The sequence below is a fragment of the Paraburkholderia sp. SOS3 genome (assembly GCF_001922345.1).
Taxonomy (GTDB): Bacteria; Pseudomonadota; Gammaproteobacteria; order Burkholderiales; family Burkholderiaceae; genus Paraburkholderia.
In genome coordinates, this window is sequence record NZ_CP018811.1 from 2,118,886 (window position 1) to 2,176,556 (window position 57,671).

Sequence of the window (57,671 nt, forward strand, 5' to 3'; positions counted from 1 at the left end):
CGGCACGCGCGGGCCGCCCACGCGCAGCGTGCCGCCTGACTCGATGAGCCAATCGGGGCTGTCGGCGGCTGCGAGGTGGCCGCCTTTCATCAGCACGGCGCGTGCGCCGCGCGCACGCAGCGCTTCGCCCTGGCTTACCATCGCGCCTTCGTCGCTAGCCGCCGCCGTGCCGAGCAACGCCGCTGCCTCGGGCAGATTCGGCGTCAGCAGATCGGCGAGCGGCAGCAATTCGTCGCGCAACGCGTCGACCGCATCAGGCGCAAGCAGCGCATGGTTGCTCTTCGAAATCATCACCGTGTCGAGCACGACATGCGACGGCCGGTAGCGCCGCAGCGCCTCGGCGACCGCGCGCACGATCTGCGCGTTCGCGAGCATGCCGATCTTCACCGCGTCGATGCGGATATCGTCGAACACGGCGTCGAGCTGCGCCGTGACGAAACCGGGGTCGGGCGTGTGAATCGCGGTCACGCCGCGCGTATTCTGCGCGGTCAGCGCGGTAATCACGCTCGCGCCGTACGCGCCGAGCGCCGAAAACGCCTTCAGATCGGCCTGGATGCCGGCGCCGCCGCCGGAATCGGAGCCGGCGATCGTCAGGACGTTGGGAATGGCTTGGGTCATGAAAGAACGGGGAAGGCAGGGCGGTCGAACCCGTGGCGCGCGGTCAGTGCCGCGCTTCGCCGATCAGCGCGACCGAATCGAATGCTCGCTGATTCGCCTGGTGGCGCCGCATCACGAGCCACATCATCACGCAAACGAAGGTGCCGAACAGCACGATCACGATCGTGATCGGCACGTCGAGCCAGACGAGCACTGCGTAGAGGCACAGCATGACGAGCACGGACAGGTTTTCGTTGAAATTCTGCACCGCGATCGAGTGGCCGGCCGACAGCAGCACGTGGCCGCGATGCTGCAGCAGCGCATTCATCGGCACGACAAAAAAGCCCGATAGCGCGCCGACCACCATCAGGAACAGGTACGCGAAGATCAGGTAGCCGCCGATATGCATGCGGCCGAAATAGATGCCCCAATGCGGCGGAAACAGGTGCCGCGTGTAGAACGCCATCAGCATCACCGCGATGCCCATGAGGATGCCGACCGGCAGCACCGACAGCGATTTCTTCAGCGGCACGCGCGCCGCGGCGATCATCGCGCCCGCCGCGACGCCGACCGCGACCACGGCCTGCAGGATCGCGCCCTCCGACAGCGACATGCCGAGCGACACTTCGGCCCATTTCAGCACGATGAACTGCAGCGTCGCGCCCGCGCCCCAGAACAGCGTCGTGACGGCGAGCGAGATCTGGCCGAGCTTGTCGTGCCAGAGCACGTTGAAACAGTCGGCGAAGTCGGTGATGAGCTTGAGCGGCCCGCGCTCCTGTTTCGGATAGCGCGCGCCGGTGTCGGGGATGCGCAGATTGAAGAGCGCCGCGACGACATAGATGACGATGATGATCAGCATCGCCGCCTCGGCGGGCGTGTGAATCGCGGGTGGCGTGTGTTTGATGATGTGCGAGGCGATATGCGGGCTGATCAGCGCGCCGCCGAGCACCGTGCCGAGGATGATCGAGCCGACCGTCGTGCCTTCTATCCAGCCGTTGGCCGCGACGAGCCGGTCAGGCGGCAGCAGCTCGGTGAGTATGCCGTACTTGGCCGGCGAATAGGCCGCGGCGCCGAAGCCGACGATGCCGTATGCAATGAGCGGATGCGCGCCGACGAGCATCGTGACGCAGCCGATCACCTTGATCGTGTTCGTCACGAACATCACGCGCCCCTTGGGCCGCGAGTCGGCGAACGCGCCGACGAAGGCGGCCAGCACGACGTACGACAGCACAAAGAACAGCTTGAGCAGCGGCGTCATCCAATTGGGGGCATGAAGGTCTTTCAGCAGTGCGATGGCAGCGATCAGCAGCGCATTGTCGGCCAGCGACGAGAAGAACTGCGCGGCCATGATCGTGTAAAAACCTTTTTTCATCTGATGCGATGCTGTCCTCGCGACGGTCTGGCGGGCAAGACCGTGGATATGACGTTCGGGCTTATTCCGTTCGAAATGGGTTGTGCGCACGGCTTTATATCATGAAAATAGCTGAATACTGACTAGCAAAATCCTTGATCGTCCAGTCGCAGCGGGCTTCGTGGCGCTGAAAACGCGATGTAAGCTGCTGATTCGAAAGTGTCTTTACGTAAAATTCCCATGCCGCGCCCGCTCCTTGCCACGATCCATACCGCCGCTCTCGCCAACAATCTCGCCGTGGTTCGACGCTACGCGCCGAAGTCCAAAATCTGGGCAATCGTCAAGGCGAATGCGTATGGCCACGGGCTTGCGCGTGCGTTCCCGGGGTTGCGCGCCACGGACGGCTTTGGGTTGCTGGACCTCGAAGAAGCGGTGAAGTTGCGCGAATTGGGCTGGGCGGGCCCGATTTTGTTGCTCGAAGGATTCTTTCGTCCGACCGATATCGATCTGATCGACCGCTACAGCCTCACCACGGCGCTGCACTCGGACGAGCAGCTGCGCATGCTCGAAATGGCGCGGCTGTCCAAGCCGGTCAATATTCAGCTCAAGATGAACAGCGGCATGAACCGCCTCGGCTATACGCCTGACAGGTTCCGCGCCGCCTGGGAGCGCGCGCGCGCGTGCCCCGGTGTCGGTCAGATCACGCTGATGACCCACTTTTCCGATGCCGACAGCGAGCGCGGCATCGAGCATCAGATGGAAGCGTTCGAGCGCGGCGCGAAGGGCATCGCGGGTGCGCGCAGCCTCGCGAATTCGGCGGCGACACTGTGGCATCCGAAGTCGCATTTCGACTGGGTGCGTCCCGGCGTCATGCTGTACGGGGCGTCGCCGTCGGGCGTGCATTCCGATGTTCGCAGCACGGGGCTGCAGCCGGCCATGACGCTCGCGTCGGAACTGATCGCCGTGCAGACGCTGCCCGAGGGCGAGACGATCGGCTACGGTTCGACCTTCAAGACGCGTGCGGGCATGCGCATCGGCGTCGTCGCCTGTGGTTACGCAGACGGTTACCCGCGCGTCGCGCCCGAAGGCACCCCGATCGTCGTCGACGGCATTCGCACGCGCATCGTCGGGCGCGTGTCGATGGACATGATCACCGTCGATCTGACGCCGTGTCCGCAGGCCGGTGTCGGCTCGCGTGTCGAACTCTGGGGCAACGCATTGCCGATCGACGACGTCGCGCAGGCGTGCGGCACGATCGGCTACGAACTCATGTGCGCGGTCGCGATGCGCGTGCCGGTCCGCGCGGAATAAGTCCAGGCAGAAGCGCTGGCGAAAGCGCCTGGCGAAAGAAGCGGCCGCGCGCGGTGCACGCGATGAGAAAGGCGGCCTGCCGCTTTTCCTAACCTATGACAATACGAATCAGGCAAAGTCTGCGTGGCTAAACAGAAAACGTTGTACACCTGCACCGAATGCGGCGCGTCGTCGCCGAAGTGGCAAGGGCAGTGTCCGTCGTGCCATGCGTGGAATACGCTGGTCGAGACAGTGGCCGAATCGGCCTCCGCGCATCGCTTTCAGTCGCTCGCGAAGAGCGCGCCGGTGCAGCGCCTCGCCGACATCGAAGCGTCCGACGTGCCGCGCTTTTCAACGGGCGTCGGCGAGTTCGACCGTGTGCTCGGCGGCGGGCTCGTCGCGGGCGGCGTCGTGCTGATCGGCGGCGACCCGGGCATCGGCAAATCCACATTACTGTTGCAGTCGCTCGCGCAGATCGCGAGCGAGCGGCGCGCGCTCTATGTGAGCGGCGAGGAGTCGGCCGCGCAGATTGCGTTGCGCGCGCAACGTCTGTCGCTGCTCGAACCGGGCTCGAACGCGAACGAGCTGAAGCTGCTCGCCGAGATTCAACTCGAGAAAATCCAGGCGACCATTGCCGAAGAGCGGCCCGACGTCGCCGTCATCGATTCGATCCAGACCGTCTATTCGGAGGCGCTGACGTCGGCGCCCGGCTCGGTTGCGCAGGTGCGCGAATGCGCGGCGCAACTCACGCGCGTCGCGAAGCAGTCGGGCACGGCGATCATTATGGTCGGCCACGTCACGAAGGAAGGCAATCTCGCCGGCCCGCGCGTGCTCGAACATATCGTCGATACAGTGCTGTATTTCGAAGGCGATACGCATTCGTCGTTCCGCCTCGTGCGCGCATTCAAGAATCGCTTTGGCGCCGTGAACGAACTCGGTGTGTTTGCGATGACCGAGCGCGGGTTGCGCGGCGTCGCGAATCCATCCGCGCTCTTTCTGTCGCAGCACGAACAGATCGTGCCGGGCTCGTGCGTGCTCGTCACACAGGAAGGCACGCGGCCGCTGCTCGTCGAAGTGCAGGCCCTGGTCGATACCGCGAACGTGCCGAATCCGCGGCGTCTCGCGGTCGGTCTCGAGCAGAACCGGCTCGCGATGCTGCTCGCGGTGCTGCACCGGCATGCGGGCATCGCGTGTTTCGATCAGGATGTTTTTCTGAATGCGGTTGGCGGCGTGAAGATCACCGAGCCCGCAGCCGATCTCGCGGTGCTGCTCGCGATTCATTCGTCGATGCGCAACAAGCCGCTGCCCAAGGGGCTCATCGTGTTCGGCGAGGTGGGGCTCGCGGGTGAGATCCGGCCGTCGCCGCGCGGCCAGGAGCGCCTCAAGGAAGCCGCGAAGCTCGGGTTTTCAGTCGCGCTGATTCCGAAGGCGAATGCGCCGAAGCAGGCGATCGACGGGCTGCAGGTGATTGCGGTCGAGCGTATCGAGCAGGCAATCGACCGCGTGCGCACGCTCGAGTGACGCCGCATCGGTTGCGATCGGGCGGCGAGGATTGCGGGGCGGCGATCCGGTAACAATCCGACGGCAGTGCGAGGGCTGTTCATGAGTCGTCCGCGCGCTATCCGCGGGCCGTCTGCGGGCCGTCGACGAGCGACCCGGAGTGCGGCCTCGAGTGCAACGCCGACTTTGCCCTGTCACGCACGCACATGGTGCGCGGCGTAATCCGCCGTAAATATCGTGCGGGCGGCTGTAACCCGGAATCCACACGATTTCCCTATTCTTTGGCGCATAGGCAATCCGTCATAAACGGAAAAAGGATGCGTCTTGAAACAGACTCGTGAACCCGAAGCCGATCGGCTCGCGAACCTGCGCGGTTGCCGCGTATCGCCGCCGATTCCCCAACCGTGGGGCGACAGTTGCCGGATCATCGAATGGATCGATACGGGCGGACAGATTTCTCGCCGCGTGGTCGCTGAAGACGTCACGCCTGACGAAGTGCGAGCCATGATTCGCCGGCATGTCCAGGGGCGCAAACACGTGCTCGTCGACGACGAGCGGCAGCCGAGGCAGACCTTGCCGAGGCGATAAATGGAGTGGAACGGCGGCCGGCTTGCGTTGCGGCTGAAGTTGAACGCGGCGCGCTCGGTTGAGCCCGCTCAGTTAGTTCCGGTCAGTTAGTTCCGGTCAGTTGGTCCCGATCTGTGCGTCCCGATCAGTTGATCCGGCTTGTTTGATGCCGCTTATTTGATGCCGCTTATTTGATCCGGCTTAGTTGGTCCCGCCCGGCCAGCTCCTTCGCTTGTCTGCGCCTCGGTCCACACGCCGCGCCTTAGCCTTCTTCATATCCTTTCACCGCGTTTGCGCCCCATGCTTGCGGCATCACGCCGTCGCCGGGATGATCGGTGGGGTCGTCCTGTTCGGCCGCGGCGTACAACTCGGGCGCGAACAACGGATGCTGCGCCGCCTCGGCCGGTGTCAGCACGGGCGCCACGCAGCAGTTCAGCGGCTCGAGCAGTTCGACCCATTCGGCAAGCGTGCGCGTCTCGATCAGGGCCATCAATTCCTGCGTCAACGCTACCGCATCGGGGCCGCCGAGCGCTTGCCCGAGGCTCCAGTGGCGCTTGGCCCAATCGGAGCGGCTCAGCGCCGTGCAAAGCGTTTCCCAGAATTTGAGTTCGAGTGCCGCAATGGCGAGCCAGCGGCCGTCGCGCGTGCGGTACAGGTTGTAGCAGGGCGCGCCGCCGTTCAGAAGTCCGACGCCGGGCGCGGGCGCCGTGCCGTCGTTGACGAGCCCGACATGCGCGACCACGTTGTGCGCATGCGTGGCATGTGTCATCGATACATCGACGAAGCGGCCTTCGCCGCCGCGCGCGACATGCCATAGCGCGGCGAGAATTTGCGTGATCGCGCTCAATGCGCCGCCGAGCATATCGCCGATCTGGAAATTCGGCACGATCGGCGTGCCGTCGCGCGATGCGAGCTGATCGAGCACGCCCGAATAAGCGATGAAGTTCAGATCGTGGCCAGCAATGGTCGAGTAGACACCGGTCGAGCCGTAACCGGTAATCGCGCAATATACGAGCTTCGGGTTCAGCTCGCGCAGCGTCTCGTAGCCGAGCCCTAGACGCTCCATCACGCCGGGCCGAAAACTCTCGACGATCACATCGGCTTCGCGCGCGAGCGCGCGCAGCACCGTATTGCCCGCCTCAGTCTTCAGATCGAGCCGGGTCACGCGCTTGCCGCGGTTGACAATCTGATAGAGCATGCTCGGGCGGCCTTCGAGCCGGTCCGTCTCGCTTTGCAACATCACGCGCGATGCATCGCCATCGCCGGGCGCTTCGATCTTCAGCACGTCGGCGCCCATTTCCGCAAGCCGCAGCGTCGCGACGGGGCCCGGCAGAATGCGCGTGAGGTCGATCACGCGCAAGCCTTTTAGTGCATCAGCAGAAGACACGGTTATCCTCCGGTCGTTGATGGTGCCCGCGCGTCATGCACGCGCAGTGGCTGGTCCTGCATTTGTCGATTCCGCAATTGAAAACGGTCAACCGATTTGCTCGAGTTCCTCGTGCGCTTCGAGCCACTGTGCTTCGAGCGTCTCGAGCCGCGCGGCGACATCGGCTTGCCGGCGCAGCGCATCGGTCAGCTTTGCCTTGAGCTCGGCGTTGTAGCTGGCCGGGTCCGCGACATACGCGTCGAGCACGGCCTTCTCGGCGTTCAGCGCGTCCATTTCCTTCTCGATCTTCGTAATGCGTGTTTGCAGCGGCTTTTTCAGGTGCGCGAGCTTCTGGCGCGTTTCGGCTTCCTGGCGTCGCTGTTCCCTACGGTTCAGCGCGGCATCGCCGCCAATGCCGGTACTGCTGCCCATGCTGCCCAAGGCATCGCTTCGCGAGTTGTCGGGCTTTGCCGCCTCACCCGCCTTCAGCGCCGCGCGCTGCTCGGCCGCATGCTGCAACAGCCAGTCGCGATAGTCGTCGAGGTCGCCGTCGAACGGCTGCAGCCGGTGTTTCGCGACGAGCATGAACTGATCCGTCGTCGCGCGCAACAGATGCCGGTCATGCGAGACGAGGATCAACGTGCCGTCGAACTGTGCGAGCGCCATGGTCAGGGCGTGGCGCGTTTCGAGGTCGAGGTGGTTGGTCGGCTCGTCGAGCAGAAGCAGATTGGGCTTTTGCCAGATGATCAGCGCCAGCGCAAGGCGCGCTTTCTCGCCGCCCGAAAACGGCGCGATGCGCGCAGTGGCCATCTCGCCCGAGAAGTTGAAGCCGCCGAGGAAGTCGCGCAGCTCCTGCTCGCGGGTATCGGGCGCGAGGCGCGCGAGATGCTGCAAAGGGGAGTCGTCGGGGCGCAGCGTTTCGAGCTGATGTTGCGCGAAGTAGCCGATGCGCAGCCCCTTGCCTTGATGCATATGGCCGCTCAACGCGTCGAGCGTGCCGGCGAGCGTTTTGATCAGCGTCGACTTGCCCTGGCCGTTCGCGCCGAGCAGGCCGATGCGCTGGCCATTCTGGATGGACAGCGCGACCGCATCGACGATCGGTATCTCGCCGCCGTCGTCGGCACGATAGCCGCACCGCACGCCGTCCATCACCATCATCGGATTCGGCGCGGCATCGGGCGCGCGAAATTCGAACGTAAACGGCGAGGCGGCATGCGCGGGCGCGATCAGCTCCATCTTCTCGAGCGCCTTCATCCGGCTTTGCGCCTGACGCGCCTTGGTGGCCTTGGCCTTGAAGCGGTTGATAAAGCTCTGCAGATGCTCGACCGTTTTCTGCTGCTTCTCGTAAGCGCTTTGCTGCAGCGCCAGTTGCTGCGCGCGCAGGACTTCGAACTGCGAGTAGTTGCCGCCGTAGCGCTTGACCTGCCGGTTCTCGAGATGCAGCGTAACATTGCACACCGAATCGAGGAACTCGCGGTCGTGCGAGATCACGACGAGCGTGCCCGGATAGCGATGCAGCCAGTCTTCGAGCCAGACGATCGCATCGAGGTCGAGGTGGTTCGTCGGCTCGTCGAGCAGCAGCAGATCGGAACGGCACATCAGCGCTTGCGCGAGATTGAGGCGCATGCGCCAGCCGCCCGAGAAGCTGCCGACGCTCGCCCGTGTCTGCTCGAGCGTGAAGCCGAGGCCGAGCAGCAACGCTTCGGCGCGCGCCGGCGCGGTGTAGCCGTCGGCGTCCGCGAACGACGCGTGCGCTTCGGCTTCCGCGCTGCCGTCGTGCGCGGCCGAGGCGGCGGCGATGCGCGCTTCGATCGCGCGCAACGCGGCGTCGCCATCGAGCGTGTACTCGAGCGCGCTTTTGTCGGCGGCCGGCGTTTCCTGCGCGACATGCGCAATCTGCCAGGACGGCGGCAATGAAAAATCGCCGGCGTCCGCGTGCAGTTCGCCGCGCAGGACGGAAAAGAGCGTGGACTTGCCCGCGCCGTTCGCGCCGACCAGCCCGGCTTTTTCGCCGGGGTTCAGCGTGAACGAGGTCTGTTCGAAAAGCGGCTTGGTGCCGCGCGCGAGACTGAACTGGTTGAAGCGGATCACAACATGGCCGGGCTTGAGGAAAACGCTATTTTAGACTGTGCCGCGCGTTGCGAGGCATCGTCCGTTCGGCCGACTGGCGCGAAAGCTCCGCGTACGTAAACTGATGACTTTCTTCGGGAGCGCATATGGCAAAGACCAACCACACATCGACCTCCATCTATTCGTTCTCGGCTCGCGCGTTGAACGGCGAGGAGATCAGTTTCGAACGCTATCGCGGCCGGGCCTTGCTGATCGTCAACACGGCCAGCGAATGCGGTTTCACGCCGCAATACAAAGGCTTGCAGGCGCTTTATCAGCAATACGCGGCGCGCGGGCTCGAAGTGCTTGGCTTTCCGTGCAACCAGTTCGGCAAGCAGGAGCCCGGCGACGCGGCACAGATCGGCAGCTTCTGCGAAAAGAACTTCGGCGTGTCGTTTCAGCTGTTCGAGAAGATCGACGTGAACGGCGCGCATACGCATCCGCTTTTCAAGTATCTGAAGACGGAGGCGCCGGGGCTCCTCGGCTTCGACCGGATCAAATGGAACTTCACGAAGTTTCTCGTCGACCGTGACGGCAAGGTGCTCAAGCGCTACGGGCCGCCGACGAAGCCCGACGAGATCGCCGTCGATATCGAGAAGGTGCTGTAGCGCGCGGTTCGGGCCGGCGCCATGCGACCGGGACGGATCGGCGCCAAGGGACGGGTGACACAGGACGCGTGACGCAGGTCGGGTGACGCAGGACAGGGGGCTAACGGACCGGCGCTGCAGAGACGCACGATAAGACACGCACGATAAGGCACGCACTACAGGATCGGCGCGAAGAGCCGCGCCACATGCATCGCCATGCGGCGCCACGGCGGCGACTTCCGGTATTCACTGCGATCGATCTCGTACGATTCGGCGAAATCGCGCACGAGCATCGCTTCGACCTCGGCCGCGAAGCCGCGGTCGATCGTCAGCACCATGATCTCGAAGTTCAGGCGAAACGACCGGTTGTCGAGGTTCGCGCTACCCACCGCCGCGGCCTCGTCGTCGATCAGCACGACCTTCTGATGCAGAAAGCCCGGCCGGTAGCGAAACACGCGCACGCCGGCGCGGATCGAGTCGTGAGCATAGAGCCGCGAGGCTTCGAACACGACAATATGATCGCGCCGGCTCGGAATCAGGATGCGCACGTCCACGCCGCGCAGTGCCGCGAGCCGCAGTGCGGAGAACACGGCTTCGTCGGGAACGAGGTAGGGCGTCGTGATCCAGATCCGCTTGCGAGCTGCGCTGATCGCTTCGACGAAGAACAGCGAACACGTTTCCTGCTTGTCGGCGGGACCCGACGGTACCACGAGGCAGTGCATGTCGCCGGCATGATCCGCCGGGTCCGGCGCGCTTGCCGATACGCCGTCGCGCGCGGGCACCGGCACGGCACCCGCGCCCGATCGTGCAGTCGGCGGCGGCAGCGTCCTGATCGGCACAAGCGTGTCCGGCGCCGGGTCCGGTGCAGTGTGGGACGCGCCGTCGTCTGGCAGCGGTGCAGCCGCCGCGGTCAGCGCCACGCGCACCGATTCGGTCGCGGACGCGCCGACAACTGGGTGGACTGTGGCGGACACGGAAGCGCTCATCGAAGCGGTCACCGAAGCCGCCACCGAGGCCGCCACCGAGGCCGCCACCGAAGCCGGCACAGGCGCCGGAGCCGCAGCCGTGGCGCGAGCGGGCACCGGCGGCGCGGCGGCGGTCGCAGGCACGCGCGGCGGCGGCTCGAGCGGCGGCAATTGCTGCGTGGCCCAGTACCAGTCTTCGGTGAACACGAACTGGATGCTGGCCACGGCGGGCCCGCGCACTTCGATATGCGTGTCGCGCCACGGCGAGAGGGGAGGCTTCGCGCCCAGATATTCCACGCCGATATTGTGGCCGCCGACGAACGCGCACTCGCCGTCGACCACGACGATTTTCCGGTGATTGCGGAAATTCAGCTGGAAGCGGTTGACGAAGCGCCGGTTCGTCGCGAACGGATGCATCTCGACGCCGCCCGCGCGCATCGCGGCGACATAGCGATGCGGCAGATCGAAGCTGCCGATGCTGTCGTACAGCACGTACGCGCGCACGCCTTGCTCGACTTTCCTGATCAGCGTGTCCTTGATCAGTTCGCCGAGCGCATCGGCGCGCACGATAAAGAACTGCACGATCACATAGCTGCGTGCGCTTTCGATCGCATCGAGAATGGCCGCGAACGTCGCTTCGCCGTTGACGAGCGTGCGTACCGTATTGCCGGGCAGAAACGGCATGCCGGAGAGCCGCGTGAGCGAACGTACGAGGTGTTCGCCGAGCGCTTGCGCGGGCCGCTCGTACGACGACGCCTGAGTCTCCCATTCGCGAGGATGCGCGCGCGTGCGCAACAGTTCGTTGCCGAAACGCCGCGCGTCGACATAGCCGGCGAACTTGCTGCGGCCGAGAAACAGATACGGAATGAGCGTCAGATACGGCATCGCGACGAGCGACACCGCCCATGCGATCGCGCCTTGCGACGTGCGGGTATGCAGGATCGCATGGCACGCGGCAATCAGGCCGAGCAGGTGGCAGAGAAATACCAGCGTGCCGATGTGAAGCAGATCGAATTGCATAAGCGTACGAAGGATCGTTCGACGCGCGGTTCGCGCGCATCCGGATGCGATCGAAGCAGGGGCGCCAGGCTCGATGCCACCCCCATCTTACCGAACCGCAAACCGGCCACGCCGGTTGGCCCGATCTTGCGTGTGGACAAGCGTATTGTCCACACGAATCGGCATCATAGGTGCGCTGGCTGCGCGCCCGACAAGCGGTTCCTGATGCGGATCAATGCTCAACACTCGATGCGCAGCGTCTTGACCCCGGCCCTCGGCATTTCTTCGGCTGATGAGCCGCCGTACCCGGTACGTCTCAAGCACCGGGCAAGTCGCTCGCCTGTAGCAGGAAGACGTTGTCATCGCCGGCGCTGGTCGACAGCCACACGAGGTCGAGCCCGCCGAACGCCGCCTCGACGTTCGCACGCTCGTTGCCGATCTCGACCACGAGCACACCGTCGTCGGTCAGCCAGTTGCGCGCCTCGCCGATGATGCGTCGCACAATGTCCATGCCATCCGCGCCACCCGCGAGCGCGAGCTCGGGCTCGTGCCGGTATTCAGCCGGCAGCGCCTCCATCGACGCCGCATTCACATAGGGCGGATTCGCGAGGATGACGTCGTAACGGCGCTCGGGCAACGGTGCGAACAGATCGCCTTCGAATACGGCAATGCGTTCGTCGAGTTCGTAGTCGATCACGTTGATCGTCGCGACTTCGATGGCACCCGGCGACAGATCGACCGCGTCGATATCGGCATTCGGAAACGCGTGCGCGGCGAGAATCGCGAGGCACCCGGAGCCGGTGCACAGTTCGAGCACGGCCGATACCGCTTCGGGGTCTTCGACGTACGGCTGCAGCCCATCCTGCAGCAGTTCGCCGATAAACGAGCGCGGCACGATCACGCGCTCGTCGACATGAAAGCGATAGCCGTGCATCCACGCTTCCTGCGTGATGTACGCGGCCGGCACACGTTCGGCCGCGCGCCGCTCGATCACCTTCAGCACCGTGTCGACTTCGTCGGCGCTCAGGCGTGCGTCGAGAAACGGATCGAGCAGATCGAGCGGCAGATGCAGCGTGTGCAGAACGAGATAGACCGCTTCGTCGTAAGCATTCGCCGAACCGTGTCCGAACGACAGTTGCGCCTGGTTGAAGCGCGACACCGCATAGCGCAGCACGTCGCGCACCGTCGAGAATGGATGCGTGGCGGGATGAGAAGCCTGACAGGACGGGGTGGTGGTCATCGCAGCGGTTCCTCGCTCAGGCGATCAGTTGTTCGAGTACGCGCCGGTACACGTTCTTGAGCGGTTCGATCGAGCCGAGTTCGATATGTTCGTCGATCTTGTGGATGCTCGCGTTGAGCGGGCCGAACTCGACCACCTGCGGGCAGATCCGCGCGATGAAACGGCCGTCGGACGTGCCGCCCGTGGTCGACAGCTCGGGCGTGATGCCGGTTTCGGCGCGAATCGCGGCCGAGACCGCATCGGAAAGCGCGCCGCGCGGCGTGAGAAACGGCAGCCCGCTGACCGTCCATGTGAGTTCGTAGTCGAGGCCATGCCTGTCCAGAATCGCATGCACGCGGCTTTGCAGGCCTTCGACCGTGCTCGCGGTCGAAAAGCGGAAGTTGAACATCAGTTCCGCGTGGCCCGGAATCACGTTCGTCGCGCCGGTTCCGCTGTGCAGGTTCGACACCTGCCAGGTGGTGGGGGGGAAATATTCGTTGCCGTCGTCCCAGCGCTCGGTCACCAGTTCGGCAAGCGCCGGCGCGAGCAGATGAACGGGGTTCTTCGCGAGATGCGGATACGCGATATGCCCCTGCACACCCTTGACGATGAGCTTGCCCGACATCGAACCACGCCGGCCGTTTTTCACCATGTCGCCGAAGCGCGCGCTCGAGGTCGGCTCGCCGACCACGCAATAGTCGAGCCGCACGCCGCGCGCGGCGAGCGCTTCGACGACCTTCACGGTGCCGTCGGTGGCCACGCCTTCTTCGTCGCTCGTGATCAGAAAGGCGATCGAGCCGCGATGCTGCGCATGCGCGGCCACGAATTCCTCGCTTGCGACCACGAAGCCGGCCAGCGACGCTTTCATATCGGCGGCGCCGCGGCCGTACAGCTTGCCGTCGCGATGCGTCGGCTCGAACGGCGGCGACGACCACTGTTCGAGCGGGCCGGTCGGCACGACGTCGGTGTGGCCCGCGAACACGAGCAGCTTGCCGTCGGCGCCGTCCGTGCCATGCCGGAGCGCCCAGAGATTCGTCACGCCATTCGACTCGATCGTTTCGCAGACGAAGCCAAGCGCCGTGAGGCGCTCGACAATCAGACGCTGGCAATGCTGATCGTCGGGGGTGACGGATGCGCGCGCAATCAGCGCTTCGGTAAGGGCAAGGGTGCCGGACATGGATTCGGAACTGCTCTTCAAAACTGAGGATGAAAAAATGCCGGCCCACAAAACATGGCGGGGCCGGCAACGACTATCTTCAAACGTACTGCGTCAAGCAAGGCTCGATCACACCGTAGGCGAACTTGAGGCGAACCGCGGGCGAACCGCGGCGAACCTCAGGCAAACAGCGCCTCGTATTGATCCGCGGCAAAGCCAAGCGCCTTCACGCGCCCGTTGACCACGACCACCGGCCGTTTGATGACCGAAGGCTTGTGGATCAACAGCGCGATCGCCCCGGCCTCGCTATCGGCTTCGGCCTTCATGGTATCGGACAGGCCGCGCCACGTCGTGCCGCGCCGGTTTACGAGCGAATCGAGCGACACGTCCTTGAGCCAGTCGCGCACGAGCGGCTCGGACACGCCGGCCTTCTTGAAATCGTGAAACTCGAATTCGACGCCGTGTTCCTCGAGCCACACGCGCGCTTTCTTCACGGTGTCGCAATTCGGAATGCCGTACACGACGATCGTCTTCGCCGCAGACCGCGTTGTCATCAGTCGCCCCGCAGCAGTTCGTTCAGACCGACCTTCGCGCGCGTTTTCGCGTCGACCTTCTTGACGATGACCGCGCAGTAAAGGCTATGCGTGCCGTCCTTCGACGGCAGGTTGCCCGCCACGACGACCGAGCCTGCCGGAATGCGGCCGTAGCTGACTTCGCCCGTTTCGCGGTCGTAGATTTTCGTGCTCTGGCCGAGGTAGACGCCCATCGATATCACCGAGTTTTCCTCGACGATCACGCCTTCGACCACTTCCGAGCGCGCGCCGATAAAGCAGTTGTCTTCGATGACGACCGGGTTCGCCTGCAGCGGTTCGAGCACGCCGCCGATACCGACGCCGCCCGACAGATGCACGTTCTTGCCGATCTGCGCACACGAGCCGACGGTGGCCCACGTGTCGACCATCGTGCCTTCATCGACATAGGCGCCGATGTTGACGTACGACGGCATCAGCACGACGTTCTTCGCGATGAACGAGCCGCGGCGCGCGACGGCCGGCGGCACGACGCGAAAGCCGCCGGCGGCGAAGTCTTCGGCCGTGTAGTTCGCGAATTTGGTCGGCACCTTGTCGTAGAACTGGGAGAAGCCGCCGGCCGGCATCGGCGCATTGTCTTCGAGGCGGAACGACAGCAGCACCGCTTTCTTCAGCCATTGATTGACGACCCAGGCGCCGTCTTTCTTCTCGGCGACGCGCATCTGCCCTTTATCGAGCTGTTCGAGCGCATGCGCGACCGCATCGCGCACTTCGGCGCTCGCGGCTTTCGGCGAAAGGTCCGCGCGGTTGTCCCACGCGGTGTCGATGATCTGCTGAAGTTGTTGCGACATAAGTGACGAGACCGGTTGAAATAATGGAGAGGTGACTGAGAAGCATCGCCGCCCGACGTCGGCACCGTGCGCCGGCGTCGACTTTAACGCTTGAGCGCGCGGCAGAAGTCGACGATGCGCTGCGCGCCCTCGGTGCACTCGTCGACGTCGGCGACGAGCGCGATGCGGATGAAGTCGCGGCCGGGGTTCGTGCCGTGAGCGGTGCGCGCGAGATAGGAGCCGGGCAGAACCGTCACATTATAGTCGGCGTACAGTCGCCGGGCGAATTCGGTATCCGACAGGCCGGTGCGCGCGACGTGGGCCCACAGGTAGAACGCGGCGTCGGGCAGCCGCACGTCGAGCACGCTCGCGATCATCGGCGTGACGGTCGCGAACTTCCGGGCGTACTTCGCGCGGTTCTCGCGCACATGCGCCTCGTCGTTCCACGCGGCGATGCTCGCGGTCTGATAGACGGTGGACAGCGCCGCGCCGTGATAGGTGCGGTACAGCAGAAACTGCCTGAGAATGGCAGCGTCGCCGGCCACGAAGCCCGAGCGCATGCCCGGCACGTTCGAGCGCTTCGACAGGCTCGACAGCACGACGAGCCGCTCGTAGCCGCGGCCGAGCTGGTGCGCGGCCTCGAGGCAGCCGAGCGGCGGCTTCGCTTCGTCGAAGTAGATTTCGGAGTAGCACTCGTCGGAGGCGATCACGAAGCCGTAGCGGTCCGACAGCGCAAACAGTTCGCGCCAGTCGTCGAGCGTGAGCACGGCGCCGGTCGGATTGCCCGGCGAGCAGACGTAGAGCAGTTGCGTGCGCGCCCAGATGTCGGCGGGCACGGCGGCATAGTCGCAGGCGAAGTTGCGCGCCGGGTCGCTGTTCGCGAAGTAGGGCTGGGCGCCCGCGAGCAGCGCCGCGCCTTCATAGATTTGATAGAACGGGTTCGGACAGAGTACGATCGCGGGCTCGCCGGTTGCGGCCTGGGCGCCATTGCGGCGCGGGTCGATCACGGTTTGCGCGAGCGCGAAGAGCGCCTCGCGCGAGCCCGCGACCGGCAGCACCTCGGTGGCCGGATCGAGCGGCGGAAGATGGTAGCGCCACGACGCCCAGTTCGCGATCGCTTCGCGCAGCGGCTGCGAGCCGAGCGTCGCCGGGTACGAAGCGAGGCCGGACAGCGAGGCGACGACTGCGTCGCGCACGAGCGCCGGCGTCGGATGTTTCGGCTCGCCGATGCCGAAGCTGATCGGCTGGATGTGTGCGGGCGGCATGACGTCCTTGAACAGCAGACGCAGCTTTTCGAACGGATAGGGTTGCAGCGAGTCGAGTAGCGGATTCACTTGACGGACCGGGTCGGAACGAAACGGATGGGCGTGGCGCACGGGCGTGGCACATTAGCCGACGATTATAGCTTGGCGCCGCGGGCCGTCATCACCGGCGGCGCGGCGTCAGCGTTGGCCGAACGCGATTCATGCAACAACAAGGGGCAAGCAGATGAGCAGCAGAACCAGCAGTCGAGGGAAGCCCTATGCGCAAGTCAGTGCATCCCGATGAGCGACACCATGCACACGCAGCCTGACGCACGGCGCGGCAGCGGTTTTTCCGGCGGCCCGACGCTCGCCATCCTGATCGGCGCGTCGGTGTGGGGCGTCGTCTGGTATCCATTGCGTACGCTTGCGGCGCTCGGCATTACCGGCACGGCGGCCTCGGCGTTGACGAGCGGCGCCGGCTGTCTCTTCGTGTTGCTGCTCAAACGCCGTTCGATCGCGACGGTCCGCTGGCATTGGCTATTGCCCGCGCTCGCACTGGCCGCGGGCGTGACGAATCTCGGCTTCGTCTGGGGCGCGATTCACGGCCAGGTGATGCGCGTGTTGCTGCTCTTCTATCTGACGCCCGCATGGACCGCGCTCTTTGCGCACTTTCTGCTGCGCGAGCGGCTGCGCTGGTCGGGCGCGGCGCTCGCGGCGTTGTCGCTCGCGGGCGCGATGCTGATGCTGTGGTCGCCGCGGCTCGGCTTGCCGGTGCCCGGCAGCCTCGCCGAATGGGCCGGCCTCGCCGGCGGCATGGGCTTCGCGATGAGCAATGTGCTGACGCTGAAGATCGTGCGCGAACTGCCGCGCATGAAGGCCGAAATGCGCACGGCGACGATCTTCGGCGGCTCGGCGCTCGTGAGCGCCTGCGCAGCGGTTTTCGAAGCGATGCCCGCGCCGCCCGAAGGTGCGCATCTGGCTACTGCTGCCTTGCTGGTCGCCGTGCTCGGCATCGTGTTGGGCACAAACAACATGCTCGTGCAATATGGGCTCGCGCGCGTGCCAGCGAACCGCGCATCGATCATCATGCTCTTCGAGATCGTCGTGACCGCGCTGTCCGCGTGGCTGCTCGCCGGCGAAGCGCCGGGGCCGCGCGAATGGGCGGGCGGTGCGTGCATCGTGCTCGCCTCGGCATTGTCGAGCCGGGTGCACCGCAGCCGGTCGGCGCCGCAAGCATCACAAGCATCACTAGCGGCGGGCGACGACGGCGATCCGGACGGCCGGAATCGCTCGCGTGCGATGGTATGATTGCCGCTGCTTGAGCGTGCTTGAGCGGCCGCTCGTGCGGTGCCTCAGTGGCGTAAAGCCACCGGTGCAACGCGGCGCGTACGCGGGTCCGTTTCCTTTTTCTCTTTTCAATCAGCGATATCGCCGTGCGTCTGACATCGATCAAACTCGCTGGCTTCAAATCATTCGTCGATCCCACGCATTTCCAGGTTCCGGGCCAGCTTGTCGGCGTGGTCGGTCCTAACGGGTGCGGCAAATCCAACATCATCGACGCCGTGCGCTGGGTGCTCGGCGAATCGCGCGCCTCCGAATTGCGCGGCGAATCGATGCAGGACGTGATCTTCAACGGCTCCACGGCGCGCAAGCCCGGCAGCCGCGCGAGCGTCGAACTCGTGTTCGACAACGCCGACGGCCGCGCGGCCGGCCAGTGGGGCCAGTATGCGGAAATCGCCGTCAAGCGCGTGCTGACGCGCGACGGCACGTCGAGCTACTACATCAATAACCTGCCCGCGCGCCGGCGCGATATCCAGGACATCTTCCTCGGCACGGGTCTTGGGCCGCGCGCGTACGCGATCATCGGGCAGGGCATGATCGCGCGCATTATCGAAGCGAAGCCTGAAGAACTGCGCGTGTTTCTCGAAGAAGCCGCGGGCGTGTCGAAGTACAAGGAACGCCGCCGCGAAACCGAGAACCGTCTGCACGATACGCGCGAGAACCTCACGCGCGTCGAAGACATCGTGCGCGAGTTGAGCGCGAACCTCGAAAAGCTCGAAGGCCAGGCCGTCGTCGCGACGAAGTTCAACGAGCTGCAGGCCGAAGGCGAAGAGAAGCAGCGCTTGTTGTGGCTGTTGCGCAAGAACGAGGCGGGCAGCGAGCGCGAGCGTCAGCAGCGCGCGATCGAGCAGGCGCAGATCGACCTCGAAGCGCATACGGCAAAGCTGCGCGAAGTCGAAGCGCAACTCGAAACGCTGCGCGTCGCGCATTACTCGGCGAGCGACGCGATGCAGGGCGCACAAGGTGCGCTCTATGAAGCGAACGCGGAAGTGAGCCGTCTCGAAGCCGAGATCAAATTTATCGTCGAATCGCGCAATCGCGTGCAGGCGCAGATCGCGGCGCTTGCCGCGCAGCGCGAGCAGTGGCAGTCGCAGGCGGAAAAAGCGCGCGGCGATCTCGTCGAGGCCGAGGAGGAACTCGCGGTCGGCGACGAAAAGGCCGCGATCGCCGAAGAAACAGCGGCGGCGAAACACGATGCGCTGCCCGCGCTCGAAGCGCGCTGGCGCGATGCGCAAACGCAGCTCAACGAGGAGCGCGCGAGCATTGCGCAAACCGAGCAGGCGCTGAAGCTCGAAGCCGCGCACCAGCGCAATGCGGACCAGCAGTTGCAGCAACTGCAACAGCGCCACGAGCGTCTGAAGACCGAAGCGGGCGGCCTCGACGCGCCCGATGAAGCGCAGCTCGAAGAGCAGCGTATGCAGCTCGCCGAGCACGAAGCGGTGCTTGCCGACGCGCAGGCGCGTCTGGCCGATGCGCAGGAAACGCTGCCGCGCCTCGACGCCGAGCGGCGTGAAGCGCAGGAGCGCGTGCAGGCCGAAAGTGCACAGATTCATCAGCTCGAAGCGCGCCTTGCCGCTTTGAAGCAGTTGCAGGAGAACGTGCAGACCGAAGGCAAGATCCAGCCGTGGCTCGACAAGCACGAACTCGGCGCGCTGCCGCGCCTGTGGAAGAAGCTGCATGTCGAAGCCGGGTGGGAAACGGCGCTCGAATCGCTGTTGCGCGAACGGCTTGCGGCGCTCGAGGTGTCGAATCTCGATTGGGTCAAGGCATTCGCGACCGATGCGCCGCCGGCCAAGCTCGCATTCTATTCGCCGCCGCTCGCGGGTCAGCCCGCCGTGGCGTCGGATACGCTGCGGCCGCTGCTGTCGCTCGTGCGCATCGACGATGCGGGCTTGCGCGCCGTGCTCAACGACTGGCTCGGCACCGCGTTCGTCGCCGACGATCTCGCGCAGGCGCTGCAGATGCGCGCGCAGTTGCCTGAAGGCGGCGCATTCGTCGTGAAGGCGGGGCATGTCGTGACGCGCGTCGGCGTGCAGTTGTATGCGGCCGATTCCGAGCAGGCCGGCATGCTCGCACGTCAGCAGGAAATCGAGAATCTGACGCGCCAGGTGCGCGCCCAGGCGCTGCTCGCCGACGAAGCGAAGGCCGCCGCGATTCGCGCGGAGGCGTCGCACACGCAGGCTTCGCAAACGTTGAACGACGCACGCCAGCAGGCCGAGCGCGCAACCCAGCGCGTGCACGCGCTGCAGATGGACGTGCTGAAGCTCACGCAGGCGCACGAGCGCTACATGCAGCGCAGCACGCAGATCCGCGAGGAACTCGAAGAGATCACCGCGCAGATCGACGAGCAGCGCGCGTTGCGCGCCGAATCGGAAACGAACTTCGAGCGTCACGACGGCGAGCTTGCGGAACTGCAGGCACGCTTCGAAGATCATCAGCTCGCGTTCGAATCGCTCGACGAGGAACTGACGAATGCGCGTGCCGAAGCGCGCGACCTCGACCGCGCCGCGACCGACGCGCGCTTTGCGGCACGCAATCTGGCCAGCCGCATCGAAGAGCTCAAGCGCAGCATTCAGGTCGCGCACGAGCAGAGCGAGCGCGTCGACGGTTCGCTCGAGGATGCGCGCGCCGAACTCGAAACGATCAACGAGCAGACCGCGCATACGGGCCTGCAGGACGCGCTCGCGATACGCGCGGTGAAGGAAGAGGCACTGCATGCGGCGCGGCTCGAGCTCGACGACCTGACGGCGAAGCTGCGCGAGGCCGACGAAACGCGTCTGACAGCCGAGCGCGCGCTGCAGCCGCTGCGCGACCGGATCACGGAACTGCAACTGAAGGAGCAGGCGGCGCGCCTGAACGCCGAGCAGTTCATCGAGCAACTGGCCGCGGCCGGCGTCGACGAAGCGCAACTGCAGGCGAAGCTCACGCCGGATCTGAAGCCGTCGTATCTGCAGGGCGAAGTGACGCGCATCAACAATGCGATCACTGCGCTCGGACCCGTGAACATGGCCGCGCTCGACGAACTGAAGGCCGCGACCGAGCGCAAGACCTTCCTCGACGCGCAATCGGCTGACCTGACCAACGCGATCGAGACGCTCGAAGACGCGATTCGCAAGATCGACCAGGAAACGCGCACGCTGCTGCAAGGCACCTTCGACGAGGTCAACCATCACTTCGGCGAGCTGTTCCCGCGCCTTTTCGGCGGCGGCCAGGCCAAGCTCATCATGACCGGCGACGAAATTCTCGACGCCGGCGTGCAGGTCATGGCACAACCGCCGGGCAAGAAAAATTCGACGATTCACCTGCTGTCGGGCGGCGAAAAAGCGCTGACGGCCACGGCGCTCGTGTTCGCGATGTTCCAGCTGAACCCGGCGCCGTTCTGTCTGCTCGACGAGGTCGACGCGCCGCTCGACGACGCGAACACCGAACGGTTCGCGAACCTCGTGCGCGCAATGTCGGATAAAACGCAGTTCCTCTTCATTTCACACAACAAGATTGCGATGGAAATGGCGCAGCAGCTGATCGGAGTGACGATGCAGGAGCAGGGTGTGTCGCGTATCGTCGCGGTCGACATGGAAACTGCTGCCGGTTTTGCCCAGAATATCGTTTGAACCCGCGACGCGCGTGCCTGATGACCCGGCGACGAACCGGGGCCGCAAGTGTCGTTGCAAGCGTAGCCTCGACGCGGGTTCAGACGAAGCCGGACGGTGAAAAGCGCGTCGCATAGAGAAGAATTGCTGATGGAGCGTGCATGGACGAGTTGACACTCGGGTTAATCGGCGCGGGCGCCGTGGTGGTAGGGGGCGTGGTCGTGTACAACGCGTGGCAGAGCGCGAAAGTGCGGCGACGGATGCCAAGACCGATGCCGAGCGACGCGGCCGATCCGCTTTCGCGCGACGACCACGAAGAGCAGAGCCCGTTCATTGCGCCGGCACGGCCGACCGTTCGCCGCGATGGCGCACCGGGCGAGCCCGCGGACGAGTCGCAGCGCGTCGAGCCGACTTTCGGCGCGACTGCGCCGCCCGACACGCCGGCCGATATCCAGGCCGAGATGACGTCGCCGAACGGATTCCCCGAGGGTGACGGCGAGGTTGCCAGGCCGCGCGTGCAAGGTTCGGCGCAAGCGCCAGGGCAAGCGGCGCGGCAATCCGGCCAGCCTGGTGCCGCCGGCGGTCCGGACGAGCCTGTCGAGCCGATCATGCCCGCGGCGACCACCATTTCCGCAGCGCCGCCCGCCGTCGTCGACCGGCGCATCGACTGCATCGTGCCGATTCGTCTTGGTGCGCCGGTGGCCGGCGACAAGGTGCTGCCGCTCGCGCAACGGCTGCGCCGCGCGGGCAGCAAGCCCGTGCATATCGAAGGCAGGCCGGAAGGCGGCGGCGCGTGGGAACTGCTGCAAAACGGCGTGCGTTATGACGAGTTGCGCGCGGCCGCGCAGCTTGCGAACCGCAACGGACCGTTGAACGAACTCGAGTTCTCCGAGTTCGTGAGCGGCGTGCAGCAGTTCGCCGATGCGCTCGACGGCGCGCCCGAATTCCCCGACATGATGGAAACCGTGTCGATGGCGCGCGAACTCGACGGTTTTGCCGCGCAGTGCGACGCGCAGCTGTCGATCAACGTGCTTTCCGACGGCGCGCCGTGGTCGGCGAACTACGTGCAGGCGGTCGCTTCGCAGGACGGCCTGCTGCTGTCGCGCGACGGCACGCGGTTTGTGAAGCTCGACGCGAAGCAAAGCCCGGTTTTCATGCTGCAGTTCGGCGATACCAACTTCCTGCGCGACGACCTCACGTACAAGGGCGGCCAGATGATCACGCTGGTGCTCGACGTGCCGGTGGCCGACGAAGACATCCTGCCGTTCCGCCTGATGTGCGACTACGCGAAGTCGCTGTCCGAGCGCATCGGCGGGCGCGTCGTCGACGATCAGCGGCGGCCGTTGCCTGAGGCGGCTCTGCTCGCGATCGAAAAGCAGCTGATGACGCTGTACGCGAAGCTCGAGCAGGCCGGCATCCCGGCGGGGTCGCCGGTGACGCGGCGGTTGTTCAGCCAGTAAGCGCAGTACGTGGAGAACGGGCGCGGGTCGGCTTGCGGCTTCTGTGGCTGACCCTCGCCGCTCGTATGAAAGAGACTGGCGGCGCGAAATGCTGCGTCATTCGATCTCCTTTGGCCATGCGCCGCCACTGATCCACACCTTGATTGCCGCGGCCACGGCTTGGTCCTTTCCATAGAATCCGTGATGCGATAGCGCCTTGCACGGACCGCTTTTCACGTCGCCGCCGTGCACGGCGATCAGCGCATAGCCGCCGCCTTCGGCAATGCGCTTTGCGGCGGCGAACGAGCAGAGAAAGCACGCGTCGTCGGCGTGATGCACGAACAGCTGCCGTGCAGTAATCGAACCGTAGTCAAAGCCGAGCAACGGTGTGGCCTGACCACGCGCGGGGCTCGAAAGTGTCGACGTATGGACGACCGCGTCCCATGTGTCGCGCAAGTCGCGACCGACGTACGCCGACGAGATCGTTCCGCGGCTCGTGCCGATCAGTACGAGTTTTGCTGCGGGAAAGCGCGTGCGCAAGTCGGCGACGATGCGCGCGACATCCTGCGCATGACGCGGCGACGCGCGAAACGCATCCGAATAGCCGCCGGGTTGATCCGACGGCGCGTCGACGAGTGCGGTGGCGAACCGATCGTCGGCAAAGAGCGTGCGCGCGCGAACGAGAAAATTGTTTTTCTCGCGCAAATGCAACGCGCCGTCGTCGCCGATGTGCATATCGAGCCGGCCTTCGCTGCCGGCAAACATCACGAGTACCCAATGCGGCGCGCTGCCGGTTTTCTGCGTGAGCAGATAGTCGATCGACGCACCGGACGCGCCGGACGTACCCGACGCAACTGACGCAACTTCCGGCAACGCGACCTGCACGATCTGTTCGCCTGCGCATGCAGCGTTCGCGAGCATGAGCAATAGCATGACCGTAGCCCACACGGCTACGCGGCGAATCGCGCGGCGTGCGATTGCCAGGGGCGAGCCCGCGGCTTCCCCGCATCGGACAGCGTTCATCGATGTTCCTCGTGATGCGCCTTGCTCCATACGGCTCGACAGGACCGAGTCAACGAGCCGAAAGACCAGAGGCGCGATACATGTTCAGGGTTGCCAAGGTCGCATTGGCGCGGTGCACTGTCAACGGTTCAGCATGAGCGCTAGCCGAACGGCCAGGGAAAATCGCAGCGTCCGCATGCCTGGCCTGGGTTGCCTGCATCCGCGCGTTTGTGCGCGCACGGAACTGGCCGTTCGGCCTATGTCACGCGCGACGCTTCCTGAGATAATCTGGCGTCTGAACCTTATCCGCGAAAACGCTGACAGCATGGCTCGAACCAGGTCCTCCAGTCCCGCCGCTTCCGCCGCGTCGAATGCTCCGTCCGAGCGTGCGCTGTGGCTGCGCGAGCAGCTCGAACGCGCGAACTACGCGTACTACGTGCTCGACCAGCCGGAGCTGCCCGATGCGGAGTACGACAAGCTCTTCAAGGAACTCGAGCAGATCGAAAGCGAGCACCCGGATCTGATCGTGCCCGACTCGCCCACGCAGCGTGTCGGCGGCGAAGTCGCAAGCGGCTTCGAGCCCGTCGTGCACGACATGCCGATGCTGTCGCTGAACAACGGCTTTGCCGATGAAGATATCGCCGCGTTCGACAAGCGCGTGTCCGACGCGCTCGGCCATACGCCGGTCGACTACGCGTGCGAACTCAAGTTCGATGGACTCGCGATCTCGCTGCGCTACGAAGACGGCACATTCGTGCAAGCGGCCACGCGCGGCGATGGCGCGACCGGCGAGAACGTCACGGAAAACGTGCGTACGATCCGTTCGATTCCGCTCAGGCTCAAAGGCCGTCATGTGCCGAAGGTGCTTGACGTGCGCGGCGAAGTGCTGATGTTCAAGCGCGACTTCGAGCGTCTGAACGAACGCCAGCGCGAGGCGGGCCACCGCGAATTCGCCAATCCGCGCAATGCGGCGGCCGGGAGTTTGCGGCAACTCGATCCGAAAATGACGGCGCAGCGGCCGCTGTCGTTTTTCGCGTACGGCATCGGCGTGCTCGACGGCATGCCGATGCCCGACACGCATAGCGCGCTGCTCGACTGGTATCACGAGATGGGCCTGCCGGTGAATAGCCAGCGCGCGGTCGTGCAGGGTGCGGAAGGACTGCTCGGTTTTTTCCGCAAGATCGGCGAGAAGCGCGATGCGCTGCCGTACGACATCGACGGGGTCGTCTACAAGGTCGATCGCCGCGACGAGCAGGACAGGCTCGGTTTCGTCTCGCGCGCCCCGCGTTTTGCGCTGGCGCACAAATTTCCCGCGCAGGAGGCGCTGACAAAACTTGTCGCGATCGACGTGCAGGTCGGCCGTACCGGCGCGATTACGCCGGTCGCGCGGCTCGAGCCCGTGTTCGTCGGCGGCGCCACGGTCACCAATGCAACGCTGCACAACGAAGACGAGGTGCGCCGCAAGGATATCCGCATCGGCGACACGGTGATCGTGCGGCGTGCCGGCGATGTGATTCCCGAAGTGGTCGGCGCGCTCGTCGACCGGCGGCCGGCGGATGCGAAGGCGTTCGTGATGCCGACCTCGTGCCCGGTCTGCGGCTCGGCCATCGAACGCCTGCCCGGCGAGGCGATTGCGCGTTGCAGCGGAGGCCTCTTCTGCCCCGCGCAGCGCAAGCAGGCGTTGTGGCATTTCGCGCAGCGCCGTGCGCTCGATATCGACGGACTCGGCGAAAAGATCATCGACCAGCTGGTCGAGCAGAACCTCGTGCGCACGCCGGCGGACCTCTTCAATCTCGGCTTCGCGACGCTTGCCGCGCTCGACCGTTTTGCCGACAAGTCGGCGCAGAATCTGCTCGATTCGCTCGAAAAGGCCAAGCATACGACGCTCGCGCGATTTATCTACGCGCTCGGTATCCGGCATGTCGGCGAATCGACCGCAAAAGACCTTGCGAAGCATTTCGGTTCGCTCGATCCGATCATGAGCGCGAGCGTCGACGAACTGCTCGAGGTCAACGATGTCGGTCCGATCGTCGCCGAAGCGATTCACCAGTTCTTCGCTGAAGAGCACAACCTTACGGTTATCGATCAACTGCGCGCACCGGGCAGGGTAACGTGGCCCGAAGGCCCGCCGGCGCCGAAGGCGCCGCAAGGCGTGCTGGCCGGCAAGACAATCGTGCTGACGGGCACGCTGCCGAATCTCGCGCGCGAAGAAGCGAAGGAAATGCTCGAGGCGGCCGGCGCAAAAGTGGCCGGTTCGGTGTCGAAGAAAACGGACTATGTGGTGGCGGGCACGGAAGCGGGCAGCAAGCTCGCAAAAGCCGAGGAACTTGGCATTCCCGTACTCGACGAAGAGGGTATGCGCAAGCTACTGGAGAGGCAGACAATATGATTCGCGAAATTCTGAAAATGGGCGATCCACGCCTCTTGCGGATTGCCAATCCCGTCGACCATTTCGATACGCCCGAGCTGCACGAGCTTATCAAGGACATGTTCGAAACCATGCACGACGCGAACGGCGCGGGGCTGGCCGCGCCGCAGATCGGCGTCGATCTGCAAGTCGTGATTTTTGGTTTCGGGCATAACGAACGCTACCCCGATGCACCGTCGGTGCCCGAAACGGTGCTGATCAACCCCACCGTCACACCCGTGTCGCAGGACATGGAAGAGGGCTGGGAAGGGTGTCTGTCGGTGCCGGGGCTGCGCGGCGTCGTGAGCCGGTTCTCGATGATCCGCTACCACGGCTTCGACCAGTTCGGCAAAGCCATCGACCGCGTCGCGGAAGGCTTTCATGCGCGCGTCGTCCAGCACGAGTGCGACCACCTGATCGGCAAGCTGTACCCGATGCGGATTACGGATTTCTCCAAGTTCGGCTTTACGGAAATCCTGTTTCCGGATCTCGATCCGCGCAGCGACGATTGAGCGACAGGCGTTGCCTCGCGCGAGCAGTCGGACCGCTCGCGCGTGCGCCGTGCAGGTTCAGAACGTCTCGTCGACCGACAGATACCGCCACTGGCCCGGCGGCAGTGCGCCTAGCGCGATCTTGCCCATCCGCACGCGCTTTAACCCCACCACCTGCAGCCCGACCAGTTCGCACATCCGGCGAATCTGGCGCTTCTTGCCTTCGCGCAGTACGAAACGCAATTGTTCGCCGTTTTGCCAGCTGACCTGCGCGGTCTTGAGCGGGACGCCGTCGAGTTCGAGGCCGTGGCGCAGCTTCGCGAGGCTCTCGGGCGGAAAGTGCTGTTCGACGTCAGCCTCGACATCGCCGTAAGTCACGCGCACGAGGTATTCCTTGTCGACTTCGGAGTGTCCACCGATCAGCTGTTTGGCGACGCGGCCGTCCTGCGTCAGCACGAGCAGGCCAGTCGAATCGATATCGAGGCGTCCAGCCGGCGCGAGCTGGCGCAGATGCGCGACGGAAAAGCGGATGTCGGTGCGATCGCCTTCCCAGCGATTGGCCGGCGTGACGAGCGTGACGGCCGGCTGATAGCCGTCCTCCGCCTGGCCCGACACAAAGCCGACCGGCTTGTGCAGCAGGATCGTGACCCGACGCGCCTGCGCGGCCTCGGCAGCGGGATCGATCTCGATGTTCACGTCAGGCCGCACGCGCGTGCCGAGCGTGTCGATGCGCTCGCCGTCGACGCTCACCCAGCCTTTCTCGATCCATTCGTCGGCCTCGCGGCGCGAGCACAAACCGAGCTCGGACATCAGTTTCGACAGGCGCAGCATGCCGGGCGCGTCGGCGTGCTCGCGGCGCGGCTTGTGGTCCGTGACGTCGGCTGCTGGAGCGCGCGCGCTCGACGCGTTTGCTTTTCGCGCGGTTTTTGCGGGAGCGCCGGCTTTGTTGCCGCGCGGCATATCGGTCTTGCCGCCGCGAGGTGCGCCGGGCGAAGCGCTCGCGCGCCGCGGTCGCTCGTCGCGTTCGATGCGGTCCTGCCGTTCCGCATAAGCCCCTTTCACGGGGCGCACGAACGTGCGCTCGCCGCTGCCGCGGCCCGTCGCTCCAGTCGTTCCGGTCGCGCGCGGTTCCGCCCGGCCGCGCGTGGTCGACGGGCGTTCGGCATCGCGTGAAGCCCGATCGCGCGACGGTGCCGCGCGATCGGACGACGACCGGTAGGGTGCGTCCGCGCCGCGCGATGACGCCCCGCGATCGCCTGGCGCGCGTCTGGGCGCGTCGACTCCGCGCGTCGGCCTTCTTGCTTCGCCTGCTCCACGCGCATCGCTATACGGCCGGCGTTGCGGCGCGTCGCCGGATGACCGGCGCGGGCGGTCGTCATCGCGGTCGCGCATGCCGCGCGTCTCGCGTTTGTCGAAGGCCGATCCACCTTCGCTGCGCCGCGGCGCAGCCGTAGCCGACGATGAACCGCGGGCCGTGCGTTCGGCAAGAGGCCGTCGCAGCGCACCTTCGGCGTCGCCACGAGTGCGAGGGCGCGCGCCGTCTGCTGTTGAAGCACCCGAACGCGGTGCGCGCTCCGAAAACGGCCGTCGTGGTGCACCTTCGGCGTCGCCACGAGTGCGAGGGCGCGCGCCGTCTGCTGTCGAAGCGCCTGAACGCGGTGCGCGCTCCGAAAACGGTCGTCGCGGTGCACCTTCGGTGTCGCCACGAGTGCGAGGGCGTGCGTCGTCTCCTGTCGAAGCGCCTGAACGCGGTGTGCGCTCCGAAAACGGTCGTCGCGGTGTACCTTCGGCGTCGCCACGAGTGCGAAGGCGTGCGCCGTCCGCTGTCGAAGCACCCGAGCGTGGTGCACGCTCCGAAAACGGCCGTCGCGGCGTACGTTCCGAGTCGCCGCGAACACGCCCGGCGGTTCGATCACCGGCATCGCGGGCACCAGGCGCCGAGGCGCGCTGCGCCTCGTTCACGGGCCGTTCCGTCGACCGCGCAGCGCCAAACGTGGCGTTCGACGAACGGTCGCCGCCCCTTGGCTTGCTCGCGCGGGCGCGGCCCTCGGCCGCACCCGATTTCGCACCCGCCGCACGCGCGCGATCGGACGTGCCCTTGCCACCGGCCTTACCGTCTGTTTTGTCCGGCGCCTTACGCACCGCCGGCTTGCGTGCGTTTGCGCTGCCCGGCCGCACCGGCGCGCGCTCGGCCGAAGCGGGCCGCGGATGCTTCGCTGTTAACTTGGTTCGCATAAAAATGGAGGCTGCGCTTTACACTGCGATCGCGCGCAGCAATTCGGTTTCGACCTGGATTTGACGCCGGTTGTCGGAAAGGCCGTGTCCATCGAGCAGGAACACGTCCTCGACGCGTTCGCCGAGCGTATTGATCCGCGCCGCGTGGACGCCGACCCGGTGCTCGGCCAGTACGCGCGCGATCGAATAAAGAAGGCCCGGCCGGTCGTTCGCAGACACGGACAGGATGTAGTATTGGCCGCGTTCGTCGGCCCGAAGGTCGACGCGCGGCGTGATCGGAAACGTGCGCGACAGCCGCGAGAGCCGTCCCTTCGACGGTTCCGGCAGCAGCGTGCCGGCTGCGCCGGAAAGGCGCAGCGTCAGTTCCTGTTCGACGAGATTCGCGATGTCGCGGTAGTGCACGTCCTGCTCGGTGTGCGCCACGATAAAGTTGTCGAGCGCGTAGCCGTGCTGCGTCGTGCTCACGCGCGCATCGAGCACCGACAGGCCGTTGCGGTCGAAGTACGCGCAGATGCCGGCGAACAGGTCAGGGCGGTCCTTCACGTAGACGAGCACCTGCAGCGCCTCGCCGACCGGCGAGGGCCGCGCGCGCACGATCGGCGTTTCGGTTTCGACGTGGCGATAGAGCACGCGCGTCTGCCATGCGATATCGGCCGGATCGTGACGCAGGAAGTAGCCGACGTCGAGTTTGTCCCAGAGCACTTTGTGCGCGTATTCGGGCACGGTTTCGAGCCGCAGCAGCGCAAGCGCTTCGTCCTTGCGCGTCTGCATCTCGGCATGCGCATCGGGCCGCGCACCGCCAAGCACCGACAGCGTCACGCGGTACAGGTCCTCGAGCAGCTTGCCCTTCCACGTGTTCCAGACCTTCGGGCTCGTACCGCGGATATCGGCCACCGTCAGCAGGTACAGCGCAGTGAGGCGCCGCTCGTTGTCGACCAGTTCTGCAAACCTTCTGATCACTTCGGGGTCGCTCGTGTCCTGCTTCTGCGCGACCTGGCTCATCGTCAGATGCTGCTCGACGAGCCACACGACGAGCGCGGTGTCTTCGTCGTCCATGCCGTGCTCGCGGCAGAAGCGCCGCGCATCGGCCATGCCGAGCTTCGAGTGGTCGCCGCCGCGGCCCTTCGCGATGTCGTGAAAGAGCGCCGCCACATACAGCACCCACGGCCGCTCGAAATTCGTGATCAGCTGGCTGCAGAACGGGTACTCGTGCGCGTGCTCGGCGATCGCGAAACGGCGCAGGTTGCGCAGCACCATCAGGATGTGCTGGTCGACCGTATAGACGTGATACAGGTCGTGCTGCATCTGTCCAACGATGCGGCGGAAATTCAGCAGATAGCGGCCGAGCACGCTCGTCTGGTTCATCAGGCGAAACGCGTGCGTGATGCCGGCCGGCTGCTTCAGGATGGCCATGAAGAGGTGCCGGTTCTCGGGGTCGCGCCGCCAGCGCTGGTCCATCTTGTCGCGTGCGTTGTAGAGCGCGCGCAGCGTGCGCGCCGACAGCCCCTTCACGCCCGGTGTTTCTTCATACAGCAGGAACGCCTCGAGAATCGCGTTCGGGTGACGCTCGAAGACGTCGTCGGTGGCGATTTCGAGCATGCCCTGCTTTTCGACGAAGCGCTCCGAAATGACGCGCGTGATGCCGCTCGTGCTCGGGAACAATTGCGCTTCGACGTTCTGGATCAGGATGGTCGCGAGTTGCGTGACTGCCTTCGCGGCCCAGTAGTAGCGACGCATCAGCTGTTCGCTGGCGCGGCGCGTCGACGTTGCCTTGTAGCCGAAGCTCTCGGCAAGCGGCGTTTGCAGATCGAAAACGAGAATGTCCTGACGGCGTCCGGCGAGCACGTGCAGCCGCGCGCGCAGCGTTTTCAGGAACCCTTCGTTGCGGCGCAATTCGCGCGCCTCGCGCGAGGTGATGAGCCCGCGCGCCTCGAGTTCGCGCCAGCTGCTGCCGAAGCCCGCCGCGCGCGTGACCCACAAGATGAGCTGCAGGTCGCGCAAGCCGCCTGGGCTCTCCTTGACGTTCGGTTCGAGCGCGTACGGCGTATCCTGAAACTTCGCATGGCGCTGCCGCATTTCGAGCACTTTCGCCTGGAAGAACGCACGCGGATCGAGCGCATCGCGGTAGCGCAGCGCAAAGTTCTCGAACAGCGCGGTGCTGCCGCAAAGGCGCCGCGCTTCGAGCAGCGACGTGCGCACGGTGACGTCGTTCGCGGCCTCTTCGAGACACTGCGAGACGCTGCGCACGCTGCTGCCGAGTTCGAGCCCGAGGTCCCACGCGAGGCCGATGAACTTCTCGATGCACGCTTCGCTACCCGGTACCGGCGCGTCGGGCAGCAGCACGAGGATGTCGATATCCGAGTGCGGTGCGAGTTCGCCGCGTCCGTAGCCGCCCACGGCGACGAGCGCAAACGACGAAGACAACTCGCACGCGGACCACGCGCTCCTGAGCGCGTCGTCGGTGATCTGCGCGAGCGCGTGCATCGGCGCGTCGACGTTGGCCGCCGTCTTGAAGCGCTCCAGCAACGGATTTTTGGCCATCTTGTAGTCCGCCCTCAGGGACGTGGCTTCGGACTGGGCGGCTGCAACGCTACTCATAGGCGGTGGGGGTGCGGGTGACGAGGCGCAATCAGGCGGTGGCGGCGGCAACGATTTGCGGACGCTCGGGCGTGCCGGCGGAAACAGTCAGCACTTCGTAACCGGTCGGCGTGACGAGAATCGTATGCTCCCATTGCGCGGACAGGCTGCGGTCTTTTGTCTTGACGGTCCACTGGTCGGGCATCGTGCGGATGTCGCGGCGGCCCGCATTGATCATCGGCTCGATCGTGAAGATCATGCCTGCTTCGAGTTCGATGCCGGTGCCGGGGCGACCGTAGTGCAGCACCTGCGGCTCGTCGTGAAACACGGTGCCGATGCCGTGCCCGCAGTATTCGCGCACGACGCTATAGCCTTGCGATTCCGCGTGCTTCTGGATGGCGTGGCCGATGTCGCCGAGATGGGCGCCCGCGCGCACCTGCTCGATGCCGAGCCACATGCATTCGTAGGTGGTCTGCACAAGACGCTTCGCGAGAATCGACCCATCGCCGACGACGAACATGCGGCTCGTATCGCCGAAAAAGCCATTCTTGATGACGGTGACGTCGATATTGAGCGTGTCGCCGTTCTTGAGCACCTTGTCGCCGGGAATGCCGTGACAGATCACGTCGTTCACCGATGTGCAAACCGATTTCGGATACGGCGGATAGCCGGGCGGCTGGTAGTTGAGCGGCGCGGGGATCGTGCCTTGCACGTTCACCATGTATTCGTGGCACAGACGGTCGAGCTCGCCCGTCGTGACGCCGACCTTGACGAACGGCGTGATGTAGTCGAGCACCTCGCTTGCGAGCCGGCCGGCGACGCGCATCTGCTCGATGTCGTGTTCGTTTCTGAGCGTAATAGTCATTGAATGGGGCCTTGAAGAAAGCCAGGCAGGCTTGTTCCGGGGTGAACCTCGGGGTCGACCTGGAAATTCGACCTGGAACTTGACCTGGCGTTGGGCCTGCATTTCCCGGCCCATCTTTCGAACCTGCAAGCGGGACCGAAATGCGAATTTATCCGCGAATTATCGCACCATCTGCCCGCTGCCGCAGGCTTTTGCAAGGTGGGCGGGGGCGAGGAGGGCGCAGCTTCGCGAATGAGCCGGCCGGGTTGAGCCGTGCAATAGTCGCGTGCTATAATCTTCGGCTAAGTCGCTCGCCAAGGCAGTCCTCAAGGCAAACCCCACGGGCAAACCCAACGGCAACGCTAGGGCAACCCCCTAGGCAGCTCCAGGGGCAGTCTCGAGGCAATCAGGCAGGCGGCTAACTCGCAAGCCGGCGCACCCAGGGTGTCCGCGGCGTCCTTCTTCGAGGTATGGGAAGTAAGGATCGCGCCACGGATACGGCAGCCGGCTTAAGACCCAACCCTCGCGGAGATTCAATCCATGGCAGTTACCATGCGTCAGATGCTGGAAGCCGGTGTCCACTTCGGTCACCAGACGCGCTTCTGGAACCCCAAGATGGCCCCGTTCATTTTCGGCCATCGCAACAAGATTCACATCATCAACCTCGAAAAGACGCTGCCGATGTACAACGACGCGCTGAAGTACGTGCGTCAACTGGCAGCGAACCGCGGCACGATCCTGTTCGTCGGCACGAAGCGCCAGTCGCGCGACACGATCGCGGAAGCGGCGCAGCGCGCGGGCATGCCGTTCGTGAACGCACGCTGGCTCGGCGGCATGCTGACCAACTTCAAGACGCTGAAGGTATCGATCAAGCGGCTGAAGGACATGGAAACGGCGGTCGAGGCGGGTGAGCTCGAGAAGATGAGCAAGAAGGAAGCGCTGTTGTTCGAGCGCGAAATCGCGAAGCTGCAGAAGTCGATCGGCGGCGTGAAAGATATGGGCGGCATTCCGGACGCGATCTTCGTCGTGGACGTCGGCTATCACAAGATTGCCGTCACCGAAGCGAACAAGCTCGGCGTGCCGGTTATCGCGGTGGTCGATACGAACCACTCGCCGGAAGGCATCGACTACGTGATCCCGGGCAACGACGACGCGAGTAAAGCCGTCACGCTGTACGCACAAGGCGTGGCTGACGCGATCCTCGAAGGCCGCGCGAACGCGGTCAACGAAGTCGTGCAGGCGGCGCGCGGCGGTGACGACGGCGACGAGTTCGTCGAGGTCAACGGAGAAGCCTGAGTCGGCTCAGGCGACCTGGGTCCGGCAAAAAAGGGGGCTAACTAGAGGCCCCCTTTTTTTAAGCCGGCGTCAGGTGAAGAGCGCGGCGCGCATTCGGCACGAGCGGCGCGCGTCGGGCGAAACGAATCGTTGCCGTGGGCAGTGCGGCTCGCAGTGGGAAGCACGGCCGGCGGCAGGTACAGACTCAAGGAGCGAATGATGGCGGCAATTACCGCAAGCATGGTTGCAGAACTGCGCGCGAAGACCGATGCGCCGATGATGGAATGCAAGAAGGCGCTGACCGAAGCCGACGGCGACATGGCGCGTGCGGAAGAACTGCTGCGCGTGAAGCTCGGCAACAAGGCGAGCAAGGCGGCATCGCGCGTCACGGCTGAAGGCGTGATCGCATCGTTCATCGGCGGCAACGCGGGCGCGATCGTCGAGCTGAACTGCGAAACCGACTTCGTCTCGAAGAACGACGATTTCATCGCGTTCTCGAAGCAGGTCGCGGAACTGGTCGCAACGAAAAACCCGGCTGACGTCGCGGCGCTGTCGGCGCTGACGTTGAACGGCGAAACGGTCGACGCGGTACGTCTCGCGCTCGTCGGCAAGATCGGCGAAAACCTGTCGATTCGCCGCTTCGCGCGCTTCGAGACGTCGAACAAGCTGGTTTCGTATCTGCATGGCACGCGTATCGGCGTGCTCGTCGAGTACACGGGCGCCGACGAACAGGTCGGCAAGGACGTCGCGATGCACATCGCGGCCATGAAGCCGGTGTCGCTGTCGGCAGACGAAGTGCCGGCCGATCTGATCGCGAAGGAACGCAGTATCGCCGAACAGAAGGCGGCCGAATCGGGCAAGCCGGCTGAAATCGTCGCGAAGATGGTCGACGGCAGCGTGCAGAAGTACCTGAAGGAAGTGTCGCTGCTGAACCAGCCGTTCGTGAAGAACGACAAGCAGACGATCGAGCAGATGTTGAAGGCGGCGGGCACGAGCGTGCAGAAGTTCGCGCTGTTCGTGGTCGGCGAGGGCATCGAGAAGCGTCAGGACGACTTCGCGGCCGAAGTGGCCGCACAAGTCGCTGCTGCAAAGCAGCAATAAACGCTAAGGTAGCAGGCACGTAGCAGACAGTTTCATTTTTTACTTGCTTCACGCTTCACCGTAGTACCCGCGGCAGCGTAGTATGCCGCCGCGGGCCGGCAGCGCCGCCCGATCCGGTTGGGCACCGCCTGGCCTCCGTTCGCTTCGCGGGGCTCCGGCGCAAGGCCATGCGCGGCATCGGGGCCGGTGCGCGTCGCAATCCGCGCCGCGCGCCTTCCCGGTGCCTTGCACGGATCGCCAATGAATTTGGCGGCGCTTGCCCGAACCAGCATTTCACCCCTACAGTTCCACGTTGTTGTCTACTGCGCGATCTGGATATCTCTATGCCCACTGCCTACAAACGCGTCCTCCTGAAACTCTCCGGTGAAGCTCTGATGGGCGACGATGCCTTCGGCATCAATCGCGCGACGATCGAAAGAATGGTGGCGGACGTGGCCGAGGTGGTGCGGCTCGGTACGCAGCTCGCCGTCGTGATCGGCGGCGGCAATATTTTCCGCGGTGTCGCGGGCGGCGCGGCCGGCATGGACCGCGCGACCGCCGACTACATGGGCATGCTCGCGACGATGATGAACGCGCTCGCGCTGCAGGATGCGATGCGCCACGCGGGCATCGAGGCGCGCGTCCAGTCGGCGCTGCGCATGGATCAGGTGGTCGAACCGTATATCCGTCCGCGCGCGATCCGTCAGCTCGAAGAGGGCAAGGTCGTGATCTTCGCGGCCGGCACCGGCAACCCGTTCTTCACGACCGACACGGCCGCCGCGCTGCGCGGCTCGGAAGTGGGCGCCGAAGTCGTGCTGAAGGCGACCAAGGTGGACGGCGTCTATTCGGCCGATCCGCGCAAGGACGCGTCGGCGACGCGCTATACGACAATCAGCTTCGACGAGGCAATTGGCCGCAATCTGCAGGTCATGGACGCGACCGCGTTCGCGCTGTGCCGCGATCAGAAGCTGCCGATCCGGGTGTTTTCGATCGTCAAACCCGGAGCGCTCAAGCGCATTATTCAGGGCGAAGACGAAGGCACCCTCGTGCACGTGTAAACTCCCTGTCACATCAGCTGGGCTCGAGCGCGAGAAGAGGCCGCGGCGATTCGCCTGCTGGCCGGCTCGCATCGTTTTGAAGGTTCGGAGGTTTAATCATGTCTGTGGCTGACATCAAGAAGGGCGCTGAACAGAAAATGCAGCGCTCGATCGACGCGTTCAAGAACGATCTGTCGAAGATCCGCACGGGCCGTGCGCACACGGGGCTGCTCGACCACATCCAGGTCGACTACTATGGCTCGCCTGTACCGATTTCGCAGGTCGCGAACCTGACGCTCGTCGATGCGCGCACGATCGGCGTTCAGCCGTGGGAAAAGAAGATGGTCACGGTGGTCGAAAAGGCCATCCGCGAATCGGACCTCGGCCTGAATCCGGCCGCGCAAGGCGACGTGATCCGCGTGCCGATGCCTGCGCTGACCGAGGAACGCCGCCGCGAACTGACGAAGGTCGTCAGGAGCGAAGGCGAAACCGCCAAGGTTGCAGTGCGCAATCTGCGCCGCGACGCGAATGAGCAACTGAAGAAGCTCGTAAAAGACAAAGAGATTTCCGAAGACGACGAGCGTCGCGCCAGTGACGACGTGCAGAAGCTGACGGACAAATTCGTCGCGGAAATCGACAAGCTCGTGCAGACGAAAGAAGCCGAGATCATGACGGTCTGATGCCGCGCGGCATCGGCACCTTCAAGTTCTTCACTTCTTTATTTGCAGAGTTACTTCCGACGGCCATGACCTATACCAGCTCAACCGTTCTCGTGCCTGATGTCTCGGCTGTGCCGCGCCACATCGCGATCATCATGGACGGCAACGGCCGTTGGGCGACGCAGCGCAGGCTGCCTCGCGTGGCCGGCCATTCGCGCGGTGTCGACGCGGTGCGCGCGACCGTCGAAGCGTGCGCGCGGCGCGGCGTCGAATACCTGACGCTGTTCGCGTTCAGCTCCGAAAACTGGCGGCGCCCGGAAGACGAAGTCTCGTTCCTGATGCGGCTTTTCGTGACGGCGCTCGAACGCGAGATCGGCAAGCTGCATGCGAACGGCATCAAGCTGCGTGTGGTCGGCGATCTATCGGCGTTCGACCGGCGCATCCAGGATCTGATCCGCCGCGCGGAGACTAAAACCGCGCGCAATACACGCCTGACGCTGACGATCGCCGCGAACTACGGCGGCCGCTGGGACATCATGCAAGCCACCCGCAAGCTCGTCGCCGAGGCGGCGCTCACGGGCCGTCCGGTCGAAGTCAGCGAGGAAGCTTTCAGCGAGCACCTCGCGATGGCCTACGCGCCGGAGCCGGATCTGTTTATCCGCACGGGCGGCGAGCAGCGCGTCTCGAACTTCCTGCTGTGGCAGCTCGCCTACACCGAGTTTTACTTCACGGACACGTTCTGGCCGGATTTCGACGCCGACGCGCTGAATCACGCCATCGCGTCGTATACCGAGCGGGAGCGGCGCTTCGGCCGCACCAGCGCCCAGCTCGAGACGCAGACGTCGCAGTCGCAGAACGCCGATTCGCTTTCATGCTGAAGACCCGTGTCATCACGGCGATCGTTCTGCTGGCGGTGCTCGTGCCCGTTACGCTGTTTGCGCCGATCGGCGCATTCGGCGCGCTGATCGCGTTCGTGGTCGTGTTTGCCGCGTGGGAATGGGCGCGGCTTCTGAAGCTGGCCGGTGCGGGGCCGATCGTCTATGCGATCGTCGCGGCGCTTGCGCTCGTCGCGAGCACGAAGCTCGGCGTCGGGCTCGTCGCGCCGCGGCCGCTATTCGAGGCGGCGGCGATTTTCTGGGTGCTGGTCGGCCCGTTCGTGCTGATTCGTAAGCCTGTGCTTGCCGAAGGCGGTTGGCGCGCGTTCCTGCTCGTGGCGGGCATCGTCGCGTTTGCCGCGTGCTGGCACGCGCTCGTGGCCGCGCGCATCGCCGGCGTCGCATTCGTGCTTTCCCTGCTGCTGGTGGTCTGGCTGGCCGATATCGGCGCATACTTCGCCGGTAAGGCTTTCGGAAAGCACAAGCTGGCACCGGCCATCAGCCCCGGCAAGACCTGGGAAGGGGCGATCGGCGGCTGGCTCGCGGTGATGATCGTGGCCGCGCTCGCGGTGCTGACCCGCGCCTTCGAGCCGACCCTGTTTTACGCGCTGCTGGAACACCTCGGTTCCATTCGTGCGTTCATTGCGCTGACGCTGCTCGTCGCGTTCAGCGTGGTCGGCGATCTGTTCGAGTCGATGTTGAAACGCCAGGCCGGCGTCAAGGATTCGAGCGGCCTCCTGCCAGGCCACGGCGGTGTGCTCGACCGCATCGACGCGTTGTTGCCCGTGCTGCCGCTCGCCATGCTGCTGCTCGGCTAGAGAAAAGAGACATGAAGAAACGATTGACCCTGCTCGGTTCCACCGGCTCGATTGGAGACAGTACGCTCGACGTGGTGGCGCGTCATCCCGAGCGGTTTTCCGTCTATGCGCTCTGCGCGCACCGCAACGGCGACAAGCTCGTCGAACAATGTCTGCGCTTTACGCCCGAAGTGGCCGTGGTCGGCGATGCCGCCACCGCACAACAGGTCGCGGGCAAACTGCGCGCCGCGGGCTGCAAGACCGAAGTGCTGCACGGGCCGCAGGCGCTCGTCGACGTATCGGCAAGCGAAGGTTGCGATACGGTCGTCGCGGCGATCGTCGGCGCGGCAGGGCTTGCACCGACCCTCGCAGCCGCGCGCACCGGCAAGCGCATTCTGCTCGCGAACAAGGAAGCGCTCGTCATGTCGGGCGCCATCTTCATGGACGCCGTGCGCGACAACGGCGCGATCCTGCTGCCCGTCGACAGCGAACACAACGCGATTTTCCAGTGCCTGCCGCGCGAAGCGGCGTTGCACGGCGGTGTCTCGAAGATCATCCTGACCGCGTCGGGCGGACCGTTCCGCACGCGCGAGCCGGCGAGCCTCGCCGACGTGACGCCGGACGAAGCCTGCAAGCATCCGAACTGGGTCATGGGCCGCAAGATTTCGGTCGACTCCGCGACGATGATGAACAAAGGCCTCGAGGTCATCGAAGCGCATTGGCTGTTCGGCCTCGCGGGCGATCGTATCGACGTGCTGATCCATCCGCAAAGCGTGATTCATTCGCTTGTGTCGTACGCGGACGGATCGGTGCTTGCGCAACTGGGCAATCCCGATATGCGCACGCCGATCGCGCATGCGCTCGCGTTTCCGGAGCGTGTCGATTCGGGCGTCGCACAGCTCGACCTCGCGCAGGTCGCGACGCTGTCGTTCGAAAAGCCCGACTACGCGCGCTTTCCATGTCTCGCGCTCGCGATGAAGGCGCTCGCCGCGGGCGGCTTGGCCAGCGCGGCGCTCAATGCGGCCAATGAAATCGCCGTCGATGCGTTCCTGACGCGCCGCATCGGTTTCACCGCCATCGCGCAGGTTGTCGATGCCGTGTTGAACGCGCTGCCCAATCGCGATGCATCGAGCCTCGACGACGTGATCGAAGCGGATGCTGCGGCGCGGCGCGCGGCGTCGTCGATGATCGATACGTTGCCGGCGCTCGCGCGGCGCACGGAGCGCGCCACTCAGTGAGGCGTTTATGAATCTGCTGACCGAAGTACTCGCCTTTATCGTTGCGATCGGCGTGCTGGTGGTGGTACACGAGTACGGGCACTATAGCGTCGCGCGATTGTGCGGCGTAAAGGTGCTGCGTTTCTCGATCGGTTTCGGCAAACCGCTCGCGCAGTGGGTCAGCAGGAAAACCGGCACGCAATGGACGATCGCGATGCTGCCGCTCGGCGGCTACGTGAAGATGCTCGACGAGCGCGAAGAGGGCGCGCGCATTCCCGACGACGAACTGCGCTATGCGTTCAACCGGCAATCGGTCGCCAGGCGCTTTGCGATCGTCGCGGCGGGACCGATCGCCAACTTCCTGCTGGCGATCGTGCTGTTTGCCGCCGTGTTCGCGACCGGTGTGACCGAGCCGGCGGCGATCGTCGCTTCTCCTGCGATGAATACGGCCGCCGCTCGCGCCGGCTTCGAAGGCGGCGAAACGGTCACCGCGGTCCGCGATGCGAGCGGCGGCGAAACGGAGCCTGTGCGTTCATGGTCCGACTTGCGCTGGAAGCTGCTCGGGGCGGCATTCGATCATCGCAACGTCGTGCTGACGGCGAAGGACAGGAATGGCACGTTCGACTTTCCGCTGAGCCTCGAGGCCCTGTCGGACAAGGAAGTCGATGACAATTTCATGTCGCGCCTCGGCTTCGAGCCGGGCGGCGGCACGCTGTCGGTGGCCGGGGTGCAGCGCGACAGTGCGGCGCAACGCGCGGGCCTCGAAGCGGGCGATCGCCTGCGCGCGGTCGACGGTCATCCCGCCGATAACGCGACGACGTTCATCAACTACATCAAGTCGCACGCGGGCAAGCCGATCACGCTGCAAGTCGAGCGCGGCGCGCGTGCATCGCAGGACGCACGAGCGGACGCGCAAGCCGGCGCCATGCATACGATCACGCTGGTGCCCGCCGCGCAGCGCGACGACGCAACCGGCGAGAACGTCGGGCGTATCGGTGCCGAACTCGCTACGCAAGTGCCCTCGATCGACGTGCGCTACGGGCCGATCGAAAGTTTGCGGCTCGGCGCAAACCGCACATGGGAACTCGGTGTCTATTCGATCCGGATGTTCGGCCGCATGATTATCGGCGAAGCATCGCTGAAGAATCTGTCGGGTCCGGTGACGATTGCTGACTACGCAGGCAAGAGCGCAAGGCTCGGACCTTCAGCATTCCTTTCGTTCCTCGCGCTCGTCAGCATAAGCCTCGGCGTTCTCAACCTTTTACCAATTCCGGTATTGGACGGGGGGCATCTGTTATATTATTTGGTTGAGGCGGTTACGGGTAAGGCGGTATCCGATCGCTGGCAGCTGGTTCTTCAAAGAGCGGGACTCGCATGCATCGTCGCCCTGTCGGCGATTGCGCTTTTTAACGATCTTGCTCGTTTAATCCATTTTTAAAGGTGTCAGGCGGCGTTCGCAACGACCGTCGGACCTGATGCAGCTATAACACTGGGGAAGCACGTTGTTCAAACCTCATCGCTTTGTTCCTAAAACAGTTGTAGCCGCGGCATTCGCCGCGCATGGGCTGGTCGCCCACGCAACGACACCCTTTGTGGTGCAAGACATTCGGATCGAGGGTTTGCAACGGGTCGAACCGGGTACCGTGTTCTCGTACCTGCCGATCAAGCAGGGCGATACGTTCACTGACGATAAAGCTTCCGAAGCGATCCGCGCGCTCTACGCAACGGGCTTTTTCAACGATGTCAAGATTGCGACCGAAGGCAATGTCGTGATCGTCCAGGTGGTCGAGCGCCCGGCCATCGGCACGATCGATTTCTCGGGCATTCACGAATTCGAAAAAGACAACCTGACGAAAGCGCTGCGCGCAGTCGGTCTGTCGCAAGGCCGGTACTACGACAAGGCGCTCGTCGACAAGGCCGAACAGGAACTGAAGCGCCAGTATCTGACGCGCGGCTTCTATGCGGCGGAAGTCACCACCACGGTCACGCCGATCGACCGCAACCGCGTGGGCCTGCTGTTCTCGGTCGTCGAAGGTCCGAGCGCGAAAATCCGCCAGATCAACTTCATCGGCAACAAGGCTTTCAGCACGGGCACGCTGCGCGACGAAATGCAGCTGTCCACGCCGAACTGGTTTTCCTGGTACACGAAGAACGACCTGTATTCGAAGGAAAAGCTGACCGGCGACCTCGAAAACGTGCGCTCGTACTACCTTAATCGCGGCTATCTCGAGTTCAACATCGAGTCGACCCAGGTGTCGATCACGCCCGATAAAAAGGACATGTACCTGACAATTACGTTGCACGAGGGCGAGCCGTACACGATCTCGAGCATCAAACTCGCAGGTAATCTGCTCGATCGCGAGGCCGAGCTCAACAAGCTGATCAAGATCAAACCGGGCGAGCGCTTCTCGGCCGAAAAGCTGCAGGCCACCACCAAAGCGATCGTCGACAAGCTCGGCGAATACGGTTACGCGTTCGCCACCGTCAACGCACTGCCTCAAATCGATCAGGAGCATCACAAGGTCGATCTCACGTTGCAGGTCGACCCGAGCCGCCGCGTCTACGTGCGCCGCGTCAACGTGGTCGGCAATACGCGTACGCGCGACGAAGTGGTGCGCCGCGAAATGCGCCAGCTCGAAAGCTCGTGGTTCGATTCGAACCGCCTCGCGCTGTCGAAGGACCGCATCAACCGTCTCGGTTACTTCACCGACGTTGATGTGACCACGGTGCCTGTCGAAGGTACGCCCGACCAGGTCGACGTCGATGTGAAAGTGACCGAGAAACCGACGGGCGCGATCACGCTCGGTGCGGGCTTCTCGTCGACGGACAAGGTGGTGCTTTCGGCCGGCGTGTCGCAGGACAACGTGTTCGGTTCGGGCACGAGCCTGTCGGTGAACGTGAACACCGCGAAGACGTATCGCACGTTGACGGTCACGCAGGTCGACCCGTACTTCACGGTGGATGGCATCAAGCGTATTACCGATGTCTACTACCGCACGTATGAGCCGCTCTTCTATTCGACCGATTCGAGCTTCCGGATCGTGACGGTCGGTGGCGACCTCAAGTTCGGCATCCCGTTCTCCGAAGTCGATACGGTCTTCTTCGGCGTGGGCTTCGAACAGAACACGCTCGACATCGATGCGAGCACGCCGCAGACGTACAAGAACTACGTGCAGGACTTCGGCCGTGTGTCGAACAACGTGCCGCTCACGATCGGCTGGTCGCGCGACAATCGCGACAGCGCGCTCGTGCCGAGCCGCGGTTACTTCACGCAGGCGAATGCCGAATACGGTACGCCGGTCGGCGGCACGCAGTATTACAAGGCCGATCTGCAGGCGCAGTACTATTACTCGTTTGCGCGCGGCTTCGTGCTCGGCTTCAACGTGCAGGGCGGCTACGGTAACGGTATCGGCAATCCGTACCCGATCTTCAAGAACTACTACGCGGGCGGTATCGGTTCGGTGCGCGGCTATGAGCCGAGCTCGCTGGGTCCGCGCGACAAGACCACGAACGATCCGGTCGGCGGTAACAAGATGTTCGTCGGCAATATCGAACTGACATTCCCGCTGCCGGGTACCGGCTATGACCGTACGCTGCGTGTGTTCACCTTCCTCGACGCCGGTAACGTCTGGGGTGATCCTGCCCAGGGCGGCGACACGACGGTCGGTTCGAACGGCCTGCGTTACGCTTACGGCTTTGGTCTTGCGTGGATTTCGCCGATCGGGCCGCTCAAGCTGAGCTTGGGCTTCCCGCTGCAGAAGCACACGGGCGACCAGTATCAGAAGTTCCAGTTCCAGATCGGGACGGCATTCTGACCGGACGAACGGCGACCCTTACAGTATCGAGAGGATGACTTTGCGAACCGGTATGATTTCGAAACGTGTGGCATGCGCGCTGGCGCTGGCGGTGGCTTTCGGGGCGGGCGTCGTGCAAGCCGCGCAAGCACAGGAAGCGCGCATTGCGGCCGTCAATTCGGACCGCATCCTGCGCGAGTCGACGGCGGCAAAGGCGGCCCAGGCGAAGCTCGAAGCCGAGTTCGCGAAGCGCGACAAGGATCTGCAGGACATGGCGCAACGTCTGAAGTCGATGTCCGATTCGCTCGACAAGAATGGTCCGACGATGTCGCCGGCCGACCGCGCGCAGAAGCAGCGCGACCTGTCGCAGCTCGACAGCGATTTTCAGCGCAAGCAGCGCGAATTCCGCGAAGATCTGAACCAGCGCCGCAATGAAGAACTCGCCGCGGTGCTCGACCGCGCGAACAAGGTGATCAAGCAGATTGCCGAACAGCAGCATTACGATCTGATCGTGCAGGAGGCGGTGTATGTGAGTCCGCGCATCGACATTACCGATCAGGTGTTGAAGGCGCTTGCCGCATCGAACAATTCGAACTAACGCAAAAAGCAGCACGCCGGTACCGAAGCCAATGTGCCCGGTACCTTGTCAAGCGCCAACCTGGGCGCTAACCGAAATCAGGAGCAGTACACGCATATGGCTTTTACGCTCGAGGAGATCGCCAGACGCTTCGGCGGCGACGTTATCGGAGACCGCACGCATCGCGTCAGCAATCTGGCACCGCTGGATCAGGCTGGGCCGGAACACCTGGCGTTCCTCGCGAACCCCAAGTATCTGTCGCAGGTCGATACCACCGAGGCGGGGGCCGTGTTGATCAACGCGGACGACCTCGCGAAACTCGCATCGCCCGACGGACGTAACTTCATCGTCACGCCGAATCCGTACGCTTACTTTGCCCGCGTTGCGCAGGCATTCATCGACCTCGCTTCCCCCAAGGCGGTGCCGGGCGTGCATCGAAGCGCACACGTCGACGCATCGGCGCAGGTTGCGGCGAGCGCCGTGATCGGCCCTAACGTGACCGTCGAAGCGGGTGCGGTCATTGGCGAAAACGTGCGCCTCGATGCGAACGTGTTCGTTGGCCGCGGCACGCGGATCGGCGCCGGTTCGCATCTGTATCCGAATGTCACCGTGTACCATGGCTGCACCCTGGGCGAGCGCGCGATCGTGCAGTCCGGCGCCGTGATCGGCTCGGACGGCTTCGGCTTCGCGCCGGACTTCGTCGGCGAGGGCGACGCGCGCACGGGCAGCTGGGTCAAGATTCCGCAGGTCGGCGGCGTGGTGATCGGTCCCGATGTCGAGATCGGCGCCAACACGACGATCGACCGCGGTGCGATGGCCGACACCGTGATCGAGGAATGCGTGAAAATCGATAACCTCGTGCAAATCGCGCACAACTGCCGCATCGGTGCGTATACGGTGATCGCTGGCTGCGCGGGCATCGCGGGCAGCACGACGATCGGCAAGCACTGTATGATCGGCGGCGCCGTCGGCATCGCGGGCCATGTGACGCTCGGCGACTACGTGATCATCACTGCGAAGTCGGGCGTGTCGAAGTCGCTGTTGAAACCGGGTTTGTACACGAGTGCGTTTCCGGCCGTCGAGCATGCGGAGTGGAACAAGAGTGCTGCGTTGCTGCGCAATCTCGACAAGCTACGCGACCGGATCAAGGCGCTTGAAGCCAAGGTCGAGGCAAAGGTCGAAGGCAAGGTTGCGGGCGATGCGAGCGGCAAGGCATAAGGTCTGAAGCAGTAAGCGCGAGCACCAGGCGCACGCAGCATCAGCAGGCGCAAGCAACAAACGACAACAAGGGAGCAGAAACGCACAATCGAGAAGCGCCGGCCGACACCGCCCGAGAAGCATGAAGCAGGCGGAACGGACCCACGGCGCCGCCCGTAGCCGCCGGGGAGCTTCAGTGGCCCGGCGGCCGCACGTGACCCATTCAATGCACCGGCATCCGCTTCATCGTCGCGCTATCGGTCACAAAACTGCGGCGAAACTGCGGTGAAACCGCGGCACCACCGCGAAGAAAACTGCGCGTGAAACGAAATACCATGAGCACCGAAAAAATCAACCTCGACATTCACAAGATTCTGACGCTGCTGCCGCATCGCTACCCGATCCTGCTGGTCGACCGGGTGATCGAGCTCGAACCGCACAAGGCGATCAAGGCGCTGAAGAATGTCACGATCAACGAGCCGTACTTCGTCGGACACTTCCCGAAGCGTCCGGTCATGCCCGGCGTGCTGATTCTGGAAGCGCTCGCGCAGACGGCCGCGCTGCTGACGTTCGCGGAAGAGCCGCACGATCCCGACAACACGCTGTACCTGTTCGTCGGCATCGACAATGCGCGCTTCAAGCGCGTCGTCGAACCGGGCGACCAGCTGATCCTGAACGTGACGTTCGAACGTCATATGCGCGGCATCTGGAAGTTCAAGGCGCGCGCGGAAGTCGACGGCGCGGTCGCGGCGGAAGCGGACCTGATGTGTGCGGTGCGCACGTCGGACGAAGGCTGACGGCTGACGGCGGCAAGACTCAACGCGAACTGGAATACAAAGCGAGGGCGCATGAGCAGGATTCATCCCACTGCGATCATCGAGCCGGGTGCACAGCTCGACGACACGGTCGAAATCGGACCGTACGCCATCGTCGGCGCGAACGTCACGATCGGCGCGCGGACCACGGTTGGTTCGCATAGCGTGATCGAAGGTCACACGACGCTCGGCGAAGACAACACGATCGGCCACTACGCATCGATCGGCGGCCGGCCACAGGACATGAAGTACAAGGGCGAGCCGACGAAACTCGTGATCGGCAGCCGCAACACGATTCGCGAATTCACGACGATCCACACCGGCACCGTGCAGGACACGGGCGTGACGACGGTCGGCGACGACAACTGGATCATGGCCTACGTGCACGTCGGCCACGATTGCCAGATCGGCAACAACGTGATTCTGTCGAGCAACGCGCAGATGGCGGGGCATGTGCTGATCGATGATTACGCGATCGTCGGCGGCATGTCCGGCGTGCATCAGTTCGTGCGCATCGGCGCGCATTCGATGCTCGGCGGCGCATCGGCGCTCGTGCAGGACGTGCCGCCGTTCGTGATCGCGGCTGGCAACAAGGCCGAACCGCACGGCATCAATGTCGAAGGGCTGCGTCGGCGCGGCTTTTCGCCCGACGCGATTTCGGCGCTGCGATCGGCGTACCGGCTACTGTACAAGAACGGCCTGTCGCTCGAAGAAGCGAAGCTGCAGTTGCGCGAGCTCGCGTCGGCGGGCGGCGACGGCGACGAAGCGGTGCGCGCGTTCGTCGACTTCGTCGAATCGTCGCAGCGCGGCATCATCCGCTAACGCGCGATGCCGCTGCACTCCAGTCAGCCGCGGCTAGCGATGGTCGCCGGCGAACCGTCCGGCGACATTCTCGGCGCGGCCCTGCTCGATGGCCTTGCGGCACGGCTACCCGCCGCGCGCAGTTACGGCATTGGCGGTCCGCGCATGATTGCGCATGGCTTCGATGCGCATTTTCCGATGGATAAGCTCACGGTGCGCGGCTATGTCGAAGCGCTGCGGCATATTCCCGAGATTCTCGGCATTCGCAACGAACTCAAGCGGCAGCTGCTCGCGGACCCGCCCGACGCGTTCGTCGGCATCGATGCGCCCGATTTCAATTTCGGCCTCGAACACGCGCTGCGCGATGCCGGTATTCCAACCGTGCATCTCGTGTGCCCGTCGATCTGGGCGTGGCGCGGCGGACGCATCAAGAAGATCGCGAAAGCGGTCGACCATATGCTGTGCGTGTTTCCGTTCGAGAAACCGCTGCTCGAAAAGGCCGGCGTCGCCGCGACGTATGTCGGCCATCCGCTTGCCGACCAGATTCCGCTCGAACCCGACGTGCGCGGCGCGCGCGCCACGCTTGGCCTGCCTGCCGGCGGTCCGGTCATCGCGGTGCTGCCAGGTAGCCGCCGCTCCGAAATCGAACTGATCGGGCCGACGTTCTTCGATGCGATGGCGCTGATGCAGGAACGCGAGCCCGGCGTGCGCTTCGTGATGCCGGCCGCGACACCGGCGCTGCGCGAGCAGCTCAAGCCGCTGATCGACGCGCACCCCGGACTTGCGCTGACGGTGACCGACGGCAACGCGCAACTCGCCATGACGGCAGCCGACGCATTGCTCGTGAAGAGCGGCACGGTGACGCTCGAAGCGGCGCTGCTGAAAAAGCCGATGGTGATTTCATACAAGGTGCCGTGGCTCACGGGGCAGATCATGCGCCGCCAGGGCTACCTGCCGTATGTCGGCCTGCCGAACATTCTCGCGGGGCGCTTCGTCGTGCCGGAAATCCTGCAGCATTTCGCGACGCCGCAAGCGCTTGCCGATGCGACGTTGACCCAGTTGCGCGACGACGCAAACCGGCGCACGCTGACGGAAATTTTCACGGAAATGCATCACGCGCTCAGGCAGAACACGGCGCAGCGCGCTGCGGAAGCGGTCGCGCAGGTGGTCGAGTCGCGCAACAAGGGGCGGGCATGAACGAGAAAGCGCCGTCGAGACGCACGAAGACCGTCGCGGCCGAAGAGGCAACGAGTGCGGTAAAGGGCGCGGTAAAGAGTGCGGCGAAAGACGCGACAAAGAGCATCGCGAACAGCGCGTCGAAAAAGGTCCGGACGGCGGTTGCCAGAACGGTGGCCGCAGTGACCGTCGTGCAGCCGGGACTCGACTTCGAGTCGCCGCTCGATATCATCTGCGGTGTCGACGAAGCGGGGCGCGGGCCGTTGGCCGGACCCGTGGTGGCCGCCGCCGTGATTCTCGATCCGAAGCGGCGCATTCGCGGCCTCGACGACTCGAAAGTGCTCAGCGCGAAGAAGCGCGAGGCGCTCTACGACAAGATCGTCGAGCGCTCGCTCGCATGGTGCGTCGCCTCGGCATCGGTCGAAGAGATCGATACGCTGAACATCCTGCACGCGACCATGCTCGCCATGAAACGCGCGGTCGAAGGGCTGTCGATCGTGCCGACGCTCGCGAAGATCGACGGTAACCGCTGCCCGACCTTGAGCGTGCGCAGCGAGGCGATCGTCAGCGGCGATGCGCTGGTACCGTGCATCTCGGCGGCGTCGATTCTCGCGAAGGTGACGCGCGATCGCATGTTGCTCGACCTGCATCAGACGTTCCCTATGTACGGATTCGATGCGCACGCCGGCTACGGTACGCCGCAGCATCTGCTTGCGCTACGCGAGCATGGGCCTTGCGCGCATCACCGGCGCTCGTTCGCACCGGTGCGCGAAGCGCATTTGCGGCTTGGGGCCGCGCCCGGCGATCTGCCATCCGAAATGCTGGTTGTCGAAGCGCCGGCCTTTGGCGACGCGGCGTTCGAAGACGCGTCGCTCGATCTCGATCGCCCGCCGTTTTGAACCGGGCGGCGCGCCCGACATCCAGACGTGACATTCCCGACGAAGCCTCAGACGTGAAGCCGCAGACGTGAAGCCAATTACCTCGCGCGACAATCCGCTCTACAAGCGCCTGAAGGCGCTCGCTGGCTCGACGCATCAGCAGCGTCGCAGCGCGCATGCGCTACTCGAAGGGTTTCATCTCGCGAGCGCGTATCTCGATTCCGTGGGGCAGCCCGAAACCTGCGTCGTGACCGAAGGCGCATTGCATCACGACGAAGCCCAGGCGATCGTCGCGCGCATCGAATCGTCGCGCATCGTGACGTTGCCCGATACGTTGTTCGGTCAGCTATCGAATGTCGTCAATGGCGTCGGCCTGCTGCTGCTCGTCGAGCGGCCCGCCGTGCCGCTGCCCGAACGCGTGACGCAAAGCTGCGTCGTGCTCGACGGCGTGCAGGACGCGGGCAATGTCGGGTCGATTCTGCGCAGTGCGGCCGCAGCCGGCATCGGCGATGTGTTCTGTATGCCGGGCACCGCGTATGCGTGGGCATCGAAGGTGCTGCGCTCGGCGATGGGCGCGCATTTTCTGTTGCGCGTCCACGAGGATATCGAGCCGCATGCGTTGATCGAGCGGCTCGCGGTGCCGATCGCGATCACCGACTCGCATGGCGCGCAGGCGCTTTACGATTGCGACCTGTCCGGGCAGCTTGCGTGGGTGTTCGGCAACGAAGGCGCGGGGGTGTCGGCGGCTTGGCGTGCGGCCGTGACGCACCGGGTCACGATCCCGCAGCCGGGCGGCATGGAATCGCTGAACGTGGCAGCCGCCGCTGCCGTGTGCCTGTTCGAGCAGTGCCGGCAGCAGCGCGGGCGTCGATGAGGCAGGGCGATCGGCGTCTGTTCAGTACGCCGGCCTGTCGAGCCGGATTTCCTGAAGAATCGTGGTTGCGATTTCCTCGATCGACTTGTGCGTCGACGACAGCCACTTGATTCCCTCACGCCGCATCATCGCTTCCGCTTCGTTGATCTCGTAGCGGCAACTTTCGAGCGACGCATACTTGCTGCCTGGACGCCGCTCGTTGCGAATTTCGGCGAGACGCTGCGGATCGATCGACAGCCCGAACATTTTTTCGCGATGCGCGAGCAGCGGCGTGGGCAGCTTGGCGCGTTCGAAGTCCTCGGGAATCAGCGGATAGTTCGCCGCTTTCACGCCGTACTGCATGGCGAGATAGAGGCTCGTCGGCGTCTTGCCGCTGCGCGATACGCCGACCAGAATCACATCGGCTTCGGCAAGATTGCGGTTCGACTGGCCGTCGTCGTGCGCGAGCGAGAAGTTGATCGCCTCGATGCGATTCTTGTATTCCTCGGTGTCGGCGTTCTGGTGCCCGCGGCCCATCGCGTGGCTCGACTTCAGCTCGAGCTCCTGTTCGAGCGGCTCGACGAAGGTCTGGAACATGTCGAGCACGAGCGCATCCGAGTCCTTGACGATCTGGTTCGACGCGCTGTTCACGAGCGTCGTGAAGACGATCGGCCGGCGGCCTTCCTGGCGGCCCGCTTCGTTGATCTTCTCGAGTGTCGCGTAGGCTTTTTCAGTCGAGTCGACAAACGGCACGCGAACGAGCCGGAATTTCTGGTCGAACTGGGAGAGGATCGAATGCGCGAAAGTTTCGGCAGTGATCCCGGTACCGTCGGAAACGATGAATACGGTGGGCGGCATCGGTCTGAGGGGAACGTGAGCGGGGAACGTGAGCGGCGCGAACCGCTCGAACAAAGGGTGCGGCACGAAATGTGCATCAGTGCGGAGCACCGATGCGGTACGTCAATGGCGGCACGTCGATGCGGGTCTGCCTCGACGTCCGCGCCGCCGCAAGGCGCCGCGCGGTACAGCACATGCCCGCCGGGCGGGCTTCTGCGCGATTTTACCCGCATCGGGGCAGGCGGCTTTGCGGCGTGCTTCGCGCCATTGTTGGCCGACCGGCACATTTCGGGGAATCGGCACGGTAGAATAGCGGCAACCTGTTGGATAAGCAATTGCAAGCAAACCGGAGGCCAGTGCCGCTCAGATGTCAGTTTGGGCGTCGGCTCATGAATTTACCAAGCGGTTATTAGAGGTTTGCCGCCCGGGCGATTGTTTCTCCAACAGGTTGCGCAAGACGCGCGAACGCTTCCAATGAGCGCCGCGCGTGCAAGCCCACTTGCGCAATCGAGTATTTCTTCCACTCTTAGGGGCTTGTATGACTAACGCAGTTAACGTCGCAAAGGACAAGGCGTATGTAGTTCCGTTCGAACAGTTGCGAATGACCGACGTGGACATTGTCGGCGGCAAGAATGCATCGCTGGGCGAGATGATCAGCCAACTCGCCGAAGCGGGCGTTCAGGTGCCGACCGGCTTTGCCACCACTGCGCTTGCCTTTCGCGACTTTCTGTCTCACAACAATCTGACCGAACGCATCGCCCAACGTCTCGAAACGCTCGATGTCGACGACGTGAAGGCGCTCGCCGCCGCGGGCAAGGAAATTCGTCAGTGGATCGTCGATGCGCCGTTGCAGGCGCGCCTCGAGCAGGAAATCCGCGCCGCGTTCGACACGCTGTCGAAGAGCACGCCCGATCTCTCGTTTGCCGTGCGTTCGTCGGCCACGGCCGAAGACCTGCCCGACGCGTCGTTCGCCGGCCAGCAGGAAAGCTATCTGAACGTGGCCGGCATCGAAGACGTGCTCGATCGCATGAAGCACGTGTTCGCCTCGCTGTACAACGATCGCGCCATTTCGTATCGCGTCCACAAGGGCTTCACGCATGCCGAAGTCGCGTTGTCGGCGGGCGTGCAGCGCATGGTGCGCTCGGACGTCGGCGCGGCCGGCGTGATGTTTACGCTCGATACCGAATCGGGTTTCAAGGATGCCGTGTTCATCACGTCGAGCTACGGCCTCGGCGAAACAGTGGTGCAGGGCGCGGTGAACCCGGACGAGTTCTACGTGTTCAAGACCACGCTCGAGCAGGGCAAGTACCCGATCATCCGCCGTTCGATCGGCTCGAAGCTCATCAAGATGGAATTCACGAAAGCCGGCGAAGAAGGTCGCGTGAAGACCGTCGATGTGACGCCCGAGCAGCGCAACCGTTATTCGATCACCGACGAAGACGTGATCCAGCTCGCGAAGTACGCGGTGATCATCGAGAAGCACTACCAGCGCCCGATGGACATCGAGTGGGGCAAGGACGGCCGCGACGGCAAGATCTTCATCCTGCAGGCACGTCCCGAGACGGTGAAGAGCCAGGGTAACGGCAAGTCCGAACAGCGCTTCAAGCTCAAGGGCCAGTCGCAGGTACTCGCCACGGGGCGCGCGATCGGCCAGAAGGTCGGTGCGGGTCCGGTGCGCGTGATTCACGATCCGTCGGAGATGGAACGTGTGCAGCCGGGCGACGTGCTCGTCGCCGACATGACCGACCCGAACTGGGAGCCGGTCATGAAGCGCGCGTCCGCGATCGTCACGAATCGCGGCGGGCGCACGTGTCACGCGGCGATCATCGCGCGCGAACTCGGCGTGCCGGCCGTGGTCGGCTGCGGCGACGCGACCGACGTGCTGAAGGACGGCGCGCTCGTCACCGTGTCGTGCGCGGAAGGCGACGAAGGACGCATCTACGACGGTCTGCTCGAAACGGAAGTGACCGAAGTGCAGCGCGGCGAACTGCCGCCGATCCCGACGAAGATCATGATGAACGTCGGCAATCCGCAGCTCGCATTCGACTTCTCGCAGCTGCCGAACGCGGGTGTCGGTCTCGCGCGGCTCGAGTTCATCATCAACAACAACATCGGCGTGCATCCGAAGGCGATTCTCGAGTACCCGAACGTCGATCAGGATCTGAAGAAGGCGGTCGAGAGCGTCGCACGCGGCCATGCGTCGCCGCGCGCGTTCTACGTCGACAAGCTGACCGAAGGCATCGCGACGATTGCGGCGGCGTTCTATCCGAAACCCGTCATCGTGCGTCTGTCGGACTTCAAGTCGAACGAGTACAAGAAGCTGATCGGCGGCTCGCGTTACGAGCCGGATGAAGAAAATCCGATGCTCGGTTTCCGCGGCGCATCGCGCTATATCGCCGAAGACTTCGCGCTGGCGTTCGAGATGGAGTGCGCGGCATTGAAGCGCGTGCGCGAAGAGATGGGCCTCGATAACGTCGAGATCATGGTGCCGTTCGTGCGCACGCTGAAGCAGGCGGAGCGCGTGGTCGGGCTGCTCGAGAAGTTCGGCCTCAAGCGCGGCCAGAACGGCCTCAAGCTCATCATGATGTGCGAGGTGCCGTCGAACGCGATTCTTGCCGAAGAGTTCCTGCAGTACTTCGACGGCTTCTCGATCGGTTCGAACGACCTCACGCAGCTGACGCTCGGCCTCGATCGCGATTCGGGCATGGAACTGCTCGCGGCCGACTTCGACGAACGCGATCCGGCGGTCAAGTTCATGCTCAAGCGCGCGATCGACACGTGTTTGCGGCTGAACAAGTACGTCGGCATTTGCGGCCAGGGCCCGTCCGATCATCCGGACTTCGCGCAGTGGCTGACCGAAATCGGCATTGCGTCGATGTCGCTGAATCCGGACACGATCATCGAGACGTGGCAGGCGTTGGCGAAGCTGCAGACGAAGTAAGCAGCACGCATTGCATTGTCCCGGCGGCACTTGCGCGCAAGTACAAGTACTACTACAAGCGCGAGTGCCGCAAGCGTGCCGGGCAGGCGTCGAGCGCAGACACAAATCGTTCCAGATTCGCGACTGAGTTCGTGCTATAAAACACCCCGGATGGTTCCGGGGTGTTTTGTTTTTGGGAGGCCGAAGTGGCGCTAACAGGCTGGTTCTGGTGGGTCGGCGCGGGCGTGCTGATCGTGCTCGAGCTCATGAGCGGCACGTTCTATCTGCTGATGATCGCGCTCGGCTTCGTTGCCGCGGCGCTTGCGCGTCTGGCGGGCGCGCCGTTACCGGCGCAGCTTGCGGCGGCGGCGCTCGTCGCGCTTGTCGCCGTGGCGCTGTTGCGGCGCTCGCGCTTCGGCCGCAACCCGCGCGCCGATGCCGCACAGAATCCCGACGTCAATCTCGATATCGGCGCGACGTTGACGGTGCCCGAGTGGCACGATCGCCGCGCGCGGACGCAATATCGCGGCGCAGCCTGGGACGTCGAGCTCGCGCCCGGCGAGCCCGAAGATGCGCGCGTGTACCGGATCACCGCGTTGCGCGGCAGTTGTCTGGTTGTCGTTGCGAATCCCGAGCGGTAACGGGGCGATAGCGGACCGATAGCGGACCGGCAAGCAGGCCAACCGCCGGCATAACGAAGCAAACCAGAAAAGAGGTGCAGCAATGGAATCGACGATCTTCGCGGTCGTGTTTCTGATTATCGTGATCGTGCTGATCGGCCGGACGATCAAGATCGTGCCGCAGCAGCACGCATGGATTGTCGAGCGGCTCGGCCGCTACCATGCGACGCTGACACCGGGGGCGACGCTCGTGCTGCCGTTTGTCGACCGCATCGCGTACAAGCATGTGCTCAAGGAGATTCCGCTCGACGTGCCAAGCCAGGTCTGCATCACGCGCGACAACACGCAGCTGCAGGTGGACGGCGTGCTGTACTTCCAGGTGACGGACCCGATGAAGGCGTCGTACGGCTCGAGCAACTTCGTATTCGCGATTACGCAGTTGTCGCAGACCACGCTGCGTTCGGTCATCGGCAAGCTTGAACTCGACAAGACGTTCGAGGAGCGCGACTTCATCAATCACAGCATCGTGTCCGCGCTCGACGAGGCCGCGTCCAACTGGGGCGTGAAGGTGCTGCGCTACGAAATCAAGGACCTGACGCCGCCGAAGGAAATCCTGCACGCGATGCAGCAGCAGATCACCGCGGAGCGCGAAAAGCGCGCGCTGATCGCGGCATCCGAGGGCCGCAAGCAGGAGCAGATCAATATCGCGTCCGGCGGCCGTGAGGCGGCCATCCAGAAGTCGGAAGGCGAGCGGCAGGCGGCGATCAATCAGGCGCAAGGCCAGGCGGCGGCGATTCTCGCAGTCGCGGAGGCGAATGCGCAGGCAATTCAGAAGATCGCCGCGGCGATCCAGTCGACAGGCGGCATGGAAGCCGTGAACCTGAAGGTAGCCGAGCAGTACGTGAATGCGTTCGCGAATCTCGCGAAGCAGGGCAATACGCTGATCGTGCCGGGCAACCTGTCGGAGATGAGTTCGATGATCGCGTCGGCGCTGACGATCGTCAAACAGCAGAAGGGCGCTAACGCCTGAGTTTTATTATTTCCATGTCGGCGCAATTGGCGGGGCTGCGGGTTTGGCGCCGCCGCCGGTGCGGACGTGCAGAAGCGCCGAGTAGCGCCGTGTAGCGCCTGGTTGGCGCCGCGGCGCGTGTCACGTCGGCGTGCGCATCAGCCGTGCTTTTTCACGTTCCCAATCGCGTTTCTTCTCGGTCTCGCGCTTGTCGTGCAGTTTCTTGCCCTTCGCGAGGCCGATTTCGCATTTGACACGGCCTCCCTTGTAGTGAAAGTTCAGCGGCACGAGCGTGTAGCCGCGCTGCTCGATCTTGCCGATCAGTTTGCTGATTTCGGCTGAGTGCAGCAGCAGCTTGCGCGTGCGTACCGGGTCGGGCGTGATGTGCGTCGAGGCTTCGGGCAACGGGCTGATGTGCGTGCCGATCAGAAACAGCTCCGCATTCTTGATCACGACGTAGCCTTCCTTGATCTGCCCGCGGCCCGCGCGCAGTGCCTTGACTTCCCATCCTTCGAGCACGAGTCCGGCTTCGTAGCGTTCTTCGATGAAGTAATCGAAGAACGCCTTCCTGTTTTCGATGATGCTCATGAATGGAAATTGCCCAACTCGTTTAAAATCACGATTTTAGCAAAGCGAAGCCGGAAAGCCGCCGTGTCCGGCGTGCTTTTTGCGCGATTTTTAGCTGTTTGTCGCGTCAGTGCGTCGGGTTGGGGTCGTGTTTGTGGCCCCGTTTGTATCGCGCTTGTATCGCGCTTGTATCCGGCTTGCGCGTACTTGGGTCACTTGCAGTGCGTTTGCGTTATCAGGTCGCGTACTCTCTTATTACCGTTTTACTCTCGCTACGTGCCGTTTACTTTATGGCAGATGTCCAGAAAACCGTGTTGATACGCCACTCGGCGGAACAGATGTTCGACCTCGTCACCGACGTCGAGGACTACCCCAATTTCCTGCCGTGGTGCGGTGGCGTCGAGATTCGTCAGCAGGACGAGAACGGCATGGAAGCGCGCATCGACATCAACTTCAAGGGCATCAGGCAGCATTTCGCCACACACAACACGCAACAGCGACCCTCGCGCATCGATATGCAGTTCGCCGACGGGCCGTTTCGCAAATTCACCGGTTTCTGGCGCTTCACGCCGCTGCGCTCGGATGCGTGCAAGATCGAATTCGCGCTGCACTACGAATTCTCGAACATCATCCTCGAGAAGCTGATCGGGCCGGTGTTCAGCCATATCGCGAACACGTTCGTCGAATCGTTCGTGAAGCGCGCAGACCAGCGCTACGGCAAGTAATGAGGCATGCAATGAGTATGGGCGGCCGGCCATGAATGCTTTGCTGTCGATCGAGGTCTGCTACGCGCTGCCCGACCAGCAGACGCTGATCCCGCTGCAGTTGCCGCAAGGCGCGACGCTCGAACAGGCGATCGGCGCGAGCGGCATCCTCGCGCGCCATCCCGAGATCGATCTGACGAAGCAGAAGGTCGGCGTGTTCGGCAAATTGAAGCCGCTCGATGCGGTGCTCGCCGACCATGATCGCGTCGAGATCTACCGTCCGCTTATCGTCGACCCGAAGCTTGCGCGGCAGCGGCGCGTCGAGAAGACGCGCCGGGATGGGTCGATCGAAGGGCGGAAGTGGCTGCCGAAGGATTCGCGCTAAGGGAGGCGTGTCTTTCGCAGGCGCTTCCTTCGCCCATGTTTCTTTCGAGCGTTGCCGGCCGCCGCGCTCGCCGCACTGATCGCTGGATGCACTTGCACTTGCACTGGTCGCGCCTGGCGTTGTTTGCTGTGTGCTTGCTGCGGTTACGGCGCCGGGCGCGCCGACCGTCCGGCAATCAATGCACGGCCGCCTGCGCCTTGTCCTCGAGTGACGTGCGCTTCGCGCCGTCATCCGCATGCTGGCGCACCGACCAGCTGACCCCTACGAGCAACAGCGCAATCGCGGCGGCTTCGAGAACGCGCGGCAGACGGTGGTCGTAGATAAACGCGTAAAGCAGCGCGAACAGCGTTTCGAACACGATCAACTGCCCTGACAGCGTGAGCGGCAGGCGCTTGGACGCGGCGTTCCACAGACCGTTGCCGAGCCACGACGCGCCGATTGCGAGCCCGAGGTTCAGCATCCAGAACAGATGCCAGCGCGAATCGGCGAGGGGGCCATGCGGCGCGGTCGCGAAGCCGGCCGGCAACGCGGCCACGACGATCCACAGCGCCGCGCCGAGCAGACCCGTGACGATGCCCCACAGCACCGACCATTCGCTGCCGCTGAAATGGTCGTTGCGCTGCAGATAGCGGGCGTTTTCGACCGCGAACCACGTCCACGAAACGAGCGCGCCCGCGGCGCATGCGAGACCCGCGAGCTTCGTCAGGATCGGGCTGCCGGCTATCAGCGCCGCGCCGGCGCCCGCAAGCGCGTCCGCGCCCGCACCCGAATCCGCGCCGGCCGAAAACACATCGATATTGATGCACGCGATGCCGGCGAGCACCATCGCGAGCGGCCAGACGAGCCGCGCGAGCGGCACCGCGCCATGATCGCGCCGTCCCAGCAAGGTGACGGTGACCGGCAGCACGCCGACGATCAGCGAAGCGGGCGCGATGCCGACCATATGCACGGCGCCGGTCAGCAGCAGGTAGTAGAGCAGGTTGCCGGCCAGCGCCAGCTTGAAGAGCGCGGCAATATCCGCGGCGGTGAGGCGCGCCAGCAGCGAGCGCGCGGACGGCAGCGCGGCAACCATCGACACCGCGCCATACATCATGTATCGGCCCGAACTGAGCAGCAGCGGCGAAAAATCGGCGAGCAGCCGCGGCACGAGGAAAACCGTGCCCCATAACGCTCCGGCCATCATTCCATACATCACGCCGCGCCGCATTGCCTGCCTCGATCCGAAAGAACTGAAAGTGCGCGCAGCATAGCGTGCGCCATTCGGCCGCGTCTTGTTCGATTCTGCAACTGCGCGCTTGCTCGAGGCGTAAGCGCAAAACGAAAAACCGGACGCAAATCCGAAACGCAAATCCGAAACGAAAA

The 57,671-nt window shown here is 64.3% G+C and carries 47 protein-coding genes (1 of these 47 running past the window's edge); 30 read left to right on the forward strand and 17 right to left on the reverse strand.

Annotated elements, in window-relative coordinates; translation table 11 throughout:
- Positions 1 to 618, reverse strand: partial view of a bifunctional hydroxymethylpyrimidine kinase/phosphomethylpyrimidine kinase gene (gene thiD, locus BTO02_RS09670; RefSeq protein ID WP_075156850.1) — the 5' portion only. 189 nt of this gene lie to the left of the window's left edge; only the first 618 of its 807 coding nucleotides appear in the window; the start codon lies at positions 616 to 618; its stop codon lies off the left edge, out of view.
- A 43-nt stretch (positions 619 to 661) separates the two neighbouring features.
- Positions 662 to 1,969 carry a lysophospholipid transporter LplT gene (lplT, locus tag BTO02_RS09675; protein ID WP_075156851.1) on the reverse strand — a complete coding sequence of 436 codons (1,308 nt, stop codon included), beginning with the start codon at positions 1,967 to 1,969 and terminating at the stop codon, positions 662 to 664.
- A gap of 219 nt (positions 1,970 to 2,188) precedes the next feature.
- Between lplT and alr the strand changes: the two genes are divergently transcribed.
- The 3 genes from alr (at position 2,189) to BTO02_RS09690 (ending at position 5,326) form a co-directional block, all read left to right on the forward strand.
- A complete protein-coding gene (gene alr, locus BTO02_RS09680; protein WP_075156852.1) occupies positions 2,189 to 3,259 on the forward strand; it encodes an alanine racemase in 1,071 nt (356 codons plus the stop codon).
- Positions 3,260 to 3,382: 123 nt separating this feature from the next.
- Entirely contained in the window at positions 3,383 to 4,759 is a 1,377-nt protein-coding gene (gene radA / locus BTO02_RS09685; RefSeq protein ID WP_075156853.1) for a DNA repair protein RadA, read from the forward strand.
- Between the two features lie 303 nt (positions 4,760 to 5,062).
- On the forward strand, positions 5,063 to 5,326 hold the full coding sequence (locus tag BTO02_RS09690; RefSeq protein WP_075156854.1) for a DUF2866 domain-containing protein: 264 nt from the start codon (positions 5,063 to 5,065) through the stop codon (positions 5,324 to 5,326).
- 241 nt (positions 5,327 to 5,567) lie between these two features.
- Here the strand turns inward: BTO02_RS09690 and BTO02_RS09695 are convergent, their stop codons facing one another.
- Both BTO02_RS09695 and BTO02_RS09700 read right to left on the reverse strand, forming a co-directional pair.
- Positions 5,568 to 6,692: a CaiB/BaiF CoA transferase family protein gene (locus BTO02_RS09695; RefSeq protein WP_083615055.1), complete on the reverse strand. Its 1,125-nt coding sequence runs from the start codon at positions 6,690 to 6,692 to the stop codon at positions 5,568 to 5,570.
- 87 nt (positions 6,693 to 6,779) lie between these two features.
- Complete coding sequence (locus BTO02_RS09700; RefSeq protein WP_075156855.1) at positions 6,780 to 8,762, reverse strand: ATP-binding cassette domain-containing protein; 1,983 nt, start codon at positions 8,760 to 8,762, stop codon at positions 6,780 to 6,782.
- 125 nt (positions 8,763 to 8,887) lie between these two features.
- On the opposite strand from BTO02_RS09700, the gene BTO02_RS09705 reads away from it, so the two are divergent.
- Complete coding sequence (locus BTO02_RS09705; protein WP_075156856.1) at positions 8,888 to 9,388, forward strand: glutathione peroxidase; 501 nt, start codon at positions 8,888 to 8,890, stop codon at positions 9,386 to 9,388.
- A 155-nt stretch (positions 9,389 to 9,543) separates the two neighbouring features.
- Here BTO02_RS09705 and BTO02_RS35060 read toward each other — a convergent pair whose 3' ends face one another.
- The 6 genes from BTO02_RS35060 to dapC all read right to left on the reverse strand — a co-directional run bounded on the left by BTO02_RS35060 (position 9,544) and on the right by dapC (position 16,400).
- A complete protein-coding gene (locus BTO02_RS35060; protein ID WP_232243492.1) occupies positions 9,544 to 11,352 on the reverse strand; it encodes a cardiolipin synthase in 1,809 nt (602 codons plus the stop codon).
- Between the two features lie 295 nt (positions 11,353 to 11,647).
- Positions 11,648 to 12,571 carry a 50S ribosomal protein L3 N(5)-glutamine methyltransferase gene (gene prmB / locus BTO02_RS09720; protein ID WP_075156857.1) on the reverse strand — a complete coding sequence of 308 codons (924 nt, stop codon included), beginning with the start codon at positions 12,569 to 12,571 and terminating at the stop codon, positions 11,648 to 11,650.
- Between the two features lie 16 nt (positions 12,572 to 12,587).
- A complete protein-coding gene (dapE, locus tag BTO02_RS09725; protein WP_075156858.1) occupies positions 12,588 to 13,727 on the reverse strand; it encodes a succinyl-diaminopimelate desuccinylase in 1,140 nt (379 codons plus the stop codon).
- A gap of 158 nt (positions 13,728 to 13,885) precedes the next feature.
- Positions 13,886 to 14,260 (reverse strand): ArsC family reductase, encoded by a 375-nt coding sequence (locus tag BTO02_RS09730; RefSeq protein ID WP_075156859.1) that lies wholly within the window; start codon positions 14,258 to 14,260, stop codon positions 13,886 to 13,888.
- On the reverse strand, positions 14,260 to 15,087 hold the full coding sequence (gene dapD / locus BTO02_RS09735; protein WP_075156860.1) for a 2,3,4,5-tetrahydropyridine-2,6-dicarboxylate N-succinyltransferase: 828 nt from the start codon (positions 15,085 to 15,087) through the stop codon (positions 14,260 to 14,262). The genes BTO02_RS09730 and dapD overlap by 1 nt, the downstream gene beginning before the upstream one ends.
- A gap of 83 nt (positions 15,088 to 15,170) precedes the next feature.
- Entirely contained in the window at positions 15,171 to 16,400 is a 1,230-nt protein-coding gene (gene dapC / locus BTO02_RS09740) for a succinyldiaminopimelate transaminase (protein ID WP_075158741.1), read from the reverse strand.
- A 222-nt stretch (positions 16,401 to 16,622) separates the two neighbouring features.
- Here dapC and BTO02_RS09745 point away from each other — a divergent pair, with 222 nt between their 5' ends.
- The 3 genes from BTO02_RS09745 to BTO02_RS09755 all read left to right on the forward strand — a co-directional run bounded on the left by BTO02_RS09745 (position 16,623) and on the right by BTO02_RS09755 (position 22,701).
- Complete coding sequence (locus BTO02_RS09745; protein WP_156883790.1) at positions 16,623 to 17,618, forward strand: DMT family transporter; 996 nt, start codon at positions 16,623 to 16,625, stop codon at positions 17,616 to 17,618.
- A gap of 125 nt (positions 17,619 to 17,743) precedes the next feature.
- Positions 17,744 to 21,262, forward strand: a complete 3,519-nt coding sequence (smc, locus tag BTO02_RS09750; protein WP_075156861.1) for a chromosome segregation protein SMC — start codon at positions 17,744 to 17,746, stop codon at positions 21,260 to 21,262.
- A 140-nt stretch (positions 21,263 to 21,402) separates the two neighbouring features.
- Complete coding sequence (locus tag BTO02_RS09755) at positions 21,403 to 22,701, forward strand: cell division protein ZipA C-terminal FtsZ-binding domain-containing protein (protein WP_075156862.1); 1,299 nt, start codon at positions 21,403 to 21,405, stop codon at positions 22,699 to 22,701.
- 96 nt (positions 22,702 to 22,797) lie between these two features.
- On the opposite strand, the gene BTO02_RS09760 is transcribed toward BTO02_RS09755, so the two are convergent.
- The gene (locus BTO02_RS09760) at positions 22,798 to 23,703 is read right to left on the reverse strand and encodes a hypothetical protein (RefSeq protein ID WP_232243493.1); all 906 of its coding nucleotides are present in this window, start codon (positions 23,701 to 23,703) and stop codon (positions 22,798 to 22,800) included.
- A 304-nt stretch (positions 23,704 to 24,007) separates the two neighbouring features.
- Here BTO02_RS09760 and ligA point away from each other — a divergent pair, with 304 nt between their 5' ends.
- Positions 24,008 to 26,071, forward strand: coding sequence for an NAD-dependent DNA ligase LigA (ligA, locus tag BTO02_RS09765; protein WP_075156864.1), 2,064 nt, complete (start codon positions 24,008 to 24,010; stop codon positions 26,069 to 26,071).
- Positions 26,068 to 26,601, forward strand: coding sequence for a peptide deformylase (def, locus tag BTO02_RS09770; protein WP_075156865.1), 534 nt, complete (start codon positions 26,068 to 26,070; stop codon positions 26,599 to 26,601). The genes ligA and def overlap by 4 nt, the downstream gene beginning before the upstream one ends.
- Positions 26,602 to 26,658: 57 nt before the next feature.
- Here def and BTO02_RS35500 read toward each other — a convergent pair whose 3' ends face one another.
- The 3 genes from BTO02_RS35500 to map all read right to left on the reverse strand — a co-directional run bounded on the left by BTO02_RS35500 (position 26,659) and on the right by map (position 32,257).
- Entirely contained in the window at positions 26,659 to 27,642 is a 984-nt protein-coding gene (locus BTO02_RS35500; RefSeq protein WP_332262261.1) for a pseudouridine synthase, read from the reverse strand.
- Between the two features lie 1,191 nt (positions 27,643 to 28,833).
- Positions 28,834 to 31,413, reverse strand: a complete 2,580-nt coding sequence (locus tag BTO02_RS09780) for a [protein-PII] uridylyltransferase (protein WP_075156867.1) — start codon at positions 31,411 to 31,413, stop codon at positions 28,834 to 28,836.
- Positions 31,414 to 31,444: 31 nt separating this feature from the next.
- Entirely contained in the window at positions 31,445 to 32,257 is an 813-nt protein-coding gene (gene map / locus BTO02_RS09785; RefSeq protein ID WP_075156868.1) for a type I methionyl aminopeptidase, read from the reverse strand.
- A gap of 519 nt (positions 32,258 to 32,776) precedes the next feature.
- Between map and rpsB the strand changes: the two genes are divergently transcribed.
- The 16 genes from rpsB to BTO02_RS09865 all read left to right on the forward strand — a co-directional run bounded on the left by rpsB (position 32,777) and on the right by BTO02_RS09865 (position 49,288).
- The gene (rpsB, locus tag BTO02_RS09790) at positions 32,777 to 33,532 is read left to right on the forward strand and encodes a 30S ribosomal protein S2 (protein WP_075156869.1); all 756 of its coding nucleotides are present in this window, start codon (positions 32,777 to 32,779) and stop codon (positions 33,530 to 33,532) included.
- 198 nt (positions 33,533 to 33,730) lie between these two features.
- Positions 33,731 to 34,612 (forward strand): translation elongation factor Ts, encoded by an 882-nt coding sequence (gene tsf / locus BTO02_RS09795; RefSeq protein WP_075158743.1) that lies wholly within the window; start codon positions 33,731 to 33,733, stop codon positions 34,610 to 34,612.
- Positions 34,613 to 34,935: 323 nt separating this feature from the next.
- Positions 34,936 to 35,649 carry a UMP kinase gene (gene pyrH / locus BTO02_RS09800; RefSeq protein WP_075156870.1) on the forward strand — a complete coding sequence of 238 codons (714 nt, stop codon included), beginning with the start codon at positions 34,936 to 34,938 and terminating at the stop codon, positions 35,647 to 35,649.
- Between the two features lie 98 nt (positions 35,650 to 35,747).
- Positions 35,748 to 36,308 carry a ribosome recycling factor gene (gene frr / locus BTO02_RS09805; RefSeq protein WP_075156871.1) on the forward strand — a complete coding sequence of 187 codons (561 nt, stop codon included), beginning with the start codon at positions 35,748 to 35,750 and terminating at the stop codon, positions 36,306 to 36,308.
- A gap of 65 nt (positions 36,309 to 36,373) precedes the next feature.
- Positions 36,374 to 37,165 (forward strand): polyprenyl diphosphate synthase, encoded by a 792-nt coding sequence (gene uppS, locus BTO02_RS09810; protein ID WP_075158744.1) that lies wholly within the window; start codon positions 36,374 to 36,376, stop codon positions 37,163 to 37,165.
- Positions 37,159 to 37,980, forward strand: a complete 822-nt coding sequence (locus tag BTO02_RS09815; protein ID WP_075156872.1) for a phosphatidate cytidylyltransferase — start codon at positions 37,159 to 37,161, stop codon at positions 37,978 to 37,980. Before uppS ends, BTO02_RS09815 begins: the two co-directional genes overlap by 7 nt.
- 11 nt (positions 37,981 to 37,991) lie before the next feature.
- Complete coding sequence (locus BTO02_RS09820; RefSeq protein ID WP_075156873.1) at positions 37,992 to 39,197, forward strand: 1-deoxy-D-xylulose-5-phosphate reductoisomerase; 1,206 nt, start codon at positions 37,992 to 37,994, stop codon at positions 39,195 to 39,197.
- 7 nt (positions 39,198 to 39,204) lie between these two features.
- Positions 39,205 to 40,614: an RIP metalloprotease RseP gene (gene rseP, locus BTO02_RS09825; RefSeq protein WP_075156874.1), complete on the forward strand. Its 1,410-nt coding sequence runs from the start codon at positions 39,205 to 39,207 to the stop codon at positions 40,612 to 40,614.
- Between the two features lie 64 nt (positions 40,615 to 40,678).
- Entirely contained in the window at positions 40,679 to 42,991 is a 2,313-nt protein-coding gene (gene bamA, locus BTO02_RS09830) for an outer membrane protein assembly factor BamA (protein WP_075156875.1), read from the forward strand.
- Positions 42,992 to 43,025: 34 nt separating this feature from the next.
- Entirely contained in the window at positions 43,026 to 43,568 is a 543-nt protein-coding gene (locus tag BTO02_RS09835) for an OmpH family outer membrane protein (RefSeq protein WP_198039219.1), read from the forward strand.
- 96 nt (positions 43,569 to 43,664) lie between these two features.
- Complete coding sequence (gene lpxD / locus BTO02_RS09840) at positions 43,665 to 44,765, forward strand: UDP-3-O-(3-hydroxymyristoyl)glucosamine N-acyltransferase (RefSeq protein WP_075156877.1); 1,101 nt, start codon at positions 43,665 to 43,667, stop codon at positions 44,763 to 44,765.
- Between the two features lie 314 nt (positions 44,766 to 45,079).
- The gene (gene fabZ / locus BTO02_RS09845) at positions 45,080 to 45,541 is read left to right on the forward strand and encodes a 3-hydroxyacyl-ACP dehydratase FabZ (protein WP_075156878.1); all 462 of its coding nucleotides are present in this window, start codon (positions 45,080 to 45,082) and stop codon (positions 45,539 to 45,541) included.
- A 51-nt stretch (positions 45,542 to 45,592) separates the two neighbouring features.
- Positions 45,593 to 46,381: an acyl-ACP--UDP-N-acetylglucosamine O-acyltransferase gene (lpxA, locus tag BTO02_RS09850; protein ID WP_075156879.1), complete on the forward strand. Its 789-nt coding sequence runs from the start codon at positions 45,593 to 45,595 to the stop codon at positions 46,379 to 46,381.
- Positions 46,382 to 46,387: 6 nt separating this feature from the next.
- Complete coding sequence (lpxB, locus tag BTO02_RS09855; protein WP_075156880.1) at positions 46,388 to 47,557, forward strand: lipid-A-disaccharide synthase; 1,170 nt, start codon at positions 46,388 to 46,390, stop codon at positions 47,555 to 47,557.
- The gene (gene rnhB / locus BTO02_RS09860) at positions 47,554 to 48,435 is read left to right on the forward strand and encodes a ribonuclease HII (protein WP_075156881.1); all 882 of its coding nucleotides are present in this window, start codon (positions 47,554 to 47,556) and stop codon (positions 48,433 to 48,435) included. Before lpxB ends, rnhB begins: the two co-directional genes overlap by 4 nt.
- A 67-nt stretch (positions 48,436 to 48,502) precedes the next feature.
- Positions 48,503 to 49,288 (forward strand): TrmH family RNA methyltransferase, encoded by a 786-nt coding sequence (locus BTO02_RS09865; protein ID WP_075156882.1) that lies wholly within the window; start codon positions 48,503 to 48,505, stop codon positions 49,286 to 49,288.
- Between the two features lie 21 nt (positions 49,289 to 49,309).
- On the opposite strand, the gene ppsR is transcribed toward BTO02_RS09865, so the two are convergent.
- Positions 49,310 to 50,125, reverse strand: coding sequence for a posphoenolpyruvate synthetase regulatory kinase/phosphorylase PpsR (gene ppsR / locus BTO02_RS09870; RefSeq protein ID WP_075156883.1), 816 nt, complete (start codon positions 50,123 to 50,125; stop codon positions 49,310 to 49,312).
- 517 nt (positions 50,126 to 50,642) lie between these two features.
- Between ppsR and ppsA the strand changes: the two genes are divergently transcribed.
- From ppsA to BTO02_RS09885, 3 genes are all read left to right on the forward strand, one after another.
- Positions 50,643 to 53,045 (forward strand): phosphoenolpyruvate synthase, encoded by a 2,403-nt coding sequence (gene ppsA, locus BTO02_RS09875; protein WP_075156884.1) that lies wholly within the window; start codon positions 50,643 to 50,645, stop codon positions 53,043 to 53,045.
- Positions 53,046 to 53,230: 185 nt separating this feature from the next.
- Positions 53,231 to 53,665: an NfeD family protein gene (locus tag BTO02_RS09880; protein ID WP_075156885.1), complete on the forward strand. Its 435-nt coding sequence runs from the start codon at positions 53,231 to 53,233 to the stop codon at positions 53,663 to 53,665.
- An 82-nt stretch (positions 53,666 to 53,747) separates the two neighbouring features.
- On the forward strand, positions 53,748 to 54,674 hold the full coding sequence (locus BTO02_RS09885) for an SPFH domain-containing protein (protein WP_075156886.1): 927 nt from the start codon (positions 53,748 to 53,750) through the stop codon (positions 54,672 to 54,674).
- Positions 54,675 to 54,794: 120 nt separating this feature from the next.
- Here the strand turns inward: BTO02_RS09885 and smpB are convergent, their stop codons facing one another.
- On the reverse strand, positions 54,795 to 55,241 hold the full coding sequence (smpB, locus tag BTO02_RS09890; RefSeq protein WP_075156887.1) for an SsrA-binding protein SmpB: 447 nt from the start codon (positions 55,239 to 55,241) through the stop codon (positions 54,795 to 54,797).
- 269 nt (positions 55,242 to 55,510) lie between these two features.
- On the opposite strand from smpB, the gene BTO02_RS09895 reads away from it, so the two are divergent.
- Positions 55,511 to 55,945 (forward strand): type II toxin-antitoxin system RatA family toxin, encoded by a 435-nt coding sequence (locus BTO02_RS09895; RefSeq protein ID WP_075156888.1) that lies wholly within the window; start codon positions 55,511 to 55,513, stop codon positions 55,943 to 55,945.
- 31 nt (positions 55,946 to 55,976) lie between these two features.
- The gene (locus tag BTO02_RS09900) at positions 55,977 to 56,309 is read left to right on the forward strand and encodes an RnfH family protein (protein ID WP_075156889.1); all 333 of its coding nucleotides are present in this window, start codon (positions 55,977 to 55,979) and stop codon (positions 56,307 to 56,309) included.
- Between the two features lie 175 nt (positions 56,310 to 56,484).
- Here the strand turns inward: BTO02_RS09900 and BTO02_RS09905 are convergent, their stop codons facing one another.
- Positions 56,485 to 57,516 carry a DMT family transporter gene (locus BTO02_RS09905; RefSeq protein WP_075158745.1) on the reverse strand — a complete coding sequence of 344 codons (1,032 nt, stop codon included), beginning with the start codon at positions 57,514 to 57,516 and terminating at the stop codon, positions 56,485 to 56,487.
- Between the last annotated feature and the right edge of the window lie 155 nt (positions 57,517 to 57,671).

Bases quoted from the DNA above. Each gene is read 5' to 3' on its own strand.
- lplT (WP_075156851.1), bottom strand. From the start codon at position 1,969: ATGAAAAAAGGTTTTTACACGATCATGGCCGCGCAGTTCTTCTCGTCG.
- alr (WP_075156852.1), top strand. From the start codon at position 2,189: ATGCCGCGCCCGCTCCTTGCCACGATCCATACCGCCGCTCTCGCCAAC.
- BTO02_RS09705 (WP_075156856.1), top strand. From the start codon at position 8,888: ATGGCAAAGACCAACCACACATCGACCTCCATCTATTCGTTCTCGGCT.
- BTO02_RS35060 (WP_232243492.1), bottom strand. From the start codon at position 11,352: ATGCAATTCGATCTGCTTCACATCGGCACGCTGGTATTTCTCTGCCAC.
- prmB (WP_075156857.1), bottom strand. From the start codon at position 12,571: ATGACCACCACCCCGTCCTGTCAGGCTTCTCATCCCGCCACGCATCCA.
- dapE (WP_075156858.1), bottom strand. From the start codon at position 13,727: ATGTCCGGCACCCTTGCCCTTACCGAAGCGCTGATTGCGCGCGCATCC.
- BTO02_RS09730 (WP_075156859.1), bottom strand. From the start codon at position 14,260: ATGACAACGCGGTCTGCGGCGAAGACGATCGTCGTGTACGGCATTCCG.
- dapD (WP_075156860.1), bottom strand. From the start codon at position 15,087: ATGTCGCAACAACTTCAGCAGATCATCGACACCGCGTGGGACAACCGC.
- BTO02_RS09745 (WP_156883790.1), top strand. From the start codon at position 16,623: ATGCACACGCAGCCTGACGCACGGCGCGGCAGCGGTTTTTCCGGCGGC.
- BTO02_RS09755 (WP_075156862.1), top strand. From the start codon at position 21,403: ATGGACGAGTTGACACTCGGGTTAATCGGCGCGGGCGCCGTGGTGGTA.
- BTO02_RS09760 (WP_232243493.1), bottom strand. From the start codon at position 23,703: ATGAACGCTGTCCGATGCGGGGAAGCCGCGGGCTCGCCCCTGGCAATC.
- ligA (WP_075156864.1), top strand. From the start codon at position 24,008: ATGGCTCGAACCAGGTCCTCCAGTCCCGCCGCTTCCGCCGCGTCGAAT.
- def (WP_075156865.1), top strand. From the start codon at position 26,068: ATGATTCGCGAAATTCTGAAAATGGGCGATCCACGCCTCTTGCGGATT.
- BTO02_RS09780 (WP_075156867.1), bottom strand. From the start codon at position 31,413: ATGAGTAGCGTTGCAGCCGCCCAGTCCGAAGCCACGTCCCTGAGGGCG.
- map (WP_075156868.1), bottom strand. From the start codon at position 32,257: ATGACTATTACGCTCAGAAACGAACACGACATCGAGCAGATGCGCGTC.
- rpsB (WP_075156869.1), top strand. From the start codon at position 32,777: ATGGCAGTTACCATGCGTCAGATGCTGGAAGCCGGTGTCCACTTCGGT.
- tsf (WP_075158743.1), top strand. From the start codon at position 33,731: ATGGCGGCAATTACCGCAAGCATGGTTGCAGAACTGCGCGCGAAGACC.
- pyrH (WP_075156870.1), top strand. From the start codon at position 34,936: ATGCCCACTGCCTACAAACGCGTCCTCCTGAAACTCTCCGGTGAAGCT.
- frr (WP_075156871.1), top strand. From the start codon at position 35,748: ATGTCTGTGGCTGACATCAAGAAGGGCGCTGAACAGAAAATGCAGCGC.
- uppS (WP_075158744.1), top strand. From the start codon at position 36,374: ATGACCTATACCAGCTCAACCGTTCTCGTGCCTGATGTCTCGGCTGTG.
- BTO02_RS09815 (WP_075156872.1), top strand. From the start codon at position 37,159: ATGCTGAAGACCCGTGTCATCACGGCGATCGTTCTGCTGGCGGTGCTC.
- BTO02_RS09820 (WP_075156873.1), top strand. From the start codon at position 37,992: ATGAAGAAACGATTGACCCTGCTCGGTTCCACCGGCTCGATTGGAGAC.
- rseP (WP_075156874.1), top strand. From the start codon at position 39,205: ATGAATCTGCTGACCGAAGTACTCGCCTTTATCGTTGCGATCGGCGTG.
- BTO02_RS09835 (WP_198039219.1), top strand. From the start codon at position 43,026: ATGACTTTGCGAACCGGTATGATTTCGAAACGTGTGGCATGCGCGCTG.
- lpxD (WP_075156877.1), top strand. From the start codon at position 43,665: ATGGCTTTTACGCTCGAGGAGATCGCCAGACGCTTCGGCGGCGACGTT.
- fabZ (WP_075156878.1), top strand. From the start codon at position 45,080: ATGAGCACCGAAAAAATCAACCTCGACATTCACAAGATTCTGACGCTG.
- lpxA (WP_075156879.1), top strand. From the start codon at position 45,593: ATGAGCAGGATTCATCCCACTGCGATCATCGAGCCGGGTGCACAGCTC.
- lpxB (WP_075156880.1), top strand. From the start codon at position 46,388: ATGCCGCTGCACTCCAGTCAGCCGCGGCTAGCGATGGTCGCCGGCGAA.
- rnhB (WP_075156881.1), top strand. From the start codon at position 47,554: ATGAACGAGAAAGCGCCGTCGAGACGCACGAAGACCGTCGCGGCCGAA.
- ppsR (WP_075156883.1), bottom strand. From the start codon at position 50,125: ATGCCGCCCACCGTATTCATCGTTTCCGACGGTACCGGGATCACTGCC.
- ppsA (WP_075156884.1), top strand. From the start codon at position 50,643: ATGACTAACGCAGTTAACGTCGCAAAGGACAAGGCGTATGTAGTTCCG.
- BTO02_RS09885 (WP_075156886.1), top strand. From the start codon at position 53,748: ATGGAATCGACGATCTTCGCGGTCGTGTTTCTGATTATCGTGATCGTG.
- smpB (WP_075156887.1), bottom strand. From the start codon at position 55,241: ATGAGCATCATCGAAAACAGGAAGGCGTTCTTCGATTACTTCATCGAA.
- BTO02_RS09895 (WP_075156888.1), top strand. From the start codon at position 55,511: ATGGCAGATGTCCAGAAAACCGTGTTGATACGCCACTCGGCGGAACAG.
- BTO02_RS09900 (WP_075156889.1), top strand. From the start codon at position 55,977: ATGAATGCTTTGCTGTCGATCGAGGTCTGCTACGCGCTGCCCGACCAG.
- BTO02_RS09905 (WP_075158745.1), bottom strand. From the start codon at position 57,516: ATGCGGCGCGGCGTGATGTATGGAATGATGGCCGGAGCGTTATGGGGC.